Source organism: Rhodoferax sp. GW821-FHT07F03 (genome assembly GCF_059418745.1).
On record NZ_JBWKQM010000002.1, the window covers coordinates 338006 to 394026 of the forward strand.

The 56021-nt window shown below is 62.5% G+C and carries 53 protein-coding genes, 1 tRNA gene and 1 pseudogene (1 of these 55 cut by a window edge); 28 read left to right on the forward strand and 27 right to left on the reverse strand.

The window, feature by feature from the left end; translation table 11 throughout:
* Nucleotides 1–128: 128 nt before the first annotated feature.
* Nucleotides 129–374, reverse strand: a complete 246-nt coding sequence (locus AC07R0_RS04195; RefSeq protein ID WP_495103903.1) for a hypothetical protein — start codon at nucleotides 372–374, stop codon at nucleotides 129–131.
* Nucleotides 375–580: 206 nt separating this feature from the next.
* On the opposite strand from AC07R0_RS04195, the gene AC07R0_RS04200 reads away from it, so the two are divergent.
* Nucleotides 581–3937 (forward strand): EAL domain-containing protein, encoded by a 3357-nt coding sequence (locus tag AC07R0_RS04200; RefSeq protein ID WP_495103904.1) that lies wholly within the window; start codon nucleotides 581–583, stop codon nucleotides 3935–3937.
* 424 nt (nucleotides 3938–4361) lie between these two features.
* Entirely contained in the window at nucleotides 4362–4493 is a 132-nt protein-coding gene (locus tag AC07R0_RS04205) for a TMEM175 family protein (protein WP_495103961.1), read from the forward strand.
* 683 nt (nucleotides 4494–5176) lie between these two features.
* Here the strand turns inward: AC07R0_RS04205 and AC07R0_RS04210 are convergent.
* Nucleotides 5177–6325: pseudogene (locus tag AC07R0_RS04210) on the reverse strand (IS110 family RNA-guided transposase).
* A gap of 207 nt (nucleotides 6326–6532) precedes the next feature.
* Nucleotides 6533–6715, reverse strand: a complete 183-nt coding sequence (locus AC07R0_RS04215; RefSeq protein ID WP_495103905.1) for a hypothetical protein — start codon at nucleotides 6713–6715, stop codon at nucleotides 6533–6535.
* Between the two features lie 195 nt (nucleotides 6716–6910).
* Between AC07R0_RS04215 and AC07R0_RS04220 the strand changes: the two genes are divergently transcribed.
* Complete coding sequence (locus tag AC07R0_RS04220) at nucleotides 6911–7153, forward strand: hypothetical protein (RefSeq protein WP_495103906.1); 243 nt, start codon at nucleotides 6911–6913, stop codon at nucleotides 7151–7153.
* Between the two features lie 214 nt (nucleotides 7154–7367).
* Nucleotides 7368–7592, forward strand: a complete 225-nt coding sequence (locus AC07R0_RS04225; RefSeq protein ID WP_495103907.1) for a hypothetical protein — start codon at nucleotides 7368–7370, stop codon at nucleotides 7590–7592.
* 288 nt (nucleotides 7593–7880) lie between these two features.
* Here the strand turns inward: AC07R0_RS04225 and AC07R0_RS04230 are convergent.
* Nucleotides 7881–7955: transfer RNA gene (locus AC07R0_RS04230), tRNA-Arg, on the reverse strand.
* 166 nt (nucleotides 7956–8121) lie between these two features.
* The gene (locus AC07R0_RS04235; protein ID WP_495103908.1) at nucleotides 8122–8622 is read right to left on the reverse strand and encodes an Lrp/AsnC family transcriptional regulator; all 501 of its coding nucleotides are present in this window, start codon (nucleotides 8620–8622) and stop codon (nucleotides 8122–8124) included.
* Between the two features lie 86 nt (nucleotides 8623–8708).
* On the opposite strand from AC07R0_RS04235, the gene AC07R0_RS04240 reads away from it, so the two are divergent.
* Nucleotides 8709–9593, forward strand: coding sequence for an EamA family transporter (locus AC07R0_RS04240; RefSeq protein ID WP_495103909.1), 885 nt, complete (start codon nucleotides 8709–8711; stop codon nucleotides 9591–9593).
* 21 nt (nucleotides 9594–9614) lie between these two features.
* Here AC07R0_RS04240 and AC07R0_RS04245 read toward each other — a convergent pair whose 3' ends face one another.
* The 5 genes from AC07R0_RS04245 to AC07R0_RS04265 are packed head-to-tail and all read right to left on the reverse strand — an operon-like array spanning nucleotide 9615 to nucleotide 17972.
* Nucleotides 9615–13481 (reverse strand): translocation/assembly module TamB domain-containing protein, encoded by a 3867-nt coding sequence (locus AC07R0_RS04245; RefSeq protein WP_495103910.1) that lies wholly within the window; start codon nucleotides 13479–13481, stop codon nucleotides 9615–9617.
* Nucleotides 13481–15292 carry an autotransporter assembly complex protein TamA gene (locus AC07R0_RS04250; RefSeq protein WP_495103911.1) on the reverse strand — a complete coding sequence of 604 codons (1812 nt, stop codon included), beginning with the start codon at nucleotides 15290–15292 and terminating at the stop codon, nucleotides 13481–13483. The genes AC07R0_RS04245 and AC07R0_RS04250 overlap by 1 nt, the downstream gene beginning before the upstream one ends.
* 4 nt (nucleotides 15293–15296) lie before the next feature.
* On the reverse strand, nucleotides 15297–16487 hold the full coding sequence (locus tag AC07R0_RS04255; protein ID WP_495103912.1) for a vWA domain-containing protein: 1191 nt from the start codon (nucleotides 16485–16487) through the stop codon (nucleotides 15297–15299).
* 17 nt (nucleotides 16488–16504) lie between these two features.
* Nucleotides 16505–17101, reverse strand: a complete 597-nt coding sequence (locus tag AC07R0_RS04260; RefSeq protein ID WP_495103913.1) for a GNAT family N-acetyltransferase — start codon at nucleotides 17099–17101, stop codon at nucleotides 16505–16507.
* 28 nt (nucleotides 17102–17129) lie between these two features.
* The gene (locus AC07R0_RS04265) at nucleotides 17130–17972 is read right to left on the reverse strand and encodes an AAA family ATPase (RefSeq protein WP_495073756.1); all 843 of its coding nucleotides are present in this window, start codon (nucleotides 17970–17972) and stop codon (nucleotides 17130–17132) included.
* A gap of 109 nt (nucleotides 17973–18081) precedes the next feature.
* Between AC07R0_RS04265 and AC07R0_RS04270 the strand changes: the two genes are divergently transcribed.
* On the forward strand, nucleotides 18082–18747 hold the full coding sequence (locus AC07R0_RS04270) for a c-type cytochrome (protein WP_495103914.1): 666 nt from the start codon (nucleotides 18082–18084) through the stop codon (nucleotides 18745–18747).
* An 83-nt stretch (nucleotides 18748–18830) separates the two neighbouring features.
* On the opposite strand, the gene AC07R0_RS04275 is transcribed toward AC07R0_RS04270, so the two are convergent.
* The gene (locus AC07R0_RS04275) at nucleotides 18831–19265 is read right to left on the reverse strand and encodes a DUF1841 family protein (protein WP_495103915.1); all 435 of its coding nucleotides are present in this window, start codon (nucleotides 19263–19265) and stop codon (nucleotides 18831–18833) included.
* 403 nt (nucleotides 19266–19668) lie between these two features.
* On the opposite strand from AC07R0_RS04275, the gene AC07R0_RS04280 reads away from it, so the two are divergent.
* Complete coding sequence (locus AC07R0_RS04280; RefSeq protein WP_495073753.1) at nucleotides 19669–20676, forward strand: helix-turn-helix transcriptional regulator; 1008 nt, start codon at nucleotides 19669–19671, stop codon at nucleotides 20674–20676.
* Nucleotides 20677–20690: 14 nt separating this feature from the next.
* Here the strand turns inward: AC07R0_RS04280 and kefC are convergent, their stop codons facing one another.
* Nucleotides 20691–22517 (reverse strand): glutathione-regulated potassium-efflux system protein KefC, encoded by a 1827-nt coding sequence (gene kefC / locus AC07R0_RS04285; RefSeq protein ID WP_495103916.1) that lies wholly within the window; start codon nucleotides 22515–22517, stop codon nucleotides 20691–20693.
* 6 nt (nucleotides 22518–22523) lie between these two features.
* Nucleotides 22524–23192, reverse strand: coding sequence for a glutathione-regulated potassium-efflux system oxidoreductase KefF (kefF, locus tag AC07R0_RS04290; protein WP_495073751.1), 669 nt, complete (start codon nucleotides 23190–23192; stop codon nucleotides 22524–22526).
* Nucleotides 23193–23229: 37 nt separating this feature from the next.
* Between kefF and AC07R0_RS04295 the strand changes: the two genes are divergently transcribed.
* Both AC07R0_RS04295 and AC07R0_RS04300 read left to right on the forward strand, forming a co-directional pair.
* Complete coding sequence (locus tag AC07R0_RS04295) at nucleotides 23230–23856, forward strand: nucleotide-binding protein (RefSeq protein ID WP_495097120.1); 627 nt, start codon at nucleotides 23230–23232, stop codon at nucleotides 23854–23856.
* A 5-nt stretch (nucleotides 23857–23861) separates the two neighbouring features.
* On the forward strand, nucleotides 23862–24317 hold the full coding sequence (locus tag AC07R0_RS04300; protein ID WP_495103917.1) for a MaoC family dehydratase: 456 nt from the start codon (nucleotides 23862–23864) through the stop codon (nucleotides 24315–24317).
* A 66-nt stretch (nucleotides 24318–24383) separates the two neighbouring features.
* On the opposite strand, the gene trmL is transcribed toward AC07R0_RS04300, so the two are convergent.
* Entirely contained in the window at nucleotides 24384–24845 is a 462-nt protein-coding gene (gene trmL, locus AC07R0_RS04305; protein ID WP_495103918.1) for a tRNA (uridine(34)/cytosine(34)/5-carboxymethylaminomethyluridine(34)-2'-O)-methyltransferase TrmL, read from the reverse strand.
* A 41-nt stretch (nucleotides 24846–24886) separates the two neighbouring features.
* On the opposite strand from trmL, the gene ltaE reads away from it, so the two are divergent.
* Entirely contained in the window at nucleotides 24887–25918 is a 1032-nt protein-coding gene (ltaE, locus tag AC07R0_RS04310; RefSeq protein ID WP_495103919.1) for a low-specificity L-threonine aldolase, read from the forward strand.
* 6 nt (nucleotides 25919–25924) lie between these two features.
* On the opposite strand, the gene AC07R0_RS04315 is transcribed toward ltaE, so the two are convergent.
* Nucleotides 25925–26626, reverse strand: coding sequence for a ComF family protein (locus AC07R0_RS04315; protein ID WP_495103920.1), 702 nt, complete (start codon nucleotides 26624–26626; stop codon nucleotides 25925–25927).
* Between the two features lie 27 nt (nucleotides 26627–26653).
* Here AC07R0_RS04315 and AC07R0_RS04320 point away from each other — a divergent pair, with 27 nt between their 5' ends.
* From AC07R0_RS04320 to AC07R0_RS04355, 8 genes are all read left to right on the forward strand, one after another.
* Entirely contained in the window at nucleotides 26654–27559 is a 906-nt protein-coding gene (locus AC07R0_RS04320) for a class I SAM-dependent methyltransferase (RefSeq protein ID WP_495103921.1), read from the forward strand.
* Between the two features lie 140 nt (nucleotides 27560–27699).
* Nucleotides 27700–28176 (forward strand): DUF2244 domain-containing protein, encoded by a 477-nt coding sequence (locus AC07R0_RS04325; RefSeq protein WP_495073744.1) that lies wholly within the window; start codon nucleotides 27700–27702, stop codon nucleotides 28174–28176.
* Between the two features lie 65 nt (nucleotides 28177–28241).
* The gene (coxB, locus tag AC07R0_RS04330; protein WP_495073743.1) at nucleotides 28242–29429 is read left to right on the forward strand and encodes a cytochrome c oxidase subunit II; all 1188 of its coding nucleotides are present in this window, start codon (nucleotides 28242–28244) and stop codon (nucleotides 29427–29429) included.
* Between the two features lie 38 nt (nucleotides 29430–29467).
* Nucleotides 29468–31093 (forward strand): cytochrome c oxidase subunit I, encoded by a 1626-nt coding sequence (gene ctaD / locus AC07R0_RS04335; RefSeq protein WP_495073742.1) that lies wholly within the window; start codon nucleotides 29468–29470, stop codon nucleotides 31091–31093.
* A gap of 9 nt (nucleotides 31094–31102) precedes the next feature.
* Nucleotides 31103–31219: a cytochrome oxidase small assembly protein gene (locus AC07R0_RS04340; protein WP_490590801.1), complete on the forward strand. Its 117-nt coding sequence runs from the start codon at nucleotides 31103–31105 to the stop codon at nucleotides 31217–31219.
* Between the two features lie 17 nt (nucleotides 31220–31236).
* On the forward strand, nucleotides 31237–31857 hold the full coding sequence (locus AC07R0_RS04345) for a cytochrome c oxidase assembly protein (RefSeq protein ID WP_495103922.1): 621 nt from the start codon (nucleotides 31237–31239) through the stop codon (nucleotides 31855–31857).
* Nucleotides 31854–32054 (forward strand): DUF2970 domain-containing protein, encoded by a 201-nt coding sequence (locus tag AC07R0_RS04350; protein ID WP_495103923.1) that lies wholly within the window; start codon nucleotides 31854–31856, stop codon nucleotides 32052–32054. Before AC07R0_RS04345 ends, AC07R0_RS04350 begins: the two co-directional genes overlap by 4 nt.
* Before the next feature lie 48 nt (nucleotides 32055–32102).
* Entirely contained in the window at nucleotides 32103–32984 is an 882-nt protein-coding gene (locus AC07R0_RS04355; protein ID WP_495073738.1) for a cytochrome c oxidase subunit 3, read from the forward strand.
* Nucleotides 32985–33045: 61 nt separating this feature from the next.
* Here AC07R0_RS04355 and AC07R0_RS04360 read toward each other — a convergent pair whose 3' ends face one another.
* Nucleotides 33046–33276, reverse strand: coding sequence for a twin transmembrane helix small protein (locus AC07R0_RS04360; RefSeq protein WP_495103924.1), 231 nt, complete (start codon nucleotides 33274–33276; stop codon nucleotides 33046–33048).
* A 15-nt stretch (nucleotides 33277–33291) separates the two neighbouring features.
* Between AC07R0_RS04360 and AC07R0_RS04365 the strand changes: the two genes are divergently transcribed.
* From AC07R0_RS04365 to AC07R0_RS04385, 5 genes are read left to right on the forward strand one after another with little or no spacing between them, the layout of a single operon-like run.
* Nucleotides 33292–34029, forward strand: a complete 738-nt coding sequence (locus AC07R0_RS04365; protein WP_495103925.1) for an SURF1 family protein — start codon at nucleotides 33292–33294, stop codon at nucleotides 34027–34029.
* A complete protein-coding gene (locus tag AC07R0_RS04370) occupies nucleotides 33965–34696 on the forward strand; it encodes an SCO family protein (RefSeq protein WP_495103926.1) in 732 nt (243 codons plus the stop codon). The genes AC07R0_RS04365 and AC07R0_RS04370 overlap by 65 nt, the downstream gene beginning before the upstream one ends.
* Entirely contained in the window at nucleotides 34697–35866 is a 1170-nt protein-coding gene (locus AC07R0_RS04375) for a COX15/CtaA family protein (RefSeq protein WP_495103927.1), read from the forward strand.
* A gap of 36 nt (nucleotides 35867–35902) precedes the next feature.
* Entirely contained in the window at nucleotides 35903–36817 is a 915-nt protein-coding gene (gene cyoE, locus AC07R0_RS04380) for a heme o synthase (RefSeq protein WP_495097131.1), read from the forward strand.
* A 5-nt stretch (nucleotides 36818–36822) separates the two neighbouring features.
* Nucleotides 36823–37434 (forward strand): SCO family protein, encoded by a 612-nt coding sequence (locus AC07R0_RS04385; RefSeq protein ID WP_495103928.1) that lies wholly within the window; start codon nucleotides 36823–36825, stop codon nucleotides 37432–37434.
* A gap of 47 nt (nucleotides 37435–37481) precedes the next feature.
* Here AC07R0_RS04385 and rpoH read toward each other — a convergent pair whose 3' ends face one another.
* Entirely contained in the window at nucleotides 37482–38417 is a 936-nt protein-coding gene (rpoH, locus tag AC07R0_RS04390) for an RNA polymerase sigma factor RpoH (RefSeq protein ID WP_495073731.1), read from the reverse strand.
* A gap of 638 nt (nucleotides 38418–39055) precedes the next feature.
* Here rpoH and AC07R0_RS04395 point away from each other — a divergent pair.
* Both AC07R0_RS04395 and AC07R0_RS04400 read left to right on the forward strand, forming a co-directional pair.
* Nucleotides 39056–39754 carry an HAD-IA family hydrolase gene (locus AC07R0_RS04395; protein ID WP_495103929.1) on the forward strand — a complete coding sequence of 233 codons (699 nt, stop codon included), beginning with the start codon at nucleotides 39056–39058 and terminating at the stop codon, nucleotides 39752–39754.
* Nucleotides 39754–40938, forward strand: a complete 1185-nt coding sequence (locus tag AC07R0_RS04400; RefSeq protein WP_495103930.1) for a M20 aminoacylase family protein — start codon at nucleotides 39754–39756, stop codon at nucleotides 40936–40938. The genes AC07R0_RS04395 and AC07R0_RS04400 overlap by 1 nt, the downstream gene beginning before the upstream one ends.
* Nucleotides 40939–41016: 78 nt before the next feature.
* Here AC07R0_RS04400 and AC07R0_RS04405 read toward each other — a convergent pair whose 3' ends face one another.
* Genes AC07R0_RS04405 through AC07R0_RS04425 form a run of 5 tightly spaced genes read right to left on the reverse strand, consistent with a single transcriptional unit; the run spans nucleotide 41017 to nucleotide 45924 of the window.
* Entirely contained in the window at nucleotides 41017–42174 is a 1158-nt protein-coding gene (locus AC07R0_RS04405) for an NAD(P)/FAD-dependent oxidoreductase (RefSeq protein WP_495103931.1), read from the reverse strand.
* On the reverse strand, nucleotides 42171–43562 hold the full coding sequence (locus AC07R0_RS04410; protein WP_495103932.1) for an FAD/NAD(P)-dependent oxidoreductase: 1392 nt from the start codon (nucleotides 43560–43562) through the stop codon (nucleotides 42171–42173). Before AC07R0_RS04410 ends, AC07R0_RS04405 begins: the two co-directional genes overlap by 4 nt.
* Entirely contained in the window at nucleotides 43559–43951 is a 393-nt protein-coding gene (locus tag AC07R0_RS04415) for a (2Fe-2S)-binding protein (protein ID WP_495103933.1), read from the reverse strand. Before AC07R0_RS04415 ends, AC07R0_RS04410 begins: the two co-directional genes overlap by 4 nt.
* 17 nt (nucleotides 43952–43968) lie before the next feature.
* Nucleotides 43969–44463 (reverse strand): Lrp/AsnC family transcriptional regulator, encoded by a 495-nt coding sequence (locus AC07R0_RS04420; protein WP_495073725.1) that lies wholly within the window; start codon nucleotides 44461–44463, stop codon nucleotides 43969–43971.
* A 57-nt stretch (nucleotides 44464–44520) separates the two neighbouring features.
* Nucleotides 44521–45924, reverse strand: coding sequence for an aspartate aminotransferase family protein (locus tag AC07R0_RS04425; RefSeq protein ID WP_495103934.1), 1404 nt, complete (start codon nucleotides 45922–45924; stop codon nucleotides 44521–44523).
* 600 nt (nucleotides 45925–46524) lie between these two features.
* Here AC07R0_RS04425 and AC07R0_RS04430 point away from each other — a divergent pair.
* Entirely contained in the window at nucleotides 46525–47817 is a 1293-nt protein-coding gene (locus tag AC07R0_RS04430) for an NAD(P)/FAD-dependent oxidoreductase (RefSeq protein ID WP_495073723.1), read from the forward strand.
* A gap of 60 nt (nucleotides 47818–47877) precedes the next feature.
* Nucleotides 47878–49497, forward strand: a complete 1620-nt coding sequence (locus AC07R0_RS04435; RefSeq protein WP_495073722.1) for an ABC transporter substrate-binding protein — start codon at nucleotides 47878–47880, stop codon at nucleotides 49495–49497.
* A 24-nt stretch (nucleotides 49498–49521) separates the two neighbouring features.
* Here the strand turns inward: AC07R0_RS04435 and AC07R0_RS04440 are convergent, their stop codons facing one another.
* Both AC07R0_RS04440 and AC07R0_RS04445 read right to left on the reverse strand, forming a co-directional pair.
* On the reverse strand, nucleotides 49522–50847 hold the full coding sequence (locus AC07R0_RS04440) for an NAD(P)/FAD-dependent oxidoreductase (protein WP_495103935.1): 1326 nt from the start codon (nucleotides 50845–50847) through the stop codon (nucleotides 49522–49524).
* 50 nt (nucleotides 50848–50897) lie between these two features.
* On the reverse strand, nucleotides 50898–52085 hold the full coding sequence (locus AC07R0_RS04445; RefSeq protein WP_495103936.1) for a DSD1 family PLP-dependent enzyme: 1188 nt from the start codon (nucleotides 52083–52085) through the stop codon (nucleotides 50898–50900).
* Nucleotides 52086–52180: 95 nt separating this feature from the next.
* On the opposite strand from AC07R0_RS04445, the gene AC07R0_RS04450 reads away from it, so the two are divergent.
* Nucleotides 52181–53092 (forward strand): LysR family transcriptional regulator, encoded by a 912-nt coding sequence (locus AC07R0_RS04450; RefSeq protein WP_495103937.1) that lies wholly within the window; start codon nucleotides 52181–52183, stop codon nucleotides 53090–53092.
* Here AC07R0_RS04450 and AC07R0_RS04455 read toward each other — a convergent pair.
* The 3 genes from AC07R0_RS04455 to AC07R0_RS04465 all read right to left on the reverse strand — a co-directional run.
* Nucleotides 53086–54525, reverse strand: coding sequence for an aldehyde dehydrogenase family protein (locus AC07R0_RS04455; RefSeq protein WP_495103938.1), 1440 nt, complete (start codon nucleotides 54523–54525; stop codon nucleotides 53086–53088). The genes AC07R0_RS04450 and AC07R0_RS04455 overlap by 7 nt on opposite strands.
* Before the next feature lie 53 nt (nucleotides 54526–54578).
* The gene (locus tag AC07R0_RS04460; RefSeq protein ID WP_116607683.1) at nucleotides 54579–54932 is read right to left on the reverse strand and encodes a cupin domain-containing protein; all 354 of its coding nucleotides are present in this window, start codon (nucleotides 54930–54932) and stop codon (nucleotides 54579–54581) included.
* Between the two features lie 163 nt (nucleotides 54933–55095).
* A protein-coding gene (locus tag AC07R0_RS04465) for a 2-hydroxyacid dehydrogenase (protein ID WP_495103939.1) crosses the window boundary here: on the reverse strand, nucleotides 55096–56021 show its 3' portion. The gene runs 10 nt beyond the window's last position; 926 of the gene's 936 nt are visible here — the last part of the coding sequence; the start codon falls outside the window, past its right edge; the stop codon is at nucleotides 55096–55098.

A 56021-nucleotide genomic window follows, 5' to 3' on the forward strand; every position in this document is an offset into this window, starting at 1 on the left:
GTGTGCAGCGGCAGACCCGCGTGCCGTACTCCCCGTTTCCTCTAAAGTGCAGTTGCTATATTTAAAGTAGCGGCATGCGCAATGTTAATAAGCGCTACAGCCATTTATCATCAAAATGGAGTAGGGGCTCAGGCGCGCAGGTTCAAATGCTGGCCTATGGTCTGCCCAAGGCCGTTGGAAACAGGCTGTGCCGGCATTTGCACATTGAAGTGCGCGTCCTGGGTGCTGGAAGCACTGGTGCTGTCTTTTTTGACTTCGGGTGTGGCTGCAGTGGTGCTGCTGGCATCGGTTTTGGCCGGTGCGGTGGTTTTGGTGCTGCTGCTTGTGGAGGGTAGCGGCGTGGAACCTGCGGACGACGTGGCGCTGATGGACATGCGGGCCTTTCAGGGTGAAGCTAAGGCCGCAGTGTAGTAGGGCATGCTGCACTGCCATGTAGTGGAGATATGTCGGGTTGTAAAGATTTTCAGCGGTTTTCGCGTCTGTCGGCAGACTGTTTGGGCCGTCACTAAGGCATGCCGAAATCGTTTCCGGTGGGTGGCAGAATGCAAACGTTGGCTATACACAAAGCTGGAGGAGTTCTGTGAAACGTCGCTCTGGTTTTGAGGTGAAGGTGCTGGGAGCATTTGCCGCCGCGATGCTGGTGGTGTGCATGCTAGCCGCCACGACCTGGAAGGTGGCCAGCGATGCGAATGCTGCGGCGCTATGGGTCGAGCACACCCACGAGGTTCTCAACAGCCTGTCCCGCGCCCGGGGCGACACGCTGCAGATTGAGCTGGTGACCCAGAGCTACCGGATCACGGGCGATGCCGCCCAACTGGCTGAGCGCAATATGGCGATGGCCTCGCGCGAAGCTGTTCTGCGCCGTATTCAACAACTCACGGAGAAAAATGCAGGCCAGCAAGAGCGGTGGGTGCAGCTGCGTGCCGTGGTAGACCAGCGCATGGCCATTGCGCGCCAGGTCGAGCTACTGCGCAAGACGCAGGGTGTGGGTGCCGCCAACGCATTTGTTGCCCTATCGCCGTTGAAGGAAACACGCGAGCGCGTGTACCGGCTGCTGCAGGGCATGGAGGCGGAAGAGCTGCGCTTGCTGGAGCAACGGTATGCCGATCAACAACGCACGCGCAATAACCTGTTGGGCATGGGCTTGCTGGTGGCATGTAGCTTGTGCGCGCTGTTGGCGGCCACCTATGTCTTGATCAGCCGTCAACTACGCAAGACCGACGCCAGTCGGAGGGCCCTGGCTGACAGTGAAGAAGATCTGGCGACCACCTTGCATTCCATTGGGGATGGCGTGCTGGCAACCGATACCCATGGCCGCATCACCCGCATGAACCCGGTGGCAGAGCAGCTGACGGGCTGGCAGCAAGCTGAAGCCCTGGGCCTACCGGTGGATGCGGTGTTTCGCATCGTCCATGAGCAAACACGCCGGCCTGCCGAGGTGCCGGTGGCGCAGGTGCTGGCTACCGGCGAAGTGCAAGAGCTGGCCAACCACACGCTGTTGCTGGCCCGCGATGGCCGCGAGTGTCCGATCGCGGACAGCGCGGCCCCCATCCGTGACAGTGCAGGTCGGATACACGGTGTCGTACTGGTGTTTCGGGACGAAACGCTGGCGCGCCAGGCCCAGCGGGTGATCCGCAGCCAAAATGAATTGTTGGAGCAGCGCGTGTGGGAACGCACGGAGCAGTTGCGTGAGAGCGAAGACCATCTGCGCAGCGTCATCAACAACGTACCCGCTTTGATTGCCTACGTGGATGCGCAGCAGCGCTATGTCTACGCCAACAGCCAGTACCAGCAGCGCTTTGCCCCCGGGCTACCCGATATTGGCGGTCTTACGGTGCGGGAGGTGCTGGGAGATACGCGCTATGCGATCGCTGCGCCTTTGGTTGACCAGGCTTTGCAGGGGCAAGCGCAGAGCTATGACTGGCAACCTTTTCCAGGCATCTGGCAGGCCATCCAATATGTCCCTAAGTTTGATGCGCAGGATGCTGTGCTGGGCTACTACGTGCTGGGCGCGGACATTACCGAGCGCAAATTGGCCAGCGAGAAAATCCAGGCGCTCAATACCGAGCTGGCGCTACGTGTGCACGAACTGGAGCAGGTCAGCCGCGCATTGAAAACCTTGAGTGCGGGTAACCGTGCCATGTTGCGGGCCAGCCATGAACAGCAACTGCTGGACCATATGTGCCAGGCGATTGTGGACGCGGGTGGCTACCAGATGGCGACCGTCTGGTACTCCCGTGACGACTCCGAACAATCCATGTCGCCCATGGCCGAACGTGGCTATCCCGCCGGCCTTGCCGCGTTACAGACTTTGAAGGTGACCTGGGCGGACAACGAGCACGGGCGTGGTGTGATTGCAACCGCCATCCGTACCGGCACGACGCAGGTGGTCGGGAACATGCAAGCCGATCCGCGCTGTGCGCCATGGCTTGAGCATTTGTATGGCAGCACGACCTGCATAGCATGTCCTTTGACGGTGCATGGCAAAACCCTGGGCGCGTTGGCAATTTTTGCGATGGAACCCGATACCTTTGGCCCGAACGAGCTCACCTTGTTGAGTGAGCTGGCCGACGATTTGGCCTTTGGTATCAGCAATTTGCGCGCGGCCGTTGAACAGCACGCAGTTCAGGCGGCCATGCGCCACCTGACCCGATTCGACACCTTGACCGGTTTGCCGAATCAGCTGCAGTTCACCGAGCAACTGGAGGCCGCCATCGAAGCCAGTGCGCGGCTCAACCAGCCTTTTGCCGTGATGCAGACCAACATCGAACGCTTGAGTGAAATCAACGACACGCTGGGCTTCGACCAGGGCGACGCTATGTTGCGCGAGTTTGGCGCCCGGCTGCAGATGGCAGCCCCTGCGCCGGCCGTAGTCGCCAGGCTGCGTGGAGATGAATTTGCCATGTTGCTACCCCATAGCGATGCGCAGGCCACTAACGCCATGGTTCAGCGCTTGGCGGCGATGCTGTCGCGGCCATTTCCGATTGCCGACATCATGCTGGATGTGTCCGTAACCACCGGCGTAGCCCTGTTTCCCCAGCATGGAGAGACCCCTCACGACCTTTATCGGCACATGGACATTGCCGTGCACCAGGCCAAGAAGAAGGGCGTGGCCTACCGGGTGTTTGATCCGGCCCAGAACCAGGTTCAGTCGCATCGGCTGAACATGGCGGGCGAGCTGCGCCGGGCGATTGAAGGCGGTGATCTGCAGCTCTACCTGCAGCCCAAGGTCGCCATGGCCACTGGCCAGGTCTGCGGTGCCGAGGGCCTGGTGCGCTGGAAACATGCCGAGCGCGGCCTGGTGCCGCCGGGTGAATTCATCGGTCTGGCTGAACACACGGGTTTGATCAGGCCGCTGACCGAATGGGTCATCGACGCCGCATTACGCCTCAACCATGTGTGGCAGGAGCAGGGCTGTGCGCTGCCGATCGCCGTCAACCTGTCGGCCCGCAACCTGCGTGACGAAGGCCTGCTGGACACCATACGCAAGCAAAGAGCCACCTGGAGCGTGGCCGCAGGCCTGCTGGAGCTGGAGATCACCGAAAGCGCGGTGATGGACGACGCCGAGTTTGCGCTGCGCGTGCTGCACAGCCTGCGCGACGACGGCATACCGCTGTACATCGACGACTTTGGCACCGGCTACTCGTCGCTCAGCTACCTGCAGAAACTGCCTGTGGAATACATCAAGATCGACCAGTCCTTCGTGCGCGACATGGCCACCAGCAAGGACTCGGCGGCCATTGTCCGCTCCACCATCGACCTGGTCCACGACCTGGGGCGCAAGGCCGTGGCCGAAGGCATAGAAACCCGCGCGGCCTGGGACCAACTGGCCGCCCTGGGTTGCGACTTTGCCCAGGGCTACTACATCGCCAGGCCTATGCCGGCAGAGGCGTTCCCGGGCTGGGTGCAGGACTTTCAAAGCCGGCCCACCCGTTGATGCGGTGGTGGCATCAATTTGCTATATTAAATATAGCTTCTAGCGCCGATATCACCTGCGCTGTAGCCTGTTTTTCTATAAATTCTCAACCATCATGGTTGCGTCCTGCACGGGGGGCTGGTAGTGCGCCCGCAATTCCCGGGGGCGTGGTTCTTTCTTCGCTCGTACAACTGAAAAAAGTGGCATAACCCGGTCGCGTGGTCGGGCTGGGTTTTTCCGCTGGTTGTAGCGATGTAGTCAGCAGAAGGCCGCATCCGCTGAAAGGTAGCGCGCGGCCGTTGCGCTACCGTTCTTTACGCCCTTATTCTTGAATAAAAACGGCTCTAGCCATTGACCCCGCACTGTTTTCAACTTCACTTTCTGCGCTGAGCTGTGTTGTTCAAGTGGCAATAAGCCCGGCGAAGACGGAATGTCTGCGCGCGACATGATCGTCCACGCAATTCCGAAGATACTGGCCTTTGCTCTGAGCTTTGTCGTCATTGGAAGCTATTGGGTAGCGCATCATCGAATGCTGCACTACATCAAGACAGTGGACCGAACGTTTCTCTCTGGCTAAATTTCGCACTGCTAAGGGTTATCACGTTCGTGCCCTATCCGACTGCGCTTGTGGGAGCAACACATGGCGAATTAGATGCTGTTCGACTGTATGGGGTCACCCTGATGACAGCAAATCTGCTCGGTACTGTACTTTGGCTGTACGGAGCAGGCCCGGTGAATCGGGCGGACAACCTACTGACTGGGCAACGATGGCGCGTCGCATCAATCCATGGTGCCCCGACTGTGATTTACGCAATCGCTATCTTGCTTGCTCCGATCTATATCACCTTTACCCTCGCTTGCTACGTTTCTGTACCGATGTTCTTCATCTTTGCGGGCCAATGGGTCGATCGACTGACGGCTGGCTCAGCACCATGAACCGCCTTGATTGCGATCTTCCTATCCTGCTGAGTCAATTTAGACCAAGGCCTAACCCATTACAGGGACTTCCAAAATAAGCAAATAACGGCGCGGCATTTTCTTCGTCCCTGGAGAGCGGTATTCCTTGCGCTGGCATAAACAGAAGCGACGGCAAACGAGGAACAGACTGCACATCTACAGACGACCTTGTTGCACTGGTTTTTCAAAGCGGACCCAGATACGAACCGCTCAACGGTGCCCCATTCCGATCCCGTGGTTGCTGCAATGGGTTTGCACCACAAAGGGTTAGTCGGGCTTGGCCGCTGCCGGTCTGACCTGTTACTACATCTTCGGATTTACGTCTTGCAAGGTAGGCAACAACGTCTTGTTCGGGGTGTTGGACTGCGTTGGAATGGCCCCGCACAGCCGCTGGATATCAGCATGCCCAGGCTTTACACTGACGTGGCGTGCATCAAACGACTTGCCGCGCATAAATACTGCCCACAGAATGCGCGCGTTCTTGTTGGCCAGCGCCACTACCGCCTTTTGCCAGCCAGATTTTTCGCGTAACTGGTGTGCCCATTTCGAGATCGGGTCATCGCGCTTGTGCACCCTCATAACCGCCAACTTGGCACCCTGGATCAGCAGGGTGTGCAGGTATATATCGCCACGCTTGGTGATATAGCCCAGATTGTTCTTGCCGCCGCTGGAGTTTTGCTTGGGTGTTAGGTCCAGCCAGGCACCGAACTGGGTCTCGTTTCTGAATTGTTTGAAGTCGCCTACGGTGGCGACTACCGCCGATGCCGTGACCGGCCCTACACCCAGAAGCTGGGTGGCGGCCTGGGCTTGTTGATTGTCTTTGAGGCGGGCCGCGATGCGTATATCACACCACGGGATATGGGCATCCAGCTCTTGCCACTGCGTCTGTGCCCGCTCAATCACCAGCCGGGGCAGGCCCGCCAGTTCGATGCTGGCATCTTCGATGACAGTGCTGAGCACCTCGCGCAAGACCTTGGGGCTTTGGGCAAACACCAGGCCGAACTCGGCCAGCAGGCCGCGGATGCGGTTGATGCAAGCGGTGCGTTCGGCCTTCAATCCCTCGCGCAGTCGGTGTACGCACAGCATGCCTTGTTGGGCAATGGTTTTGATGGGCACGAAGTGCATTGCGGGTCGGCTGGCGGCTTCGCAGATTGCGGCTACGTCATTGGCGTCGTTCTTGCCACCTTTGCCTTGCAGCCGGTATGGCGTCACCAGGTGGGCGGCGATGATGCGGGCATCCAGCCCCAGGGCTACCAGCTTGCGTGCCCAGTAATGGGCACTGGAGCTGGCCTCCATGGCGATGACGCAGTGCGGGGAGGGCTAGGCACACCAGGCCATGAATTTGTCACGGCTCAGGGGGCGGTTGGTCAGTATCTTGGCCGCAGTACCGACGGCGTGGATTTGGATGACGCGCTTTGCCAGATCAACGCCAATTCGTGCAATCTCGGACATGGGGCTTCTCCTATATAAAGGTTGCAGATTGACTTCAACTCACCAATCTTGGCACTCGATGTCGTTACCTCAAAGTGAGAAGTCCCTTCGTATTCCTATATGCGCTGATCGCAGAAGCATGTAAGCGTGTACCGGCCTGATTCCCGATCCCTTTGTCGGTAGGCGTCGACGAGATCTTGATAGTTGCGGGACTAAATTTTTATGCAGTTACTGAGCCGATGTTTGGTTTTGCTTATCGATGGTTTCCATACTGCTCCAAGCCATACGGGCTTCGGTGCGTGCTTGTTGCAACTCGGCAAGCAGTTGGGAATCAGAATCTTCGCCGCCGCCGCAGCCCGCCAACGCATACGAAGTTAGGAGCAACAAAGAAATGGTGATTGATTTCAGCATGATGGGTCCGAAGGAATGAAGCGATGGCGCGATTCTTCATGGCAATGAATAACCCTTCGTGCAACTAGTTCACGCTAATGCTTGTGTATGTCAAGGCACGGGACCGTCACGCCATCATTGCGTCTGCAATGTGGCAAAAATCGACTTTCTATCAGTGGTTCTCTTCCCTTGCCGGTTGTGTACCTTGGAGAATTTATGAGTGACAACGTAAAACCTTGGCCGAAAGCAACTGGCCGTGCAGAGGTGACGCAGCAAAAGCCAATCATGCTGCCCTGCGACTACCGCCTATTGGGCGTGGTGCGCGATCTTGAGACGCAGTTTGGCACGATTGAGCCCCACAACCGTTTAGCAAGTGCGGCCCATGCAATGAAGGCGAAGATTGACGCTGGCAGGGCGGAGCCTCAGCATCCAATGTTCGCGATATCGACTGGTAGGTGAGGTTCAATAACCCACCCCCTGCCGGTGAAGATTGGCCCAAGCAAGTCGCCCGTAGCGATACCGGTGGCTTTACTTTTGCCTTGTTTGGCAAGGCCGTTACGCTGTCACCCCAAGTCGGGCTTTGGTAAAACAGGCGGTGAAAAAAAGAATCTGGGCATGAGCCAGAGATAACCTTCACCTTTTCGCGTGCAGCTGAACTGCAGGGGCTATAGCCATGACGGCTCGCACGGCATCAGGCCGTCCATCTGCCTGGGGCGAGATAGAGCAACTGGGTAGTCGCCATATCAGCACGCTGCCGCGCTACTGGATCACCAGGCTGTATCCGGCCTTGTCCATCCTGACCAACATTCTGGCTTCACGGTACGAACCCCAGGCATTGACCCATAAGCTGATTGATGCCAGCAATGAGCTGGGATGGGGTGATGGTAGACATTTTTGATGCCATCTGCATTGTGGCCATCGCCGATGTCGTCGTAAACGATTTGCTGCCAGACAGATTCAAACTGATCAGCGCCAAGCGCTACCCCTCAGGTTGCTAGGAGGGTCATATGCATAAAGGTGATGGGTTAAAAATGTGCCCCTAATTCGCAATTTGGTGCCCCCATATTGGCCCTCAAGTACCCCTGGATTCGGCACACTTGCACGGATGTTTGCGGAACTCAAAAACGGGTTTTCAGAGGGGAAATAAAAAAGGCCGGAAGCTGGTGGAAGCTTTCGGCCTTAGATATGGTCCCCTCGACAGGAATCGAACCTGTATTTAGCACTTAGGAGGCACTCGTTCTATCCATTGAACTACAAGGGGAGCCGGGATTGTAGGGCCTGGCAAGGGTAGTTTTGGCGTGGTCGCCGGCCGGCGTGCAAATCTTGCTTTTGTAGTCCTGGGTGCAGCAAATGGATGGATTTTTGCTATTGAAAGCGTAGCTACTAGCGCAGTTTCTATCTGCGCGGGCGGCCTATTTTCTATGAATTTATCCAGCGGTGCCGCTCGGCAGCGCCTTGTCCAGCGGCAGCTGCAGACCGGACTTCAGCCAGCCCAGGGTGACCGAGGTGCGGAAGCGGCGGATGTTGTCGTCGCCCTCGAACAGGCGCCGCGTCAGCGCCTCGTAGTCGGCCATCGAGGCGACGGTGACGATGAGCAGGTAGTCGGCCTCGCCGGTCACGCTGTAGCACTGCTGCACCGCGGGTTCAGTGGCGATGCGGGCGCGCATGGCGGCGGTGCGGTCGGGGCGTTCGTTCTCCAGGTGCAGTTCGATGATGATGGTCAGCGGCAGGCCGACCTTGGCTGCGTCTATCACTGCCACATTGGCGCGGATCACGCCGCTGTCTTGCAGCCGGCGGATGCGCCGCTGCACCGCTGGCGCCGACAGGTGCACGGCCTCGGCAATCGCGCGCTGGGGCACGCTGTTGTCCTTTTGCAGGATGTCCAGGATGGCGATGTCAAAGGCGTCTAGGGGCGGGGCGGCGGGCATGGGGTTGCGGGGTGGTGAGCGAATCTTGCGTTTACGGTCTGAAATTGCAGCGAAAACCAGCTGTGCTGCGATTTATATTTTCACCCATGACTTTGGCACGCTACCCACGGGTGATTCCTTTTTTGGCGGTTCTGGCCGCGGTGACGGCGCTGGGCATTGGCACCTCCTGGGCCAAGCAGCTTTTCCCTTTGGTGGGTGCGCAGGGCACATCGGCCGTGCGGGTGGGGTTTTCGTCCCTGCTTTTGCTGCTGCTGTGGCGACCCTGGCGCTGGCATTTGTCGCGGGCCGATGCCATATCCATTGCCTGCTACGGCGCTGCGCTGGGGGCGATGAACCTGATGTTCTACATGTCGCTGCGCACCTTGCCGTTTGGGCTGGCCGTGGCCATCGAGTTCGCCGGTCCGCTGGCCTTGGCGATTGCCGCGTCGCGCCGGATGGTGGACTTTGTCTGGCTGGCGCTGGCCGTTTTGGGCCTGGGGATGTTGCTGCCGCTGGGCCTGAGCAGCAACGATCTGGACCCCACGGGTGTGATGTACGCGCTGGGGACGGCGGTGCTGTGGGCCCTGTACATCGTGTTCGGCAAGCGCGTCGGTCATCTGCATGCGGGGCATTCGGTGTCGCTGGGCTTGCTGGTGGCGGCCATCGTGGTGGTGCCGGTGGGCGTTGTGCATGCCGGCGCGGCGCTGCTGTCGCCCACGGTGCTGTTGGTGGGCGTGTGCGTGGCGGCAATCTCCAGCGCGCTACCGATCTCCTTGGAAATGGTGGCGATGAAGCGCCTGCCCAAGGAGGCCTTTGGCATCATGATCAGCATGGAGCCGGCCGTGGCCGCGGTGCTGGCCATGGGTCTGTTGGACGAGCACCTGAACCAGCGGCAATGGCTGGCCATAGGCTGCATCATGGCCGCGTCTATGGGCAGTGCGGCCACTGCGCGGCGGCCACAGACCCATGCTTCGCAGGTGGTCGCTGCTTAGATCGTGAACACGTTCTCAGCTTCAGTCGTAGGTGAGCGTGAAGATCAGGTCGATCGCGCTTTGTTCGCCGGTCTGGCCGCGCAGGGTGAAGCGTTTGCTCAGGTCGTAGAAGATGTAGAGCGTGCCCAGCGTGCCGGCCAGGCTGTGCTCGTAGGCCACGTAGAAGTCGCGCGACAGGCGTTTGCCGAATGTGACGGCGGCAGCGGTGGTGGTTCCGTCGGTCTTGGTGCCGCTGCCGCTGAACGATAGCTCGTCCAGGCCCAGCGCCGATGCCAGTCCGCCCGAGATGCCCTTGCCATTGCCGCCTAGCAGGGCCAGCGCTGCCTGCTGCAGCACGGCGGCTTCGGCGCCACCGTTGGCGGCGCTGCGTCCCAGCACCAGCCAGGCGAGTTTTTCGGCATCGGACAGGTCGGAGTCGGAATACAGGCGCACCCGTGGCGCCAAGGCGGTGCCGGTGATTTGTACCCCCACGCGCACGCTGAGGTTGGGGCGGATCGCCAGCACGTCCAGCGACGGGTTATCAAAAGGCCCGTTGAAGCGCAGGATGCCTTCCTCAATATCCAGGTTCTGGCTGTAGGCGCGGTAGCTGCCGCGCACGGTGCGCAGCTCGCCGGTGACGCGCGGGCCTGCCAGGGTGGGGCCGGCCCGCAGCTTGAGCTGGCCGGTGAGCCGGGTGTCCAGGCCGCGCCCGACCAGGCGGAAGTCGTTGCCCAGGTCCAGGTCCAGCGTGATGTCGGGCGTATTCTTGGAGGCTGTGGGTGTGGCCGCCGTGGTCGCTGTGGCCCCGGTGCTGCGGGTGCGCACCACCACGTCGCCGCCCAGGCTGGGGGCGGTTTCATCGGGCAGGATGAATAGCGCCTGGTCGGCCTTCAGCGCGCCCTGCAAGCTGAGCTTGCCTTGCTCCAGATGGGCTTGCAGCTTGCCGGAGACCGACAGGCGCCGGTCGGCCCGGGCCGACACACGTAGGGCCTGCGCCTGGGCTTGCAGGTCCAGCTGGATGCCAACTGGTGCCACGCTGGACCAGCGGGCGAAGCCGGTGGCGGTCAGCGTGCCGCCGTCGTTGGTGGCGGGTGCACCGGTGCCGCCGGTGGGAGCGCCGCGCAGGCTGAATTCGTTGATGTTCAGGCGCTGGCCTTCCAGCGTGGCGCGGAAGCGGCCGTCGCGCAGCTCTATGCCTTCCACCACCGAGCGCAGCGCCAGGTCGTCGGCCTGCAGCGTACCGGTCCATTGCGGTGCCTGGCGGGTGCCGCTGAGGCTGGCGTTGGCGGCCAGCGTGCCGCGCATGCGCCAGCCGGGCGGGGCCAGCACGGACCAGATGCCGACCCTGGGAAGTTCTGCGCGCACGCTGCCGCTGAGTGGCGCGTCGGCCGGCCAGGTCCAGCCGCTATCGCTGTTGTTGATTTGTGTGCCGAGGTTGGCCTCGATCTGGCCGGCACGCTCGCTGTCCCAGCGCAGGCTGGCGCGCAACTGGTTGCCATTGCTGCGTAGCCCCACGCTGGCGGTACGGATGCCGGCGCTGATGGTGCTGGCCGAGTTGGCGGAGCCCGCGCGTGCGGGGCCGGTGTCGTCGCTGGTCTGCAGCAGGATGTCGCCGCTGCGCCGGCTGAGGTTGGCGCTGATCTGCAGGGTCTGGGCGGCCTGGATGTCCCAGTCGCCGTCCAGCACCAGGTCGCCCTTCAGGCCCAGTTGCGCCAGTTGCCCGCTGCTGGCGGCCAGGGTTTCCAGCCAGCCCATGGTGATGCCTTGCACGTTGCCCTGGGTGCGCAGCCGGGTGTGCGCGCCATCCTGGACCCAGGCTACGGGCTGCCAGCTGATGCGTGCGCTGCCCGGTGCCGGACCGGTCAGGCTGGCGGTACCGGCGGCGGCGTCCAGTGCCGTGGTGGCGGCGCTACGGGCCAGTTTCAGGGTCAGTGGCTGGTCCAGCTGCAGCCGCCACGGCCCGGGCCGGGTGCTGTCCTGCAGCTGGAGCACCAGACTGGCGATACGGGCCTGCCACTGGTTGGGGGCGGAAAGGTCGGCACTGGCGCGGCTGTCCAATTTCAGCTGCTGGGTGCCGGTGGCTAGTTCGGCCTGTAGTTGCAGGTCCAGCGCTTGCAGTCTGCCGGACAGGTCCAGCTTGCCATTGCGCAGCAAGATGAGGTCGCCGCTGGCGGGGCGCAGCTCCAGCGTGGGCACGCTCAGCTGGGCTTGCAGGCCCAGGCCATCGGACCCTGCCTTTTGTGCAGAGCCTGCGAGATTGGCCCAGCCGCCGGTCCAGTGGCCGCTCAGGTCGGCCTGGCCCTTGATGGCCAGGTTTTGCAGGCTGGTGGCAAGGTCGGGCAGGCGGGCCAGCCACTGGGTGGTGGCTGCGGCGTCGGTGACGTGCAGGCTGACATTGCCCGCGCCCTGCTGGGCGCTGAGGTTGCCTTGCAGGTCGGCCTTGGCGCCGGGCAGGCTCAGCTGTAGCTGCCCTTTGGCCGCGCGGCTGGCTAGTGTCAGGTCCAGTTGGCCCTGCAGTTGCGCGTCGTCGGTCTGCAGCTGTAGGGTGGACAGGCTGAGCGTGCCCTGGACCCAGCGGCCTACGGCACGTGCCTGCTGTATGCGCAGGCCGTTCAGGGCCGAGCGCGCGGGCGCTGCACCAGCAGGTTGCAAGGCGGCGGTGAAGCTGATGGCGGCGCTACGACTTTGTGCACTGAGCTGGCCGTTCAGCGGCGCCGGGTCCAACTGGGTATGTAGGGCCGAGGGGGTGATGCGCTGCAGCTCGGCCTGGGCAGTCCAGTCGTTGCTGGCCGTGCCGTCCAAATGGTTTTGCAAATGGCCTTGCAGATGCAGGCTGCCCTGGCCCAGCTGGGCGGTTAGCGACTGCACCACCCAGGCACCCTGTTGAAACTGCAGCTGGGCACGTGCGCTGTCTACCGGAATACGGCCCTTGTCCCAAGGGCCGCTGAGGCGGTTGTCCACGGCTGCGCTGGCGTTCCAGCGGCCGCCTGGCGTGCTGGACGCATCGGGCGTGATCTGGGCGCTGCCGCTCAAGCGGGTTTGCGGTGCCTCGGGCCAGAGCTCGGCCAGGTTGAGGTCCTGAAACTTCGCCTCGGCTTGGTGCAGTGGCTGCTCTGCCCAGGGGCGGACTTGCGCTGTCACGGTGGCTTGCAGGGGCTGTTGGGCTGCTTTGTCTGGCGTCAGCTGGGCCTGTACTTCCAGCTGGGCGTCCTGGCCGGCCAAGGGGCCTTGGGCGGAGGCGCTGGCTGCGATGTGCAAGGGGGCTTTGCTGCCTGGGATGCTGGTTTCCACCTGGCCCTGTAGCTTGGCCTCCAGGGCCATGGGGTTGCGTGCCTGCAGTTGGGCTTGCCCGCTGTACTGGCCGGATGCAATGTGCAGGCTGTCCAGCTTCAGCTGGTGCTGGCTGCCGTCATAACGGTAGTGGCCTGCCAGTTGGCTGGCCTGCAGCGCGGGCGGGCCGGTCCATTGCAGGTCGTTTACCGCAAACACCACATCTAGCTGCAGCGGCAGGACAAGTTCGGTCAGCGGCTTGCTGGGGCTGGTGGAGGGTGCTTGCGTGATGCGCAGCTGTGCCACGCGCAGTTGGCTGAGGTGCAGCTTGCGTTGCAGCAGGGGCTGGATCTGCCATTCCACCGCGATGTCTTGCGCGTCTATGGTGATGTCCGGGCTTTGGTAATGCAGGCTGCCAATGTGGCCGCCCTGGCGCACCGAGCCGCTGACGTCGCGCACCTCCAGCGAATGGCCGGTCGGCAGATAAGGTGCCACCCGGCCCAGGGCCGTGGCCAGCGAGGTATCGCCACCCAACCAGAGCCAGATGCCGCCTGTCAGGGCCGCCACCAGGGCCAGCAGCGCCAAGGGCGCACCCAGCAGCCACAGCAGGCTTTTACGTGAAGGTCGCCAGATCGCCATCAGAAGCTGAATCCCACGCTTAGGTGTAGCCGCATCTTGTGGGTGGCCAGGCCATAGGCCAGGTCGATCTGCACTGGGCCGACCGGGCTGCGCCAGCGCACGCCGGCGCCCACGCCGACCTTGGTTTCCAGCGAGCCAATGGTGTTGGCCACCGCACCGGCGTCGGCGAACACCGCGCTTTCCCACTCGGTGGTGCGGCCGTTGTAGACGATGGGGCGCTGCCATTCCAGGCTGCCGGAGGCCATGTAGCGCCCGGCGCTGACCGTGCCGTCCGCGGCCACGATACCGATGCTGTGGTAGCTGTAGCCGCGCACGGTGGTGTCGCCGCCGGTCAGGAATTCCTGGGTGCTGGGCACGTTGGCGCTGGCCTTGGCCACCACGGCACCGCCTTCTGCGCGCATGGCCAGCCGACCCAGGCGCATGGACGGGCCATCCGTCGGCAACAGGCGGCTCAGTGGGAAGTAGCCCAGCCAGCGTGTCAGCACCCGGGTGAAGGGCTGGCGGTCACTGCCCAAGGTCAGACCCTGGCCTAGTTCTACGGCCACGCCGTAGCCCGATGTGGGGGTGCGGATGTCGTCAAAGTTGCGCTGCGTCCAGGCGTAGTTGGCACTGATGGCGCTGGCCGTGCTTTGGGGTTCGGAGTCGGTGGTCGTGGTGGCCTGGTCGTACTGCAGGTAGATATTGCGGTCGATGTGGTCGTTGATTTGCGTGCGGCCGGCGCGCAGGCGTTGGCTGTTGGTCACGGTGCCGCTGACGGCTTCGCGCTCTAGCTGCGCGGAGGTGACCCAGCGCCAGCTGCGCTCGTCGGGGTGCGAAGTGAGTTCGGTGCCCAGTGTCTGGGTCTTGTGGTCGAGCGACAGCTTGGAGACGCCGCGCCAGCCAATCCAGGGCAGCTGGTGGTGCGTGTGTTCGGCGGATATACGGGGCCCGCTGTCGGTGCTGAAGCCCACGCCCAGCACCAGCTTTTGCAGCTTGGCCTCGCGCAGCTGCGCAACTACGGGAGCGGCTGCCGGGTCGCCGGTGGTGTCCAGCGTGAGAAAGACCGAGTCGAAGTAGCCGCTGTCCGCCAGGCGTTGCTGGGCCTGCAGCAGCTGGGCCTGGGTGTAGTCTGAACCGCTGGGCAGTTGGGCCAGGTTGCGCACCAAGTCGGCGTCGTAGCGTTCCAGGCCACGTATCTCCATGGCGCCAAACCGGTATGCCGGCCCTGAGGCCAGCGTGACCTCCAGGCGTGCCTGGTGGGTGTCGGGGTCGATGTCGGCCAGGCTGTTCTGGATTTCGCCGGTGGGAAAGCGCTGCACGGTCAGGCTGCGCAGGGCCTGGGTCTTGGCGTCGTCCCAGCCGTCCTGGGTGAAGGTGTCACCGGGGTGCAGCTGCCAGTCGGCGCGTATGCTTTCGCGCAGCGGGGCGCTGTCGGGGTCGTCGGCCAGCGGGCCGCTGAAGTCTATGTGGACCTCGCTGATGCGGGTCGGCACACCGGGGTCCACAGTCAGCACCACTTCGACCGGGGCCGTGGGACTTTGTGGGGTGTCTACCGTGGTCAGCGTGACCGTAGGTGCAAAGTAGCCGCGCGTGGCCAGCAGGTCCCGGGCATTGCGCTCTGCGGCTTGCAGCAGGCGCGTGAGTTCGGTGGCGTCCAGGTCGGTCAGGCTGCGGTAGCGCTGCAGCTCCAGGTGGCGCGTGAGCATGTCGGTCAGATTGGCGGGCGCGTTGATGCGCAGGTCAAACGCCGATTTGGCAGGGGTTTGTGCCCATGCAGCAGTTCCTGCAAAAGCCCATGCCCAGAGGGTGATCAATATAACTTTGCGCAGCATCCGTCTATTTGGAAAGCAAGCGCATGGCTTCCTCCAGGCCTTTGAGCGTCAGGGGGAACATGCGTTGGCCCATCAGTTGCTGGACGATGGCAATGCTCTGGCGGTATTGCCACAGGCCTTGGGGTTCGGGGTTGATCCAGGCGAATTGGGGGAAGGCGCGGGTCAGGCGCTGCAGCCATTCGGCACCGGCTTCTTCGTTGTTGTATTCCACGCTGCCGCCGGGCTGCAGGATTTCATACGGGCTCATGGTCGCGTCGCCGATGAAGATCAGTTTGTAGTCTTTGTTGTACTTGTGCAGGATGTCCCAGGTGGCGAATTTTTCGCTGTAGCGGCGGCGGTTGTGCTTCCACATGAAGTCGTAGACACAGTTGTGGAAGTAATAGAACTCCAGGTGCTTGAACTCGCTTTTGCTGGCGCTGAAAAGTTCCTCCACCCGCTGTACGTGTTCGTCCATGCTGCCGCCCACATCCATCAGCAGCAGCACTTTCACGTTGTTGTGGCGCTCCGGCACCATCCTGATGTCCAGGAAGCCGGCGTTTGCCGCGGTGCTGCGTATGGTGTCGGGCAGGTCCAGCTTGTCGGCATGGCCTTCGCGGGCGAACTTGCGCAGGCGGCGTAGCGCGATCTTGATGTTGCGCGTGCCCAGCTCTTGCTGGTCGTCGTAGTCTTTGAAGGCGCGCTGGTCCCATACTTTCACCGCGCTTTTGTGGCGGCTTTTCTCCTGGCCTATGCGTATGCCTTCGGGGTTGAAGCCGTTGGCGCCGAAGGGGCTGGTGCCGCCGGTACCTATCCATTTGCTGCCGCCTTCGTGGCGTTCCTTCTGCTCTTCAAAACGCTTTTTGAGCGTTTCCATCAGCGCATCCCAGCCCATTTTTTCGATCTGGGCTTTCTCTTCGGGGCTGAGGTCCAGCTCCAGATTTTTGCGCAGCCAATCCAGCGGGATGTTCTGTGTGAAGTCGGCCACCATCTCCACGCCCTTGAAGTAGGCGGCAAAAGCCTGGTCGAACTTGTCGTAGTGCTTTTCGTCCTTGATGAGGGTGGTGCGGCTGAGGTAGTAGAAGTCGTCTATGGATGTGCCGTCCTCGCTGGCTGGCCCGACCACACCTGCCTTCAGTGCCTCCAGCAGGCTCAGATATTCCTTGACGGAGACCGGTAGCTTGGCGGAACGCAGGGTGTAGAAGAAGTCGATCAGCATGGCGGAGGCAAGCAGGCTCAGGGGCGTGGCTTGTCCAACAGGTACAGCAGTTGTGCTTTGACCTCGGGCCATTCACCGCTGCGCAGGCTGTACATCACGGTGTCGCGGATGGTGCCGTCGCGCCGCACCGCATGGCCACGGATGACGCCGTCTTTCTTCGCGCCCAGGCGTTCGATGGCAGCTTGCGACGCGAAGTTGAAGTTGTCGGTGCGCCAGCCCACCACATGGCAGCCCAGGGTTTCAAATGCGTGTGTCATCAGCAGCAATTTGGCCGTGGTGTTGACGTGGCTGCGCTGGCTGCTTTTGCCGTACCAGGTGTAGCCAATCTCCACGCGCTTCACAGCCGGCAGGATGTCGTGGTAGCTGCTGGTCCCCAATACGCGGCCAGTGGCCTCGTCCTTGACTACGAATGCGAAGCGGTTGCCATCGGCGCGCATCTTCAGGGCGGTTTCTATATAGGAGCGGGTGTTCTCGGGTTCGGGTACCGAGGTGACGCGGATGTTCCACAGTTCGCCATCGGCTGCGGCGGCTTGCAGGCCGGTTTCGTGCTGCAGCTCCATGGGTTCCAGCAAGACACCGCGGGCACGCAGGTTGACAGCTTGTACAAAACTCATTCCAAAACTCCTACTGTGGATGGCAAGGTTAGCGGTTGCGCTGGTTCATGAACACCAGCTTCTCAAATAGGCTTACATCCTGCTCGTTCTTCAGCAGGGCACCTACCAGGGGTGGTACTGCCACCTTATGGTCCTGGCTGTGCAGTGCCTCGGCCGAAATGTCTTCGGCGACCAGCAGCTTGAGCCAGTCCAGCAGCTCGGACGTGGATGGTTTCTTTTTCAAACCCGGCAAATTGCGCACGTCGTAGAAGGTCTTCATGGCCGCAGCCAGCAGCTCTTTCTTGAGGCCGGGGAAGTGCACGTCCACGATCTTCTGCATGGTGCCGGCGTCGGGGAACTGGATGTAGTGGAAGAAGCAGCGCCGCAGGAAGGCGTCGGGTAGTTCCTTTTCGTTGTTGGACGTGATGAACACTAGGGGGCGGTTCTTGGCACGGATGAGCTCGCGCGTCTCGTAGCAGTAGAACTCCATGCGGTCGATCTCGCGCAGCAGGTCGTTCGGGAATTCGATGTCCGCCTTGTCGATTTCGTCGATCAGCAGGGCCACCGGTTCGTCTGCGGTAAAGGCCTGCCACAGCACGCCCTTGACGATGTAGTTATGGATGTCCTTGACCCGCTCGTCGCCCAGTTGCGAATCACGCAGCCGGCTGACGGCATCGTATTCATACAAACCCTGTTGCGCTTTGGTTGTGGATTTGATGTGCCATTGCAGCAGGGGCATGCCCAAGGCGGCGGCTACTTCCTCGGCCAGCATGGTCTTGCCCGTGCCGGGCTCTCCCTTGACCAACAGCGGTCGTTTGAGCGTGGCTGCTGCATTGACTGCCAACATCAAATCCTGGGTAGCAACGTAATTGTCGGAGCCTTGAAACTTCATGGTGGGTGCAGAAGGATGGGTGGGATTGAATTACCGACGCATATAATCCGCGCACGTCGGCGAGCTTGATGTACAAGCTTGTTTCTCCCCCAGATTGTGCGCGCAAAAAATGAATAAATTATTGACCACGGTGTTGACGTTTGCAGTAGCTTCGGTGGGTACTCTGGTGAGTGCACAAGACATTGTGGGAGATGCCAACGCGGGGCATGCCAAGGTGGACATGTGCATTGGCTGCCACGGCATCAAGGGCTACCAGGCCAGCTTCCCTGAAGTGCACAAGGTGCCCATGATTTCCGGGCAGGGCGCAAAGTACATCATCTCTGCGTTGAATGCTTACAAGAAGGGCGACCGCAAACACCCCACCATGCGCGGCATCGCCGATTCGCTTAGCGACCAGGACATGGCGGACGTGGCAGCTTATTACAGCAGCCTGGGTGTGGTGGAGGGCGCAACGCTGCCAGCCAAGCCCACGGTGCAGCCCTCTGCCCAGGTGACGGCATTGCTGACCAAGGGCGCTTGCGTGTCCTGCCACGGTGACAATTTCTCCAAACCTATCGACCCCAGCTATCCCAAGATTGCGGGTCAGCACGCGGACTATCTTTATGTTGCTTTGAAGGCGTACAAGACCGAGGGAAATCCCTTGGTGGGTCGCGGCAATGCCATTATGGGCGGCGTGGCTAAGCAGTTTTCCAATACCGAACTGAAGGCCTTGGCTTCGTATGTGCACTCGCTGGACAGCGAGCTGAAGGTCGTGCCGCAGTCGCGCTTCCGTTAAGTCTGCCGAGGTCACAAAAAAGCCCGCTGTCGCGGGCTTTTTTTGATGGTTGCTGAAAGTGGTGCCGCGGGGTGCCCAGGACTTCAATTCCGTGTTGCCTGGCGCTGCACACAGGCGATATAGGCTTCGCCATCGGGCGGGCGACCGGCGCGCTGGCTTTCCCACAGCATCTGGCCCAGGCAGTCCATGGTTTCGTGGTGCGCCGCGTGCAGCGAGTCGCGCCGCCGCGTCAGCAGCTCCACCGCCTGGCGTATGCCGCGCGGCTGGTCGATGGAGCATTGCTCGCTGATCGACAAGTGCATGGACAGGTGCAGAAAGGGGTTGGTCGCGCCGGCCTCCAGATCGTAATTTCGGGCCAGGGCGGCATCCAGATCCTGCAGATCGGCATGGTATTCAGGATGCTCGTCCATCCATTGGCTTGCTATGGTTTCAATAGCTTCTAGTGCTTGACCTGCCTTCGCCTTGGCGTAAACAGTACAGAAAAATCGGCGAACATCGGCTTGCGAGGGATTGAACATGGCGCCAAGCCTACCACGGCCAAACCGGGGCGTTGTCGTTCAAGCTCCGCGGCAGTTTGTGCGCATGGATTCCGTTCGCGTGGCGGGGTTTGTTGGATGCGCGCAACTTCGCGGTGTCATCGCTGTTCTTGAGCGTGGCGTTAGTAAAGCTGTGGATGGAGTTTCGATTCGCCACAGCTTTCTGGATGCTGGGTAGGCTGTTTACTGGTAAGCAGCAGCTGCAAGACACTGTAAAGTAGGCGCTGCAGTTGCATGAATATGTCGCAAGGATGTGGCTTGTATACAGTTGAACCAAGGGAAACTCGCTAGTTCGCTGTGTAAAAGTGCCTTGCTCTCTGCATGGCTATGGAATTAAATGGTTACATCTGTTACTTGAATACCTGATTCCATCTCCGGAGATACCATGGACCAGACGGGGCGCCTCTACAAAATCGACCAGCTACTGCGCCAACACAAGGTCATCAGCTTCGCTGCGCTGCAGGATGAACTGAAAGTATCCCGTGCAACGCTGAAGCGTGACCTGGATGACCTGCGCAAACGGCTGAAATTGCCCATTGAATGGAGCCGCGCTGCGGGCGGTTACCGGCTTGCGGCATTGCAGGAGCCCAGAACCAGTGCCCATGAGCTGCCGGGCCTGTGGTTTTCACCGGCTGAGATCCAGGCCTTGCTGACTTTGCAGCATCTGTTGGCCTGCCTGGATACCGGGGGGCTGATACTCAACCCCGTGTCCGAGGCCGAGCGCCTGATGGCACTTTTGCAAAGCGACAACGTCGAGCTGCAGGAGCTGCGTGAGCGCGTGCGTATCGTCGGGCTCGAGCGGGAACCAGCTACGCCGCGGTACTTTGAGCGTGTGGGCCAGGCCCTGGTGCGGCGCAAGCGCTTGTTGCTGACCTATACCAAGGGCGAGCTCACGCTGGTGGGATGTGAGGTTTCGCCTCTGCGGATGGTGTCGTACCAGGGCGTCTGGTACTTGGAGGTGTGGTGCCACGGCCATAGCGCGCTGCACAGTGTGGAGGTGGCGGCCATAATCGATGTGCAGGTGCTGGGCACCGGCGCGGTGGACATGGGCGCTGACAAGCTGGATGCGGCTTTTGGCCCGCTGTACGGCATCTACCCCAGTGGCAGGGTGCGTTGGGCGCGGCTGCAGTTTGGTGCGGAGCATGCGGCGGAGGCGGCGCACTTGCAGTGGCATTCCCAGCAGCAGGGCCGCGTGCAGCAGGACGGCAGCTATCTGCTGCGCGTGCCTTACATGGACCACCGGGAACTGATGAGCGACATCCTGCGCCACGGCGCACGTTGCGTGGTGCTCGGCCCGGCCAGCCTGCGCCAGGTGCTGGCCGACGAGGTGGCCAAGATGGCCGCCGCTTACCAGGCGGCGGCGCCGCTGGATGAGCCCGAGGTGGTCGAGTAAAAACGGTCTGGGCCTCAGTGCCCCCGGGTTTTGGCCCGGCGTTGCGCTTGCTCTTCCCGCTCCTGGGCCATTTGCTCCTCTAGCTGCTGGCGGCCCTCGGTGGCCACGGCGATCAGCTTGTTGCGGTCTTTGCGGTGCGGGTACATCTGCTCGAACAACCCGATGTTGTGCCGCCGAAAGCGCATGGCCTGCTGCCGCGCCTCGTGTGGCGGGTAACCCACCAGCTCCAGCACCGAACGCGCGCTACGCAGGCTGGACTCGAACAGTTCACGCTCTACCCGCTGCACACCCCGGTCGCGCAGCGCATACCAGTGGGGCACGTCGCGGGCCCGGGCGACAATCTCCAGGTTGGGGAAGTGCTCGCGTGCGATGTCCACGATCTTCAGGCTCTGCTCCTTGTCGTCCACCGCCACGACCAGGATCTTGGCGGTGGCAGCGCCCGACAGGCGCAGCAGGTCCAGCCGGGTGGCGTCGCCGTAAAACACGCGAAGGCCGAACTGGCGGATGGTCTCCACCATTTCCGCGTCATGGTCCAGCACGGTGGCGCCTATGCCCTCGGCCAGCAGCATGCGGCCCACGATCTGGCCGTAGCGGCCAAAACCGGCAATGATGATGGGCGCCTCTTGCTGCTCGGTCAGCTCTTCCAGCTGCGGCCCGCCGCGCTGCGCCAGGCGTGGCAGCAGCAGTTTGTCGATGACCAGCAGCAGCAACGGGCTGACCAGCATCGATACCGCCACCGAGCCGATCAGCAGGGACGAGGTCTGCGCAGAAAACACCTGGGCCGCCGTGGCGGTCTGGAACACCACGAAGGCAAATTCACCGCCCTGCGCCAGCAGTACGGTGAACACCGGCCGCTCCTGGAAGGGCACGCCCATGGCCTTGGCGATGGCGTAGATTACCAGCAGCTTGGCCAGCAGAAAGCCGGCCACGATGGCCGCCATCAGCCCCGGCGAATGCAGCAGCACGCCAAAGTCCACGCTCATGCCCACGGCAATGAAGAACAGGCCCAGTAGCAGGCCCTTGAAGGGCTCGATATCGGTCTCCAGCTCGCGCCGGTACTCGCTCTCGGCCAGCAGCACGCCAGCCAGAAAGGCACCCAGCGCCATCGACAAGCCTACCGACAGCATCAGCGAGGCAATGCCCACCACCAGCAGCAAGGCCGCCGCGGTGAAGATCTCGGGCGTCTTGCTGCGCGCAATCCAGTGGAACAGCGGGCGCAGCAGCAGCCGGCCACCCAACACAATTCCGGCGATGACTGCTATTGTTTTAAGAGCTGCCAGCGCAGGTGATATGTGCGCTAGCGCATCATTTTCTTCAGAAATGGCGCCCAGCAGCGGCAGCAGCGCCAGGATGGGGATGGCGGCCACGTCCTGGAACAGCAGGATGGAAAACCCCGCCTGCCCGCTGCGCGTGGGCAGCAGATTACGTTCGCCAAACACCTGTAGCGCAATCGCCGTGCTGGACAGGGCCAGGCCCAGCGCCGCTACCAGGGCGATGCGCCAGGGCGCCCCGGCCGCCATGCCGCCCAGCAGTATCACCACGGCGCAGCCCAGCACCTGGGCCGAGCCCCAGCCGAAGATGGGGCGACGCAGGCTCCACAGGCGCTTGGGTTCCAGCTCCAGGCCGATCAGGAACAGCATCAGCACCACCCCGAATTCGGCGAAATGCAGGATGTCCTGCACCTCGGTCACCAGGCCCAGACCCCAGGGCCCGATGACGATGCCGGCGGCCAGGTAGCCAATGATGGAGCCCAGGCCCAGGGCCTTGCTCAGCGGCACGGCGATGACCGCCGCGCTCAGGTAGACAAAGCTGTTTACCAGCCAGGAGGGAGCGTGTTCCATGGGATATCAGATGTCCGTTGCGGCTTCGGGCCAATGGGGGTAGTGCTGCAGGCGCTGGCGGAACTGCGCGATATGCGCCAGCACCTCTTGCTTGCCCGCGCTGTGGGCGCTGTGCAGCACCAGCGGCGGCAGAAAGCGCATGCCGCATAGAGCGGCGGTGTGCTGGTAGGGCGGCAGGAAGGCATCGAAATCCGACGCCTGCTTGCCACTGGGCTGGTACGAGCCCTCCTGTCCGCCAGTGGTCAGCACCAGCCACAAGGCCTTGCCACGCAGCGCGGTACCGGGCGCGCCCTGGGGCGCGGTTTCGTCGCTGCCCGCAGACACCACGCCATAGGCCCAGCCGTAGGTCAGCACCTCGTCAAACCACAGTTTTTGCAGCGCGGGCATGGAATACCACTGGATAGGGTGCAGCAGCACCAGCAGGTCGGCTGCCTCCACGCGGGCCTGCTCGGCGGCCACGTCGATGCTGTAGTCGGGGTAGTTGGCGTACAGGTCCTGCACCTCCAGGTGCTGGCCGTCGGCGGTATCGGCCAGGGCTCGGGCCGTATCCAGCAGGTGCTGGTTGACGCGTGAGGCGCGCCAGTTCGGGTGGGCGGCCAGCAGGTAGATGCGGGGTGGGGCGTTGTCGGGGGGCGCTGGGTCGGCTGGATTGGGGTTGGAACTGGCTTCGTGCATGCCGCTAACATAGCAAATTCTCAACCAGGAGTTCTCCATGCCCATCGTTGTTGTCGCCAGCCCCAAGGGCGGCGTCGGTAAATCTACCTTGGCCACCCAGATTGCGGGCTACTACGCCTCCCAGGGGCATGCAGTGCTGCTGGGAGATGCCGACCCGCAGCAGTCGTCCCGCCTTTGGCTGGACTTGCGTCCGGAGCATGCGGCGCCCATCACCGCCTGGGATGTGGCCTCCGACGAGATCGACAAACCGCCCAAAGCCAGCAAAGCCGATGGCTATGTGGTGCTGGACACGCCCGGCGGCCTGGACGGCAAGCGCTTCAAGGACGTGATGAAGCTGGCCGACAAGATCGTCATCCCGCTGCAGCCCAGTGTGTTCGACATCTTTGCCACGCGTAAATTTCTGGACCGGCTGGCCGAGCACCGCCGCATCGACAAGATGCAGGTCGGCCTGGTCGGCATGCGGGTGGATGAGCGCACCCTGTCGGCCGACCGCCTGCGTGAATACCTGGACGGCCTGGAAGTGCCGGTGCTGAGCCATCTGCGCGATACGCAAAACTATGTGCATCTGGCCGCCGGCGGCCTGAGCCTGTTCGATGTGGCGCCCAGCCGGGTTGAAAAAGACCTGGAGCAGTGGAAGCCCCTGGCTGCCTGGCTGGACGCCTGAGCCATTTGAAAACCTTCGCCACTTTCGCCGAGCTGGCAGCTGCGGTGGGCCAGGAGATTGCCGTCAGCGACTGGACGCTCATCACCCAGGCCCAGGTGCAGCAGTTTGCCGACGCCACGGGTGACCAGCAGTGGATACACGTGGACGTGGAGCGGGCCAAGGCGGGACCCTTCGGCGGGCCGATCGCGCACGGTTTTTTGACGCTGTCGCTGCTGCCACGCCTGTTTGACAGCTCGTTTGCCATCACCGAGTCGCGCATGGCGGTGAACTACGGCCTGAACAAGGTGCGCTTCATCAGCCCGGTGCCGGTGGGCGGCCGCTTGCGCGCACGCCTGAAGCTGCTGGCCTGCACGCCGCTGGCTGAGCCGGGCGTGCAGATCGTCCTGGAGGCGACGCTGGAGCTGGAAGGCCAGGCCAGGCCGGCCTGCGTAGCCGAGTCGCTGGTGCGCCACTATGCCTGAGCAGATTTATAAGAAATAGGCCGCTAGCGCAGGGTTTACCTGCGCAGGTAGCTATTTATTTGATAGCTATTGAAAGCCGCACTGGCGCCAGGCCTCGAATACCGTCACGGCCACGGCGTTGGACAGGTTCAGGCTGCGCTGGCCGGGCCGCATGGGCAGCTTCAGGCAATTCTGGGGGCTGAAGGCGGCGCGCACGCTCTCTGCCAGGCCCTTGGTTTCTGAGCCGAACACCAGCCAGTCACCGGGCGCGAAGGCGCAGTCGAACACATTACCCGTGCCCTTGGTGGTCAGCGCGAACAGGCGCTGCGGGTCGGGCTGGGCGGTGGCCAGAAAGCTGGGCCAGTCGGCATGGCGGGTTAGCGTGGCGTACTCGTGGTAGTCCAGCCCGGCGCGGCGCATATGCTTGTCGTCCATGGAGAAGCCCAGCGGCTCCACCAGGTGCAGATTGCAGCCCGTGTTGGCGGCCAGGCGGATGACGTTGCCGGTATTCGGCGGGATTTCGGGTTCGACCAGGACGATGTTCAACATGCCTGGATTATCCTGTCGCATCCCCTTCTTTTTGACGCCCCATGAAAACCATAGACCTGCGTAGCGACACCGTCACCCGTCCCACCACCGCCATGCAGGCCGCCATGCTGGCCGCGCCCCTGGGCGATGACGTGTTTGGCGACGACCCCACGGTGAACCTGCTGCAGGACAGCCTGGCCGAGCGCCTGGGCTTTGAGGCCGGCCTGTTCTGCCCCACCGGCACGCAGAGCAACCTGATTGCCTTGATGACCCACTGCCAGCGCGGTGACGAATACATCGTCGGCCAGGAGGCCCATTGCTATAAATGGGAGGCGGGTGGCGCAGCCGTGCTGGGCAGCATCCAGCCCCAGCCGCTGGACAATGCGCGCGACGGCAGCATTCCGCTGGAGCGCATCGCCGCCGCCATCAAACCCGACGACGTGCACTATGCCCGCACGCGCCTGCTGGCGCTGGAGAACACCATCGGCGGCAAGCTGCTGCCGCAGGACTATGTGGACGCGGCGGTGGCCCTGGCCCATGGGCGCGGCTTGCAATGCCATCTGGACGGGGCGCGCTTTTTTAACGCCGTTGTGGCCTCGCAGCAGCCCGGCGAGGTGTTGATACAGACCGAGCGCCGGCTGATTGCCGGTTTTGACTCGGTCAGCATCTGCCTGAGCAAGGGCCTGGGTGCGCCGGTGGGATCGGTGCTGCTGGGCCGCAAGGACTTTATCGCCCAGGCGCGGCGCTGGCGCAAGATGTTGGGCGGCGGCATGCGCCAAGCCGGCGTGCTGGCGGCTGCAGGCCTGTACGCGCTGGAACACCATGTGGCGCGCCTGGCCGATGACCATGCCAATGCCCGCCTGCTGGCGGAGCTGCTGGCGGGGGTGCCTGGCTTGCAGGTGGATGCCGGGCCGACGAATATGGTGTTTCTGCATGTGGCCGCCGAGAAAGCTCAGGCGTTGGTGGAGCACCTGAAGACCCAGCAGGTGCTGGCTACCGGCCTGTATACCCTGCGCCTGGTCACCCATTTGGACGTGTCGCAAGACGATGTGCGCCGCGTGGCCCAGGTAGTGCGGGCATTCTTCGAGCGTTGAAGCGGCTTAATCCGCCGGCGTACGCGCCACCACCAGGCCGGTGATGTGCGTGGCGCCGGCCTGGCGCAGCACGGCCGCCGCCCCGAATAGCGAGGCGCCGCTGGTCATCACATCGTCCACCAGTACCACCCGTTTGTCCCGCACACTGTGGGCCCGCAAGGGTTCTAGCGCAAAAGCGCCTTTGACGTTGCGCAGGCGGTCGGTACGGCTCAGTGCGGGCTGGGGCGTGGTATGCCGGGTGCGCAGTAGCAGCCGGGCGTCGGTTTTGTGCGGCGCCAGGTGGCGCGCCAGTTCCAGCGACTGGTTGAAGCCGCGTTCGCGCAGACGCTCGGCCGACAAAGGCATGGGCAGCAGCACATCACAGCGTTCCAGCGCGGGTTCCACCCAGGGGCTGTGGCGCAGCAGATCGGCCAGCGTAGCGGCCCAGCCCACGTGCTGCTGGAATTTGTAGCGTGCAATGCATTGCGACCAGGGATAGGCATAGTCCACCGCCGCCAGGCAGGCATCCAGTGGCGGCGCTTGCCGCAGGCAGCTACCGCATTGGCCCACGCCCTCGGGCACGACCAGGGCGCAGGTGGTGCAGCGCAGGCGCGGCTGGGCGAAGCGGGCCACGCAGGCGCCGCACACCGGCTGGCTGGGCCAGGCCCGGCAGACGGCGCACTGGCTGGGCAAAAGGGTTGCTGCCCGGTGGATAAGCGCGCGGAACATGGCCTCAATATACTAGCCGGCTAGCCTATGACGACCCAACTTCCGCCCACGATTGACCCCGCCGCCGCCGCCCGCTGGGCCCGCCTGCCCGCCACAACGTCCCCTTGGTTGCACGAGGAGGTGGCCCGGCGCATGGAGGACCGCCTGCAGTGGATCAAGCTGCAGCCGCAGGCCTGGGCCCACTGGGAGCCGGTGCGCGGCGGCCTGGAGGCCCATGCCAAGCTCACAGCCCGCTACCCGGATGCTGCGTGTTATGTGGTGGAAGCGCACGAAAATCAAGCGCAGGCAGCTATTCAATCTGTAGCAAAACCGTGGTGGAATCCGGGCCGCTGGACGGCGCCACCCCAGCATGCCCAGTTGCCGCCCGATGGCAGTGTGCAGATGCTGTGGGCGAATATGCTGCTGCATTCCGCGCCCGACCCCCAGGCCCTGATCGCGCAGTGGCACCGCGCTTTGGCCGTCGATGGATTTCTGATGTTTTCTTGCCTGGGGCCGGACACCGTGCAGGAGCTGCGCAGTGTCTATGCTGCCCAAGGCTGGCCGCTGCCGGGCCACCAGTTCACCGATATGCATGACTGGGGTGACATGCTGGTGCATGCCGGCTTTGCCGAGCCGGTGATGGACATGGAGCGCATCCGGCTGACGTATGAGAACCCACAGCGTCTGCTGCAAGACCTGCGCGAGATTGGTCGCAACCTGCATCCCCAGCGCTTTGCGGGTTTGCGTGGTAAAGCCTGGCGCGCGCAACTGGAGGCCGCGTTGGCACGTCAATTGGCCAGCGCTGCGGAGCAGGGGCGGCTGCCGCTGACGTTTGAGCTGATCTATGGCCACGCGCTGAAGCCTGCACCCAAGCTGCGGGTCAGTGCCCAAAGCGCGGTTTCGCTGCGAGACATGCGCGATATGCTGCAGAGAGCCAAGCCTGGCGCGGCATGATGGTTTCTAGGTAGGCCACCAGCGGGAAAGGCGGGCTACAATGAAAATGAAAAAACATATGGGTATCTTCCCACGCAGCTAAGCCCATCGGAAAGTGACAGTCAAGTCGTCCGAAGGGCTTAATTTTGTGAGTGCCATCCGTGTCGAATCTGGTATTTCGCTTCGCCACCGTTTCCGGCCAGAACATTCACTGGTTTCTGAAGCGTAATTGTTCGGTCACTCCGACCCAGCTGGCTTGGCTGTACGCGTCGATCTGTGTGGTGTCTTTGGGGATTGCATCCTTTTTCTGGATGCAGGGTGCCAAGTTGGTATTGCCTTTTGCGTGGCTGGAGCTGGCGGCCGTGGGCATTGCGTTCCTGGTGTATGCCCGCCATGCCACCGATGGCGAGAAGATTTCGTTGCAAGGTCCCCGTCTGGTGGTTGAGTTGGAAAACGCGGGCCGACTGGAGCGAGCTGAGTTTCACCGTGAATGGGTCAGAATCGAACCCAAAACAGGTGACCGGTCCTTGATAGAGGTGTCCGGCCAGGGGTGTTCGGTAGAGGTAGGGCGGTATGTGCGTCCAGAGTTGCGGTCCGCGTTGGCCCGCGAACTTCGCATGGCATTGCGCAGCGCTTGAGGGGGAGGTCCAGGGTTGCTTGGGCAGCGTAGACAAACTGGTTCTATTGAGAAGAAGTTAAAACGATGAAGATGATTCCTAACAAGTTGGCTTCACTCCTGCCCGCACTCGGCGTCTGGGCGGGCGCATGGTTCAGCACTGCTGCACATGCGGTCAATGATCTACCCGGTGGCCCCGCCGTGCGGCAGTTGAATCTGGCCCCCGCAGTCACCAAGATCGCCGAAGAGCAGCAGTGGCTGCACTGGTTCATGCTCATCGTGTGCTGCGTCATCTTTGTTGCGGTCTTCGGGGTGATGTTCTATTCCATTTGGAAGCACCGCAAATCCAAGGGTTACAAGGCCGCCAACTTCCACGAGTCCGTAGTGGTAGAAGTGATTTGGACCATCGTGCCCTTCGTCATCGTGATCCTGATGGCGCTGCCGGCCACCAAGGTGGTCGTCGCCTTGAAGGACACCACCAATGCCGATCTGACCGTCAAGGTCACTGGCATGCAGTGGAAATGGGGCTACGACTACCTGAAGGGTGAGGGCGAAGGAATCGGCTTCGTGTCCACGCTGGACAGCAGCCAGCGCGCCATGTCCAACAATGGTGGCCCCAAGGCCAATGAAGTGGTGGACGACTACCTGCTGAAAGTGGACAACCCGCTGGTTGTGCCAGTGGACAAAAAGGTGCGCATCATCACCACCGCAGACGACGTGATCCATTCCTTTGGTGTGCCGGCTTTCGGTATCAAGCAAGATGCGATTCCCGGTTTTGTGCGCGACACCTGGTTCCGTGCGGAAAAGGTCGGTACCTACTATGGCCAATGTGTAGAGCTTTGTGGCAAGGAGCATGCCTACATGCCCATCCAGGTGAAGGTGGTGTCGGCAGAAGACTATTCCAAGTGGGTGGACGGCGAGAAAAAGAAGATGGCTGCCAAGGCCGATGATCCTTCCAAGGTCTGGACACTGGACGACATCTTCAAGCGCGGTGAAAAGGTGTATGCAGCCAATTGCGCAGCCTGCCACCAGGCCAACGGCAAGGGCGCAGGCCCGATCAAGCCGCTGGATGGCTCGCCCAAGGTGCTGGATGCGGACAAGAGTCTGCAGATCATGACGGTGCTGAACGGGCAAAACAACGGCGCCATGCCTTCCTGGAAGCAACTCAGCGATACCGATATTGCAGCAGTCATCAGCTACACCAAAAACAACTGGTCCAACAAGACGGGCCAACTGGTGCAGCCGGCTGATGTCTTGGCTCTGCGCGGCAAATAAGCTGCTCTCGCAACGTACAGATTTCCAAGGAAAGCAAGATGAGCGCAGTTCTCCATCCCCACGAAGACCATGCCCACCACGACGGGCATGACCACCACGCACCTACGGGCTGGCGTCGGTGGGTTTTTGCGACCAACCACAAGGACATCGGTACCCTGTACCTGTTGTTCAGTTTCACCATGTTGATGGTGGGCGGCGTCCTGGCGCTGCTGATCCGTGCCGAGCTGTTCCAGCCTGGTCTGCAGTTCGTGAATCCCGAGTTGTTCAACCAACTGACCACCATGCACGGCCTGATCATGGTGTTCGGCGCCATCATGCCTGCCTTTGTGGGCTTTGCGAACTGGATGATTCCGTTGCAAATCGGCGCCAGTGACATGGCGTTTGCGCGCATGAATAACTTCAGCTTCTGGCTGATGATTCCCGCCGCTGTGACGCTGGTCAGCTCGTTCTTCATGCCTGGCGGTGCGCCTGCCGCGGGCTGGACGCTGTACGCACCGTTGACCCTGCAGATGGGCCCCAGCATGGATGCCGGTATTTTTGCGATGCACATTTTGGGCGCATCGTCCATCATGGGCTCGATCAATATCATCGTCACCATCCTGAACATGCGCGCACCCGGCATGACGCTGATGAAGATGCCGATGTTCTGCTGGACTTGGCTGATCACCGCCTATCTGTTGATCGCCGTGATGCCCGTGCTGGCCGGCGCCATCACCATGACGCTGACGGACCGCCACTTCGGTACCAGCTTCTTCAACCCCGCCGGTGGCGGTGATCCGGTGATGTACCAGCACATCTTCTGGTTCTTCGGCCATCCCGAGGTGTACATCATGATTTTGCCGGCCTTCGGCATCATCAGCCACATCGTGCCAGCGTTTGCACGCAAGAAGTTGTTCGGCTACGCCTCCATGGTCTACGCCACGTCTTCTATTGCGATCCTGTCGTTCATTGTTTGGGCGCACCACATGTTCACCACCGGCATGCCGGTGACCGGCCAGCTGTTCTTCATGTACGCCACCATGCTGATTGCCGTGCCGACTGCTGTGAAGATTTTCAACTGGATCGCCACCATGTGGCAGGGCTCGATGACCTTTGAAACCCCGATGCTGTTCGCTGTGGGCTTCATATTCGTGTTCACCATGGGCGGCTTCACCGGCCTGATCCTGGCGGTGGCGCCTATCGACATTCAGCTGCAGGACACTTACTACGTGGTGGCGCATTTCCACTACGTGTTGGTGGCAGGCTCGCTGTACGCCATGTTTGCCGGCTTCTATTATTGGTGCCCCAAGTGGACCGGTGTGATGTACAACGAACGCCGCGGCAAGATTCATTTCTGGTGGTCGCTGATAGCGTTCAACGTCACCTTTTTCCCGATGCACTTCTTGGGCTTGGCCGGTATGCCGCGCCGCTATGCGGACTACCCCATGCAGTTTGCTGACTTCAACGCCATTGCGTCGGTGGGGGCGTTTGCCTTCGGTTTTGCCCAGGTGTATTTCTTCTTTTTCGTCGTACTGCCCGCCATGATGGGCAAGGGCGAAAAAGCGTCGCAAAAGCCCTGGGAGGCCGCCGAAGGTCTGGAGTGGGAAGTGCCATCGCCCGCACCCTTCCATACCTTTGAAACCCCACCCAAGCTGGATGCCACGGCAACCCGCGTCATTGGATAACACCTGACTATGCTGACGCCAGAGCAAAAGAAGCACAACCTTCGTACCGGACTGATACTGGCGTCGGTTGCGCTGGTGTTCTTTGTGGGATTTGTTGTCAAGATGGTTCTGCTGAGCCACCACTAAGTCACTACAAGGCCTGCATGTACGTGCGTCGCGAAAACTGGAAGATGATGGGCAAGCTGGGCGTTGTGGCGCTGGGCATGTTTGCTTTCGGTTATGCGCTGGTGCCGTTGTACAAGGCGATTTGTGAGATGACCGGCATCAATGTGCTGGCGTTGGCAGAGCGTCAGTTGCCGGGCGATGGCGGTGCAGGCAAGGCTATCAAGCTACCCGCCAATACCCAGGTGGATATGAGCCGGACCATCACGGTAGAGTTTGATGCGAACGCGCGTGGCCCCTGGGAGTTCAAACCCGCCACGCGATCGCTACAGGTGCACCCTGGCGAACTGACTACCGTGATGTACGAATTTCAGAACGTGCAGAACCGGCGTATGGCCGCACAAGCTATACCCAGCTATGCGCCCAGGCAGGCAGCGGCGCATTTCAACAAGCTGGAATGCTTTTGCTTCAACCAGTACACCCTGGATCCAGGCGAGAAGAAGCAATGGCCTGTGGCTTTTGTGATCGACCCGAAGCTGTCCAAGGATGTGAGCACGATCACCTTGTCATATACCTTTTTTGAAGTGGGTGGCAAGACCCCGCCAGCGCCTGTGTCCACGGTCGATGCAGGGACGCATGTGGAAGCGGGGCGGGGCTCATGAGTGCACCGGCCAAGGCTTCGGTACTGCACACTATCAAGACGGTGGCTTGGTCGTTTCTGGGCATACGCAAGCGCAGCGGCTTTGAAGATGACCTGGCCAAGCTGAGTCCACTGCAGGTGATTGCAGTAGGCTTGTTGGCCGTGCTGCTGTTCGTGGTGAGTTTGATGTTTTTTGTCAGTTGGGTGGTAGCGAAGTGATCTGCTTTGCTAAACGGTTAAGAAAATAAGTGAGACCAAGGAGCTGAAATGAGTTCAAGCGCGCATGCCGCAACACCGTACTACTTTGTGCCTGGTCCATCGCGCCACCCGGCGATGGCTGCGTTGGGCTTGTTTTTTGTGATCCTGGGCGCTGGCCAATGGGTGAACGATGCCGAATGGGGCAAGTACTCACTGGCCGTTGGCATGCTGTTCTGGTGGGGTGTGCTGTACCAGTGGTTCCGCGACGCCATCCGTGAAAGCGAAGGCGGGCTCTATGGGCACAAGATCGATCTGTCCTTCCGCTGGGCCATGAGCTGGTTCATCTTCTCGGAAGTGATGTTCTTTGGCGCCTTCTTTACCGCTTTGTGGTGGGCGCGTGCGCACTCCGTGCCGGTTTTGGGGAGTCTGGACAACGCCTTGCTGTGGCCGGACTTCAAGGCAGTGTGGCCCAGCTTGGCTGCGGGTGTCACGGCTTCGCCAGCGAACATCATTGAACCTTTCGAAACCATGACGCCGTTCTGGCTGCCGACCATTAACACCGGTCTGTTGCTGAGCTCGGGCGTGACGCTGACGATCGCCCACCATGCGCTGGTCAAAGGCCAGCGCGGCAAGACGATTGGTTTCATGTGGGCCACGGTGATTTTGGGTACGGTGTTCCTGTTCGTGCAGGGATATGAATACGCCCACGCCTACAGCGAGATGAATCTCAAGCTCAGTTCCGGCGTCTACGGCTCTACCTTCTTCATGCTGACCGGCTTCCACGGCTTCCACGTTTTTGTGGGTATGTTGATGCTGCTGTTTATCACGCTGCGTCTGATGAAGGGCCACTTCACGCCGCAAAAGCATTTCGGCTTTGAGGGCGCGGCTTGGTACTGGCACTTCGTGGACGTGGTCTGGCTGGGCCTGTATGTGATCGTCTACTGGATGTAATGGCGCTGCCCTCTACCATCCTTCAAAAAAGCGCCGATGGGCGCTTTTTTGTTGCTGCGCCTTATTTGCCGGCAGGGATGCCGGTGGGGTGCAAATATCCCAGCTTCCAACCCACCAGAATGCAGACGAACAGCAGTACCGAGAAGGCTATACGGAACGCTAGTGCCCGAGCCATGCGGTCGGCCTTTTTCGGGCTGTTTGGGTCGTCCTTGCCGCCTTTGAGCATGAAGTACAGGGCAGCGCCCAGGCTGGCGAAGATGGCCGCAAAAGCAATGAGGGCGAGGTAGGTCATGGAGTGCATTATCCCGTGAGCCCCAAGTTGCGTTTCTGTCTGTTGACCGCAGGGGCTTTGCTGGGCCTGGCCGCTACGCTGTCGCTGGGGCGCTGGCAATTGTCGCGTGCAGCCCAAAAGGAGGCCTTGTTTGCCGCCATCGAGTCTCAGAACCGGCTGCCGCCGGTCGCACAGGCCGAGTTGCTGGCCAGTCCGCAGGTTGATTCGCTGCTGCACCGCAATGTCCAGTTGCGTGGCCATTGGGTGGCGCAGCGCACGATGTTTCTGGACAACCGCCAGATGCACGACCAGACTGGTTTTTATGTGGTGACGCCCTTGCAGTTGCTGGACAGCCAGGCCGTGATCCTGGTGCAGCGGGGCTGGGTGCCACGCAATTTCCTGGACCGCACGGCCTTGCCCCGCATCGATACGCCCGGGGGCTTGGTAGATGTGCAAGGGCGTATGGCCCCGCCACCGTCCAAGCTTTACGCCTTCCAGGCGGTAGAGTCGGGGCCCATCCGGCAAAATCTCGACTTGGCAGCTTTCACTGCGGAGACCGGCCTGCCCCTGATGGCGGCGTCTGTATTCCAAACCGGGCCGCCCGCACCGCCGCTGCAACGTGACTGGCCCAAGGCCAATACCGGTGTTGAAAAGCACTATGGCTATGCATTCCAATGGTTTGGGCTGGCTGCCCTGATCGCAATCCTTTATGTCTGGTTCCAAATTGTCCGACGCTTCATCCCTAAGCACTCCCGCCGCCGTGAGCCCGTCTGAAGACCACTTGCTGGGCATGACGGTGCACTCCATGCCTACGCCACAGGAGGCGGTGGATGGCGCCAGTCGGCGCACGGTGCTGGGTCGCTGGAAGATGCTGGCCGTGCTGTTGACTTGTGCTGCACCGGTGGTTGCCTCGTATTTCACCTATTACGTGATCCGCCCCGAGGGTCGGCGCAATTTTGGCGAGCTGATCGACCCGCAGCGCCCGCTGCCCGATCAGCCGGTACAAGCGCTGGACGGTGCGCCTGGCAATCTGCGAGCGCTCAAGGGCCAGTGGTTGCTGCTCAGCGTAGGCAGTGGCGCATGCGATGCGCTGTGTGAGAAACACCTGTATCTGCAGCGCCAGCTGCGCGAGACCCAGGGCAAGGAAAAAGACCGCGTGGACTGGGTCTGGCTAGTGACAGACGACGCCCCCGTGCCCGAGCGCCTGTTGCCCGCCTTGAAAGGTGCCACCGTGCTGCGCCTGCCCGAGTCACAGCTATCGCAGTGGTTATCACCTGCCCAGGGCCATCTGCTGGCCGATCACCTGTACTTGGTTGATCCCCTGGGCAACTGGATGATGCGCTTCCCTGCCAGCCTGGACCTGGCCGGTGCGGCGAACGCCAAGCGGGACCTGGAGCGCCTGTTGCGCGCCTCGGCAGCCTGGGACCAACCGGGCCGTTAAATGGACACGCCTGCCTTGTACGACCTGTCGCCCGCCATCCGCGTCATGCTGGTGGGCTTGCTGATCGCCGTCGTGCCCCTGGTGTGGGTGCGACTGCGCAACCCCCAGGCATCGACCATGGGGCGTTTGCAGGCCCTGACGGTGTTGACCTTGTTTCTGACCTTTGACCTGGTGTTGTTTGGTGCCTTCACCCGTCTGACCGACTCCGGTCTGGGCTGCCCCGATTGGCCGGGCTGCTATGGCAATGCCAGCCCACTGGGTGCCGTGGCCCAAATCACCCATGCCCAGACTGCTATGCCCAGCGGACCCGTGACCCATGGCAAGGCCTGGGTGGAGATGGTGCACCGTTATCTGGCGACTTCGGTCGGCGTGTTGATTTTGACGCTGACCATTGCCAGCTGGTGGCAGCGCCGGCGAGGCCTGATCCTGCCCGTCAGCCCCTGGTGGCCCACGCTGACCTTGGTGTGGGTGTGCGTGCAGGGCGCATTCGGTGCCTTGACCGTCACCATGAAGCTGTTCCCGGCCATCGTCACTTTGCATTTGATCGGCGGCCTGGTGCTGTTGGTGCTGCTGTGCGTGCAGGCCGTGGCCTACGCCCAGCGCGAGCGGGCGCCAGCGCCGGCCTGGCCGGGAGCGCGTTGGATTCATTGGCTGGTGTTTGCGCTGCTGGCCTGCCAGGTGGCTTTGGGCGGCTGGGTCAGCACCAACTATGCGGTGCTGGCCTGCGATACTTTCCCCCTGTGCCAAAACAGCTGGTGGCCAGAGATGGACTTCCAGCAGGCCTTCCAGATCTGGCGCCCCCTGGGGCGCTTGCAGGATGGCACCTACCTGGGATTTCCGGCGCTGACGGCTATCCACTACACCCACCGGCTGATGGCCTATCTTGTGCTGTTGGCGCTGGCATGGCTGGCTTGGCGCTTGCACCGTAATCCGGCCACCCAGCGCCAGGCGCGTTGGCTGGGTGGGCTGACCCTGTTGCAGTTTGCGACGGGCTTGAGCAATGTGGTGCTGGGCTGGCCTATGCTGGCTGCCGTGGGCCATACCGGGGGCGCGGCCGCGCTGGTGGTCGTGCTGACCTGGATCGTTTGCAGCCGCCGCAGTGCATTGGCCGCCGAGCCCCGTGTTTCCTTTGCCTTCAGCGAGCCGGCGGCGCAGCGCCCCGTTCGCTGATGGCGTGTATTTTTTGTCTGGACCGAGATTGTTTGCATGCGTGTTGCTGAACCTACCGCCCCTCCCATGACTGCCGCGCCGCCCTCGCGCCTGCGCCAGTTTTATTCGCTGACCAAGCCGCGCGTGGTCCAGTTGATCGTGTTTTGTGCACTGATTGGTATGGTGCTGGCTGTGCCCGGCGCGCCTACATGGGCCGAAGTCCGGCTGGGCCTGGTGGCCTGCCTGGGCATCTGGCTGGTGGCTGGCGCCGCTGCCGCCTTCAATTGCCTGGTAGAGAAGGGCATAGACGCCAAGATGAAGCGCACCTCCTGGCGGCCGACGGCGCGGCAGGAGCTGCAGGACTGGCAAACCCTGCTGTTTTCGGCCCTGTTGTGCGTGGCTGGCTCGGTGCTGTTGTATGTGTGGGTGAATGCCCTGACCATGTGGCTGACCTTTGCCACCTTTGTGGGTTATGCCGTGGTCTATACCGTCATTCTGAAGCCGCTGACGCCGCAGAACATCGTCATTGGCGGAGCCTCGGGCGCCATGCCGCCGGTGCTCGGCTGGGCCGCCATGACCGGCAATGTCGGGCCTGAAGCCTTGATCCTGTTCCTGATCATCTTCCTGTGGACGCCGCCGCACTTCTGGGCGCTGGCGTTGTACCGGGTGGAGGACTACCGCAAGTCCGGCCTGCCTATGCTGCCCGTGACCCATGGCAACGAGTTCACCCGCCTGCAGGTGCTGCTGTACACCCTGGTGCTGTTCGCGGCCTGCCTGATGCCCTTCATCTACGGCATGAGTTCCTGGCTGTACCTGGCAACCGCCGTGGTGCTGAGCATTGGCTTCTGCGGCTATGGTTTTGCACTGTGGCGCAATTACTCGGACGCCCTGGCGCGCAAGACCTTCCGTTTTTCCCTGATCCACCTGAGCGCGCTGTTTGCTGCGTTGCTGCTGGACCACTACCTGATCTGAGCCTTATGCATAAACGTGATGCTATTAAAAAAATAGCTGGTGGCGCACTAACTATGTGCGCTAGCGGTCTTTTTGTTGCCTGTTCTGAAACCAAGGCCGATTTCGCCTCGGTGGATGTCACCGGGGCGGACTACGCCAAGGATTTCCAGCTGAGCGACCACAACGGCCAGCTCCGCAGCCTGAAAGACTTCAAAGGTAAGCTGGTGGTGGTGTTCTTTGGCTATACCCAGTGCCCGGACGTTTGCCCCACCTCCATGGCCGAGTTGGCAGAGATCAAGAAATCCCTGGGCGCCGATGGCGACCGCCTGCAAGGCATTTTCATCACCGTGGACCCGCAGCGCGACACACCGGCTCTGCTGAAGGCCTATATGGCTAACTTTGACCCCAGCTTCCTGGCGCTGGTGCCCACGCCCGAGCAGTTGGCCGCCGTGGCCAAGGACTTCAAGGTCTACTACAAGAAGGTGGATGGCAGCACGCCTACCAGCTACACCATGGACCATTCCGCTGGCAGCTACGTGTACGACACCCAGGGCCGGCTGCGCCTGTATGCGCGCTACGGCGGTGGCGTGGCGCCGCTGCTGGGCGACCTGAAGATACTTCTCAAGCAGGCTGCATAAAAAAGGGACCGTCTAGGTCCCTTTTTGTTTGGTGGCGAATGCCACGCTTAGGCGTATTCGGTCAGCGCCTTTTTCATCTTTTTCATGGCCGCAGATTCGATTTGGCGAATCCGTTCGGCACTCACGCCGTAGTCGGCCGCCAACTCGTGCAGCGTCATGCCGCCAGAGCCGTCGTCCTGCACCTTGAGCCAGCGCTCTTCCACGATGCGGCGGCTGCGTTCGTCCAGGCCGTCCAGCGCGCTGCGCACGCCATCGCTGGCCAGGGTGTCGCGCTGGTGGGCTTCGATCTGAGCGGTGGGTTCGTGCACCGTGTCGGCCAGGTAGGCGATGGGGCCGTAGCTGTCTTCGCCATCGTCGCTTGGGCCTGGGTCCAGCATCACGTCGCCACCGGACAGGCGGGTTTCCATCTCGATCACGTCCTCGCGCTTTACATTCAGCTGGCTGGCCATGGACTCGATTTCCGACTCGCTCAAGGTGTCGCGGTGGGTGTCACCGTCGATCGCGTCGGACTTGAAGCCCTGCTTCATCGAGCGCAGGTTGAAGAACAGCTTGCGCTGTGCCTTGGTGGTCGCCATTTTGACCATGCGGCAGTTCTTCAGGATGTATTCGTGCATCTCGGCCTTGATCCAGTGCAGCGCGTAGCTCACCAAGCGTACGCCTTGGTCAGGGTCGAAACGCTTCACGGCTTTCATTAGGCCGACGTTGCCTTCCTGGATCAGGTCGCCATGTGGCAGGCCATAGCCCAGGTATTGGCGTGCGACGGACACAACCAAGCGCAGGTGCGACAGCACCAGCTTACCGGCGGCGTCCACGTCGTTATCGTTCTTGAGTTGGCGTGCGTATTGCTGTTCCTGCTCCAGGGTGAGCATGGGCATGCGGTTCACCGCGGAGATATATGCGTCCAGGTTACCCAGCGGGGGCACCAGGGCCCAGGGGTTCGGGGCCGCCAATGCGGTGGACATGGTTCCAGTTTGAAGGTTCATACCAGATTCCCTTTCTCTAGGGCTGAATATTAGCACTCTATTAAAGAGAGTGCTAAAGCCGGGGATTTCCTCTTTGGCGCTAGGGTATTCCCTTGGTCAAAGCTGGGAGCTTTGACCCAGTAAGCCTGTAGCGATTGTCGATTCTTGGCAAACGTGGAACTCTGGGTATCTTGAAAACCTGTGTAACCTATTGAAAGTTATGGGAGATTTCTAAAAACCTGCTCAAGTGAAGGTTCTGGGTACCAGATGGGAGCGCTCCAGCTGGTTTTCAAGCGCTTAGGGTGCAAAACGACTTCTGGGCGGGCGTTAACATCCTCGGCTATGAAATTTCTGAACACATTCATGCTTGCGGTAGGCTGGTTTTTTGTCGTTTTCGCAGTTCTTTGCGCCCTTGGGCTGGGCTCCATCCATATGCACCTGGGTCCACTGGACTTCAAGCTGCCCTTTCATTGGCGCTGATCCAGGCGGGTTCGAGTCGTGGAATAAGGCGCAGGCTTCGATCACGCGGTAGAACATGCTGCTGCCGGGGCGACAACAGAATCCTGTGCCAAGGCAGTGGCCCGGTTTGCTCTCGCACCGAATGCGTTGCCGCCTATGCTTTAGCTATACGACATACACCGTCTTAGCTGGAGCCTAACTTGTCTCTTCAACACTTCAAAGTCCTCACGTTCGACGTTGTCGGCACTCTGATCGATTTCGAGCGCGGCATGCTCGACTATTTGCATATCGCCGTACCAGGCACCCAGCTGTCTGACGACGACTTTCTCAGTGCCTACCGCAAGGCGCGTAAGAGTGAAGACGTCACCTGGTACCCCGACGATCTGGTGCGCGTATGGCACGTGATTGCGCCACCGCTGGGCCTGCCTGACAGCCATGTACTGGCACAAGGCTTCCGTGATTCCGTGGCCCATTGGCCGGCCTTTCCTGACTCCGTCGAGGCATTGAAACGTTTGGGCAAGCGCTTCAAGCTTGTCACCATGACCAATGCGCAGACCTGGGCGTTGAAGCACTTCGCCAAGACGCTTGACCAACCCTTTGACTTGGAACTGAGCTGCGACGACGCGCTCTGCGAGAAGCCCGATGCCCGTTACTTTGCTTATGCACGGGGGCGCTTTGAAGGGGCCTGGGGTTACAAGCAGGCAGACAATCTGCACGTTGCGCAAAGCCAGTACCACGACATTGGTATCTCCAAGCAGCTGGGTATTACCACCTGCTGGATCGAGCGGCGCCATGGGCAGGCGGGCTCGGGCGGCACCATCGAATCGGCCTTGACCCAGCCCGACTACCACTTCCACACTTTGAAAGAGTTGGCCGACGCGGTTGAGGCTGGGCGCTGATGCCAGCAGCCCTGAGGGACATCGCGGCACCGGTGGCCGACTTGTTGCCGGACCTGGTGGCTTTGCGCCAGGACCTGCACGCCAACCCCGAACTGGCGTTTGCCGAGCGGCGTACCGCCGGCATCGTCGCGCAGTCCTTGCGCCTGCTCGGTTTGGACGTGCATGAGGGACTGGGCGGTACCGGTGTGGTCGGCAGCCTGCGCTGCGGCAGCAGTACCCGTAGCGTTGGCCTGCGCGCCGATATGGACGCGTTACCCATGGTGGAGCTCGGGCGCAGCCCCTACGCCAGTCGTATCCCCGGCGCCCACCATGGCTGCGGCCATGATGGCCACACCAGCATGTTGATCGGTGCTGCCCGGCAACTGGCGCGCACCCGCGCTTTCGATGGCACGGTGCATTTCATTTTCCAGCCGGCCGAAGAAGGCAAGGGTGGCGCCCGCGCCATGATTGAAGACGGTCTCTTTGACCGTTTTCCCTGCGACAGCGTCTATGCGCTGCACAACTGGCCCGACCTGCCGCTGGGCCAGGCGCAGACCCGGCCCGGGCCCATCATGGCCGCAGCCGATCGCTTCGACATCGTGCTGCGCGGCCGCGGCGGCCATGCGGCCCAGCCCCAGCACACGCCGGACGCCATCCTCGCAGCCAGCCAGCTGGTCACCCTGCTCAACACCATCGTCTCGCGCCGCATCGATCCTGGCGAATCGGCCGTGCTATCGGTCACGCGTATCGAGGGCGGCCACAGCCACAACGTGCTGCCGGCCGAGGTGAGCATCACTGGCACGGTGCGCAGTTTCGACCTCGCCACGCAAGACCGCATCGAAGCCGCGTTGCGCGCCTGCGTAGAGGGCGTGGCCCTGTCCGGTGGCGTGCAGGCGGAGCTGAACTACCTGCGCTACTACCCCGCGACCATCAACACCGCGGCCGAAGCCGCACTGGCGCTCGACGCAGCCCAGGCGATAGGCCTGCAGGCCGCAGAGGCGCCGCGCGCGGCCTTTACCTCGGAAGACTTCGCCTTCATGTTGCAGCGCAACCCCGGCGCCTACCTGTGGCTGGGCCAGGGCCGCGCCGATCCCGGGCCCGACGGCGAACGCGCGCTGCACCACCCCTGCTACGACTTCAACGACGACGCGCTGCCCCTGGGCGTGTGCTGGTTCTGCGAGGTGGCGGCGCGTGCGTTGGCATGAGGTGGGCTGTCGAAACTTTTGAATGAAATCGGCTTCCTGCGCATATTTCATGTGCGCAAGGTGCTATGTTTTTGATAGTCATGCTGCTTGCCGCGCCTGCTGCAGCGCTGCGAATCGCCCGATGGCATAGGGCGCCAGCGAAATCGACGTATTGCCCGTGGCCATCAGTTCGGCCATGGTCTCGCCCACGCCGGGGCTGATGGCGAAGCCTTCGCCATTGAAGCCGAAGGCGTAGTGCAGGCCGGGCACCTTGGCGCTAGGCCCCATCACGGGTTGCCAGTCGGCGGTATAGCCTTCGATGCCGCTCCATACGCGGATCAACTGCACCTGGGCGAAGGCGGGCATGAAGCGGCGCAGTTCGCGCAACTGGCGCAGTACGTTGTCGGGCTTCACATAGGCGCGGACCAGGTCGGCATGGGCTGGCCCCTTGAGCCCGCCACCGAAGACGATGTTGCCGCGCGCGATCTGGCGGAAGTACAGGCCTTCGGTTTCTATGGGCGACGACAGGCCGATGGACGGGCCTATCGCGTAGGGCAAGGGTTCGGTCACGCCCATTTGCGGGCCTCGGGCCTCCATCGGCACGCGCTCGCCGAACTGCTCGGCCATGCGGTTCGACCAGGCGCCGCAGGCCACCAGCATCTGCGGCGCGCGAAAGCGCCGGCCATCGGCCGTGTGGGCGACGAAGCCGTTGCCGTCGCGTTCGACCTGCAGCACCTCGGCATGCTCGACGATGTGGGCGCCAGCCCGTTGTGCCGCGCGCGCAAAGGCGGGGCCGGCCAGGCGCGGATTGGCGTGGCCGTCTTGTGGTGAATACGAGCCGGCCACCACGCTGGGCGCGAAGATGCCCCAGCGCTGGCGCAACTGCTCGGCGCTGAAAAGTTGCAGATCCAGGCCCAGTGGCTTCACGTCGCGTGCGTGTTTCTCGATCACTGCGGCCTGCTTCTCGGTGTAGCAGACGCGCAGATGGCCGTAGGGCACGAATTCCACGTCTTCGCCGAGCAGCTCCTTGATCCGGCCCCAGACGGCGCGCGCCCGGTTGGCCAGCGGCATCTGGTGCAGTTCGCGGCCTTGCCGTCGCACGTTGCCGAAGTTGGTGCCACTGGCCTGCCGGCCGACGAGTTCGCGCTCGAGCAGCGTGACCGACTTGCCGTGCTGGCGCAGGAAGAATGCGGTGCTCGTGCCCATCAGGCCGCCGCCCAGGACCAGCACGTCGGTGTCGAATGTTGCTGTGCTCATTCGGTGGCCTCCAGCGTGTCCATCATCAACGGCTTGACGGGCGCCTGGGAACGCAGCCGTCCTACCTGCTCTACCGGTATTGCGCAGGCCTGGGCCACGATCTCGGCCGCCGCATGGCCGCAGAAGCGCCCCTGGCAGCGGCCCATGCCGACGCGGCTGAAGGCCTTGGCGCGGTTGACTTCCTGGCTGCCGAGTTCGTTCACGCATCGGCGCAGTTCGCCCACGGTGACGGCTTCGCAGCGGCAGACTACGGCGTCGTCGGGCAGGGTTGTGGCCTGCGCGTGCGGCCAGGGGAAGGCGCGGGCCAGGCCGACACGGAAACGGTCCATCTGCGCCAGGGTGCGGCGCAGCGTGGCCGATTCGTTCTGATAGAGGGCTTGGCCCTGCGCATGCCCGAGGTCGGCCAGCGCGGCCAGCGCGGCCAGGCGGCCGGCGGCTTCGGCGCCGTCGGCTCCGAGTATGCGCACGCCATCGCCTGCGAGGTAAACCGCTGGCGTGCTGCTGCGGCCGTCGGTATCGATGCGCGGCAGCCATTGGCGGCTTATGGGTTCGAAGGCGAATTCGCAGCGGGCCAGGTCGGCCAGCTGGGTTTCGGCGCGCAGGTGCCAGCCTAGGCCCACCGCGTCGCATTCGAAACGCTGCGTGCGGCCTTGCGCGTCATGCACCTGCACCGCCTGCACGCCCAGGCGCTCGTCGCCTTCGATGCGCAGCGGCGTCACGCCTTGCAGCACCGGCACGCCGGCACGGCGCAGCCCGCGGATCAGGCCGAGCCCGCGCAGCGCCAGCGCAGGCCGCGCCAGCAGGCCGGCAATGGCGCCCCAGGACTTGGACGCGGGCGCGGTATCCAGCACGGCCGCCACCTGGGCGCCGGCCTGCTGGTATTGCGAGGCCACCAGGTACAGCAGCGGGCCACTGCCCATGAAGACCACGTGCTGGCCGATGGCGCAGGCCTGGGCTTTCAAGGCGATCTGTGACGCGCCCAGGCTGTAGCAGCCGGCGCGGTGCCAGCCGACCACCGGCATCAGCCGGTCGGTGGCACCGACGCAGACCAGCAAGGCATCGAAGCCCAGCGTCTCGGCCTGGCCCGCATGCACCAGGTGCAGGGCTTTGTCGGTCACGTTCCAGGCCAGGGTGTCGCTGCGGTAGTCGATGTGGGGGCGCAGCGCGTCGAAGTCCTGGTGCAGGGCCTGGGCCTTGCCGGCTTCGCTGCCGTAGAGCTTGGCATAGGAGCGCGTGAAGCCCTCGGGCTGGCGGCGGTAGATCTGGCCGCCGTCGCGCCGGCCTTCGTCGACCACGGTGGGCCGCAGGCCGGCCTGGACCAGGGCCTGGGCAGCGCGCACGCCCGCCGGGCCGGTGCCTACCACCACGGTGCGGGGTGCGGTGCTCACAGAGGACCCTTTGCCGCCTGCTGCTGCAGAGATTGCTGCAGGTCGGGGCTTACCGGCCAATGCTGCAGCGGCGGCTGGGTCAGCACAGCCATGCCGGGCTCGGCCGGCGTGCTGCAGGCGCGCAGGCGCTGGCCTTGCGGCGTCCACACCCAGCAGTCCTGGCAGGCGCCCATCAAGCAGAAGCCAGCGCGCGGGCCGTCGCCGAATTCGCTATCCCGCACCCGGCGGCCGTGGCCGAGCAGGGCCACGAGCAGCGTGTCGCCCACCAGGGCGGTGGCGGGTTCGCCGTCGATCAGCATCGACAGGGTAGGGCGGTCGGTCTCTGCGAGCCGGACAAAGCGGCCGGGCGAACGGGGGTGGGGTGCGGGACGAGAAGAGGTGTCTGGCATGCGGTCAGGCGCGGAGTTCACCGCTGGTGGGGAAACAGTTTCTCGACGGGGCAGTGCGCCTTGATGAACGGCGACTTGATGACGATGTAGCTGAAGTACTTGACGATGCCGATGTTGCGTTCAAGCAGTTCCTCGACCACTTCCTGGTAGTGGTTCACGCCCCGCGTCAGGAAGCGCAGCAGGTAGTCGTAGCCGCCGCTCACCAGGTGGCATTCGAGCACTTCGTCCACTTCGCGGATGGCCGCTTCGAAGCGCGCGAAATCTTCGCGGCGGTGGTCCGACAGGGTGACCTCGGTGAAGACGGTCAGCGTGTCGCCGAGCTTTTCCAGGCGCAGATGCGCGCCATAGCCCGCGATGTAGCCAGACTGCTCCAGCCGCTTCACGCGGATCAGACAGGGGCTTGGCGACAAGCCCACCGCGTCTGCCAAGTCAACGTTGGTCATCCGCCCATTTTTTTGTAGTTGCGCCAGGATACGCAGGTCCAGGCGGTCAATCTTTAAGGCTTCGTTCATGGCGAGGTCTATAGCGTGGAAAACACAGATTCTGCTACGTGAAAGGGCTGTTGGGCCCTAGCCGGACAGTGCGGCACGTACATCGGGCATGGCGAGAACATCGTCAAGCGTTGTCTTCAGCCGGTCGAACATTTGAGCGAACTCGTCTTCGGTGAAGGTGAGAGCCGGTGCGAAGCCGAGGATGTTGTCTCCAAACGCGCGGAACACCAGACCGTGGCGGTAAGCTGTCTGGGCGATACGCTCAGGTAAACCCAGTGCTGTATCGAAGCCGCGCTTGGTGTTTTTGTCGCTGACAAGCTCCAAAGCACCAAGCAGGCCACGGTGGCGGGATTCGCCAACCAAGGGATGTGCAGTCAGGGCGTCCAGGCCGGCCGCAAAATGCACGCTGCCGCGTTGCCCATTGGCCAGCACACCGCCTTCTTCGTAAAGGCGCAGAACCTCCAGTGCGACTGCGGCGCTAACGGGGTGGGCAGAATAGGTGGCGCCATGGCCTATGACGGCGCCATCGGGCGCACCGTCAGCGATGCCTGCGTAGACCTTTTCGCTCATCATCGTCGCCCCCATTGGCGCATAGCCCGCAGTCAGACCCTTGGCCATGGTCATCAGGTCGGGCTCCACACCTTCGGCATCGCAGGCGAACATCGGGCCCGTGCGGCCAAAGCCGGTAATGACTTCGTCCACGACGAACAGGATGTCGAGCTCTCGCGTGGCATCGCGCATGGCCTTGAGCCAGCCCTTGGGCGGCACGATGACGCCGCCAGATCCCTGTATGGGTTCGCAGAAGAATGCCGCCACGTTTTCGGCACCCAGCTCGGCCACTTTGGCGCGCAATGAGGCGACCGATGCGTCGATAACCGCCTGCGGATCAGCGGCACCTTCATGGCGGTAGGGGTTGGGCGAACGAATGTAGTGCTGCGTGGGTAGGGGTAAATCAAAGCCCCGGTGGAATGCTGGCAAGGCCGTCAGACCCGCACCGGTGGAGGACGATCCGTGGTAGCCCCGCTCCAACGCGATGAATTGCTTCTTGGATGGCTTGCCTATGGCGTTGTAGTACTGCACGATGAAACGCACGGCCGCATCCACCGACTCAGATCCACCCAGTGTCAGGTACACCCGGGTCAGCGATGCAGGCGTGATCTCGACCAACTTGGCGGCCAGGCGGATGGCGGGCTCGCTGCTGAAATGGAAATAGCCAGTGGCATAAGGTAGGCGGCGCATTTGTTCGGCGGCGGCCTGTACCACGCTCTCCTGCCCGTAACCTACGTTGACGCACCACAGACCGGCAAACGCGTCGAGCAGTTCGTGGCCATTTGCATCTGTCAGCCAGGCGCCGCGGCCAGAGCTCAACACAGTGGGGCCGCGTTGTTCATGCATGCGCCAGGGCGAGACGGGATGAATCAGGTGGGCACGGTCAATGGCGCTGAGAGAAGCAAGTTGAGGCAGATCTGAGAGTTGGTTCATGGCGGGTCCGTGGATGCAAAAACATGCGAAACGATGAGACGTTCTGATGCCTGTCAGCATAGGTCTTGTGCCTTGTCGCGTGGTGCTGCAATGGGGCTGGCGATTGGTGAAGCCTGCGGTTATGCGAGTTTTGACAGCAGATCATGCGGCGCTGCTGGAAGGCACTTTTGCCATGTCGGCATGTATGGCGCAATACAGGTCGGCGCTGGCAAGGCGATGGTGCGAGGGCTGCTTCAAAACCGTGCTTTTTCCGGGTTCGGAACGCTGCAGGGAAGTGCATCGCCGCACGCATGCGGTGCAGACCGCATGGCGTGCTGTAGCTGCCACGTCAAACCGCAGCTTTAGCGTGGCAAGGCATGCATTTCCCTACAAGCCTCGTACCAGTGCATGTTTCAATCAGTTCGAAATTCAGTGGGTGCACAGGCCTGTCAGGCCGTGACCTGCACCGGTCTGAGACCGGTTTGACAAAGGAACCGAGACCATGATCTTTCGTCCCAGGCACACCGTCTACGGTGGCCGCAGCACATTACCCTGCCGCCACGGATCACGCCAGCCGGCGCGCTGTGGCACCCGGCAGCGGAATCTTGGCGGTGCTGCAGCATGAAGCTTGATTCCTACTGGACGGATTCATCGTCTGCCTTTGTTGCCCCGGTGCGGGAGCTACCCGCGCAGGTCGATGTGGCCATCGTTGGCGCGGGGTTTACTGGACTGTCGGCCGCACGGACCCTGGCCCGGCGGGGGGCGAACGTCGTCGTGCTGGAGGCTGGCAGCCGTGTTGCTGCCGAGGCTTCAGGGCGCAACGGAGGACATGTCAACAATGGGCTGGCCGTGGACTATGCCGATGTGGCGGCCAAGGTGGGCATCGACAAGGCGCGTGTCTGGTACCAGGCCTACGATGCAGCCGTAGACACGGTGGCCCGCGTGGTGCGCGACGAGGCCATTGATTGCGACTTTTTACGCCACGGCAAGCTCAAACTGGCTACGCGACCCAACCAGATGGCTGCGCTACAACGCAGCGCGCAGCGGCTGATAGACGATGGCGTGGACAACGACGTCGAGATACTTGATGCCGCACGGGTCCAGGCCGAGGTGCAAAGCGAACGCTTCCATGGCGGCCTGCTCTATAAACGCAGCGGCCAGATGCATATGGGCCGCTTTGCCGCGGGCCTGGCTGCTGCTGCTGAGCGCAGCGGCGCGCAGATACATACCGGTACCAGTGTTGAGCGCATTACGCGGACAGGCCCGGGCCGCGCCCGGCAGCTGCACACGGCGCGTGGCTCGGTGACAGCGCAGCAGGTGCTGCTGGCTACTGGTGCAACGCGTCACGGTGCTTATGGCAGCTTTGGCTGGCTGCGCCGTCGCATCGTGCCGATCGGCAGCTTCATTGTTGTCACCGAACCGCTCGGCGCCGAACGTGCACAGGCTCTGCTGGCCCAGCGCCGCACCTACACCACGGTAGCCAACATCCACCATTACTTTCGGCTCACGGCCGACCATCGGCTGGTGTTCGGCGGGCGGGCAAGGTTTGCGATCTCCAGTCCGCAATCGGATGCAGCGAGTGGGGAGATCCTGCGTGCAGGACTAACCGAGACTTTTCCGCAGCTGGGTGCCGTGCGCATCGACTATTGCTGGGGGGGGCTGGTCGATATGACGCAGGACCGGCTGCCCCATGCGGGTGAGCGCGACGGGTTGTATTACGCCATGGGCTATAGCGGCCATGGCACGCAGATGTCGGTGCATATGGGCGAAGTCATGGCCGATGTCATGGCTGGCCAGGTGCATGCCAACCCCTGGCAAGGCCGCGACTGGCCCGCTATTCCAGGCCACTTTGGACCGCCGTGGTTTCTGCCGGCGGTGGGTATGTACTACCGACTCAAGGACCGACTGGCCTGAGCGGTTACTGGTCAACCGCGCATCCTCCCCGTTTTCTTTCAACCCCAGGAGCTCACCACCATGAACTACAGAAAAAACAAGCTAGACCAACTTGTCAGTCCCGGCGAAAGCCTGCGGGTGATGGAATCGATACGACGCGGTGCCACGCGGCGCGACATTCTTACCATGTTGATGGCTGGTGGTATGCAGGCCACACTAGCTACCGGCCTGGCCAGTGTGGCGATGACGGCGCATGCCGAAACTCCGCGCCGCGGTGGGCGCATTCGCGTAGCCGGTGCCACGGCCGCCGCGAGCGATACGCTGGACCCTGCAAAGCAGTCGAACCAGACCGACTACTCGCGCGGCACCATGCTCTACAACGGTTTGACCGTGCTGGACGGCAGCCTTACGCCACAGCCTGCTTTGGCCGAATCGTTCACCACCAAGGATGCCAAGACCTGGGTCTTCACGTTGCGCAAAGGTGTGGTGTTCCATGACGGCAAAGCGCTGTCGCCAGCCGACGTGGTGTATTCGGTGATGCGCCACAAGGACCCGGCCACCGCGTCGAAAGCCAAGGTGCTGGCAGACCAGATAGAAAGCGTGAAGGCCACCGGCCCGAACGAGGTCACGATGGTGCTCTCCGCGCCAAACGCCGATCTGCCCGTCATCGTCGGCACCTTCCACTTCCATATCGTCAAGGACGGCACCACCGACTTCAACGCCGGCATCGGTACCGGCCCCTACAAGCTCAAGGAATTCAAGCCCGGTGTGCGTTCGCTGGTGGTGCGCAATGAGGCTTATTGGAAACCTGGCAAGCCCTACCTTGATGAGATTGAGTTCGTCGGTATTGGCGATGAAAGCGCACGCGTCAACGCACTGCTGTCGGGTGGTATGGACTTGGTGGCTTCGGTCAACCCGCGTTCGGTGGCGCGCGTCAAGGGCACGCCGGGCTACGCTATCTTCACCACCCAGTCGGGTCAGTATTCGGACCTGATCATGCGCAAGGACCAAGGCCCGGGCATGAACCTCGACTTCGCCATGGCGATGAAGTACATGTTCGACCGCGAGCAGATGAAGAAGACCATCGCGCTCGACTATGCCGTGATCGCGAACGACCAGCCGATAGACCCGACCAACCGTTTCTACTTCGAGGGCCTGCCGCAGCGCAAGATGGACCTGGACAAGGCCAAGTTCCACCTGCAGAAGTCGGGTGTGACCGGCAAGGTGCCGGTAGTGGCTTCGCCAGCGGCCATGTATTCGGTGGAGATTGCGCTTCTGCTGCAGCAGGCCGGACAGGGCATCGGCCTGGACCTGGACGTGAAGCGCATGCCGGCCGATGGCTACTGGTCCAACCACTGGCTAAACAGTCCGGTGGGCTTCGGCAATGTGAACCCGCGCCCGAGTGCCGATACGCTGTTGACCCAGTTCTTCCAGTCGGACGCGGCCTGGAACGAGTCGCGCTGGAAGAGCCCGAAATTCGACCAACTGCTGCTGGCATCGCGTGCTGAAACCGATCTGGCCAAGCGCAAGCAGATGTACGCCGATATGCAGACCATGATCCACCTGGAGGCAGGTATCGGCATCCCCTTGTTCCTGGCCAGCATCGACGGCCACAGCAGCAAGCTCAAGGGCCTGGCACCGATTCCGCTGGGTGGCCTGATGGGTTACTCCTTTGCAGAAAACGTCTGGCTCGACGCCTGACACGGAACGCCTTGATCGGCACATTTAGAACTCCGCAACTTTGCCCCAGGCCGAAGACTTGAAACGGTCAGGGTGGTAGGGCCGGGCATCTACAAGAGGTGTCGCACCGCTGACGATGTCGGCTATCAGATGACCAGCACCGGGACCAATGCCGAAGCCGTGTCCGCTGAAGCCGGCCGCCAGCACCAGGCCGGGTACGCTGGCTGTCTCACCTATGCCTGGCACCCCGTCCGGCGTGCTGTCTACATAACCGGCCCATGCCGCCGTGACTTCGCGGTCCTTCAGCGCCGGGACCAGGTCCAACGCGCGTTGGTAGGTCAAGCGCACGACCGCCTTGTCCACCGCTGGATCGAGGGTGCGCATGAGCTCCATCGGTGTCGGCTGGTCCAGCCGCCAGCGGGACATTCCTTCATGGCCCGACCGCATGCCTTCCAGTCCGCCCGGTGCCAGGTTGCGCCAGCGGCGCTGGAACATGGGCAGAAACTGGGCGGAGAAGCGCAGCAATTGCGGTGTGGGATCCACCCGCCCGCGGCCGCTGATGGCCACGGTGTAGCCGCCATTGCTGCGCCGGGTCATGGACACGGCGGTGGTGTGGAGTGCCGGCGGCAGTTCGCTGGCCCCCGGCGAGACCGCCAACACCGTCTGCCGGATGGCTGCTTGCGGGAACCGGATGCCGTACTGGCGGCAGAAAGAGGACGCCCAGGCGCCGCCTGCCAGCACGGCGATCTTGGTGCGTACCGTGCCCTTCTCCGTGACAACGCCAGACAACCGGCCACCTTCCATCTCGATACCGCGCGCCGCGCAGTCCTGGTGCACGCTGCCGCCGAGCTGCATGATGGCCCGGGCCACCGCCGGGGCTGCCCGCGATGGGTCTGCGGTGCCGTCGGTGGGCGAGAAGACGCCGCCTTTCCAAGGCTTGCCGGTTACGCGTCCGCGTTGGGCTGCCTCTTCGGCCGTCAGCATGTGTGTTTTTACGCCGACGGTGCGGGCGAACTCGCCCCAGCGCGCCCAGCCGGCCAGCTCCGCCTCGCTGTTGCTGAGGTAGAGCAGGCCACAACGCTTGAAGCCCGTGTCTTCGCCGGATTCGGCGCTGAACTGTTCCCACAAGTCCAGGCTTTTGGTGGCCATAGGTAGCTCGCGGGCATCGCGGTTCTGCTGGCGGCACCAGCCCCAGTTGCGGCTCGACTGTTCCGCACCGATGCGCCCCTTTTCGACCAGCGCGACCTTCAGTCCGCGTTGGCTCAGGTAATAGGCGGTAAAGCACCCGATGATGCCGCCACCGATGACGACCACATCGGCGTGGGTGGGCAGGTCTGGCGTGGTTTCTACAGCGGTGAGAGGTGCTGGCATGGTGAGGACGTTGGGTCAGAGTGGATGAACATCAAAAAAGGAATTCGCGATCACCAGCCGCCGAACCTTGGCCATTCGGCTTCGACCGTGCTGCTGTCACCGCGCACGACGTGGTAGCGGCCGTGCTGGGCACCGGTGGCGCAGGCATGGTTGGGCAGAATTCGTACGCGGTCGCCGATGGCCAGATCGGGCAGCGTGCCGCTGGAGCCGGGTCGGACGGTGATGATGCCGTGCTCCTGGTTGGCATCGGAGACGATCAGGTCGGGGTAAGGCTTGCCGGCGATGTCGCAGACCACGCCATAGCCCTGGTTCACCGCTTGTTTGGAGGTACCGCGGTCCTGCGACAGCGCCATCCAGCCGGCATCGACCAGTATCCAGCCCTTGTCGCGCTGGTGGCCTATCACTGTCGCCATGACAGACAGCGCGATGTCGTCGATGCGGCAGATGCCAATGCCCGCCATCACGAGGTCGAAGAACACGAATACGCCTGCCCGCACCTCGGTGATACCGGTCAGGTCCGTAGCGCTGTGCGCGGTCGGGGTGGAACCCATGCTCACGACTGGGCAGGGCCAGCCCGCATTACGCAAGATGGTGGCAGCCACAACGACACTGCGCCGTTCGTCTTCCGCACATTGCTGCAAAGCCTTAGTGCCGCGTGCGGCATAACTACCGCCGGCATGGGTCAATACGCCGCGCAGCGATGCGCCCTGTTCCAGCGCCTTGCCGATGGCCAGCAAAGCGGAGGCATCGGTCGGCAGCACGCCAGAGCGGTGACCATCGCAATCGATCTCGATCAGCGCGGGAATGGGGGCGCCGGCCTCGCGGGAGGCGGCTGCAACCGCTTCGGCCTGCGCCACCGTGTCGAGTACCACGGCGAGGTCGATTCCCTGGGCACGCAGCGCTTGCACCTGGGCCAGCTTGGCCGGCGCAATGCCGACCGCATAGACGATGTCGCGAACACCGGCGGCTGCGAACAGTGTTGCCTCCTTGAGTGTCGACACGGTGGCCGGACCGTGCGGCGAGTCCATGACCCGGCGCGCCACCTCGACCGACTTGGCGGTCTTGAGGTGCGGGCGCAGCTGCACGCCAAGATCCGCCATACGCCCGCGCAAACGTGCCACGTTGCGCTCCATGCGTGCGGCGTCGAGCACCAGGCAAGGGGTTTCCAGTGTGCGCAAGCTGCTGCTTTCGGTGGTCGCTTGCGGCGTCAGGTCTACGGTGGTCATTGCTTCGTTCATGCGGGTTCTCCAGGTCGGTTGATGGAGGAATTTTCCGTGTCGACCTATAAGTTTGCAATTTACGTTTTCTGCATTAAACATTAAGCTATGCCTTAATGATTACCTCTGAAGATCTCGCCTTTTTTGCCGTGCTGGCAGATTCCCGTTCGCTGGCCGAAGCCGCGCGCAAGCTCAACGTCACGCCGCCCGCGGTGTCGCAGCGCTTGCAAGCTTTGGAAGCCCGTGCCGGGGTGCAGCTGCTGGATCGCACAGGCCGGCGTTCCAGCCTGACCGACGAAGGCGCGCTGGTCGCTGCACACGGCCGCATGGTCGCCGACACCATCGACGCGCTCGCCGAAGCACTTGGCGACCGCACGAGCAAGGTGAGCGGGCACCTGCGTGTCGCCGCACCGCACGGCTTTGGCAGGCTGCACGTGGCGCCGGTCGCGGAGACCTTCGCACGTACGCATGCGGGCGTGAGCATTTCGCTGGAGCTCTCTGATCACCCCGGCGCGCAGCTTATTGAAAGCTGCGATGTGGTGATCCACATCGGGCCGGCGGGCCCGCCGAACCAGATCATGACTACGCTGGCGCCGAACCGGCGCATCTTGTGCGCCAGCCCTGCCTATCTGGAGCACGCCGAGCCGATTGCCGAGCCTGACGACTTGGCCAGACACCGCTGCCTGGTGGTGCGGGAGAACAATGAGGATGTCACGCTCTGGCGCTTCAGTGCCGCCAGGCGCGACCCCGTGACGGTTCGCATCAACCCTGTGATGTCCAGCAACGATGGCGCCGTGGTACGGGACTGGGCCTTGGCCGGCATGGGTATTGCCATCCGCTCGGAATGGAATGTCGCGGATGACATCGCGCAAGGCCGCTTGCGTGCGGTGCTGCCGGGATGGGAACTGCCTGGTGCCGACGTGGTGGCCATGTTGGGCTCGCGGCGCGGCCGCAGTGCGCGGACGACCGCCTTCCTCGCGATGCTGCGTCAAGCGCTCAACCCGGTTCCTTGGCGGCACCATCAGTAGCCAATGATGGCTTTGGTCTCTAGGTATTCCTCCAGGCCGTGGACGCCATATTCGCGTCCATTGCCAGAGCGCTTGTAGCCACCAAACGGTGCGTGTCCGTTCCAGGTGGGGTAGTTGATATGCACCTGTCCGGCGCGGATGCGGCCCGCCACGTGGCGGGCGCGATCCAAGTCGCTCGATTGCAGGTGGGCACCCAGGCCGTAAACTGTGTCGTTGGCTATGGCGATAGCTTCCGCCTCATCCTTGTAGGGCATGATCACCAGTACCGGGCCGAAAATCTCCTCCTGTGCGACCCGCATTCCGGGCGTCACATTGGAAAACACGGTTGGCTGTACGAAGAAGCCGTGCGCCAGTCCGACCGGTCGGCCCTGCCCACCGCAGACTAGCTTGGCGCCTTCGTCCATGCCGGCTGCAACCATGTCCTGCACCCGGGCAAACTGCGCGGCATTGGCGATCGGGCCCATGGCCGTCTTTTCATCGCGCGGATCGCCTACCGCGATGCTGGCCGCGGCCGCTTGCGCCAAGGCTTCCACTTCGGCCAGGCGTGACACCGGCACCAGCATCCGCGTCGGTGCACTGCACGACTGGCCTACGTTGCGCATGCCTGCGAGCACACCCTTGGCAACGCCGCTCTCAAAGTCGGCATCGTCAAGAAACACATTGGGCGACTTGCCGCCCAGCTCCTGCACTACGCGTTTGACCGTCACGGCGGCCGCCTGTGCCACCAGCACACCCGCGCGCGTCGATCCGGTGATGGAAATCATATCGACGTCCGGGTGCGACGCCAGCGCCGCGCCGACAACTTCGCCGGTGCCTCCCACCAGGTTGAACACACCGTCCGGTACGCCGGCGTCGTGCATCACCTGCGCGAAGAGTTGTGCGCTGTAAGGCGAGAGCTCGCTGGGCTTGAGTACCACGGTACAGCCGGCTGCGATAGCGGGCGCCACCTTGGCGGTGATCTGGTACAGCGGCCAGTTCCAGGGCGTGATCAATGCGCAGACGCCGATCGGCTCTTTGGCCAAGGCGGTGCCGCCCTCGTTGGTGAGAAAGGCGTAGCGCTGCAACACCTCCATTTGCACGCGCACATGGGCGATGGCATAGGGCACATGGGATGCCCGGGCGAAGCTGATCGCAGCGCCCATCTCGGTCACGATGGCTTGTGCGAACAGTTCCGCGCGTTCTTCCAGTAGTGCCAGGATGCGGCCTAGCAGGGCCAGTCGCTCCTCTACCGTGCTACGCGAAAAAGTCTCGAATGCGCGCCGGGCTGCAGCCACGGCCATATCGACATCGGTCGATGAACCGGCGGCGACATGCCCCACCACTTGCTCGGTGTATGGATTGACTACGGCGATCTGTGCAGCGCTGGAACGGTCGAGCCATTGGCCGTCGATATAGAGCCGCGCGTCGTTGAGGGTGAGGTTGGGGGCTGCCATGGTCTGGTTTTCTGTGCTTATGGGGTGGTCCGTGCTGTCCGGGGGGCGTTGCTTCAGGCCATGACCCATACCTTGCGCACGGTTTCAATCGTGCGCCAGGTGCCGATGTAGCCGGGCTTCATGATGAAGCAGTCGCCAGCCTTGTAGGTCACCGGTGCTTGCCCGGCCTCGGTGATTTCCACCACGCCAGAAAGGATCAGGCAGAACTCCCAGGTTTCGCCTTTGATGGAGTGGTTGACTCCGACTGTCGACTCGAACACGCCGGCACGCACCTGTCCATCCTTGGCGCTATCAACATCCCAGTTGCGGCAGACGATGTCACCCTCAATAACGCGGTCCGCTGGCGGCCGGTATTCGCGTGGTTCGCCGAGCTGGTCGAGGTTGAAGGAGACGAGAAGTTTTGACATGGAAGAGGCCTTATCCAAAGTTGCTTGCTTGATGCCTCTATGCTAGGGCGCACGTTGCAATATGGGTGCCGAAGCGGGTGCCACCAACAGTGGGAAATTGCCGATTCGCGGTCTCTCGCAGCGCAATCTGCCGGCAGGGTTTGTCGGTAGATTGCGTACGCTTTCAGTAGCCTCGCACGCGGTCCACCAGTCCCACCATGGGCTCGCCGGATTCGAAGCGGCGCAGATTGTCCAGCACCACGCGTGCAGCACTGAGCGGGTGCGTCATGCTCGCGATATGCGGGGTCAACGCGATGTGCGCATGCGACCAAAATGGATGCGACGCGGGCAGAGGTTCAGGCTCTGTTACGTCGAGTATGGCGTCACCGATGTGCCCTGTTTCCAGGGCTGCCAGTAGATCGGCATCAACCAGTTGCGGCCCACGTCCGACATGTACCAGGCCTGCGCCTTTGGGAAGTTGGGCGAAGAGCTTGGCATTGAGAAATCCGCGCGTCGCGTCGGTCAGAGGCAGCAGGCAGACGAGTATGTCGGTGCGTGCCAAAAAGCCAGCCAGGCCTTCGCTGCCCGCGTGGCATTGCACGCCGTCGATATGGTGTTGCGAACGGCTCCAGCCCGCACAATCGAAACCTAGTGCCTTTAGCTGCGCGAGCACGGCCTGCCCGAGCGACCCGAGGCCGAGAACGCCAACGTGCCGGTCGGCGGCTGGCCGGACCTGCAGTGGCCGCCAATCGGCCTGCTGCTGCTGGCGACGGTACTTGGGCATGTCCCGGTGCAGGTCCAGCACGGCATGGGTCACATACTCCACCATGCCACCGACGATGCCTGGTTCCACCATGCGTACCACCGGCAGGTCCGCCGGCAGCGCATGCAAGTCGAATTGGTCCACGCCTGCACCGGAGGAGAACAGCACCTTAAGCTTGGGAAATAGGTGAGTGATGTCATCGGGGGGCACCCAGGCCGCCAGGAATCGCACTTGCTCGGGATCGCCGACATCTGGCCAGATCCGAAAGTCGATATGTGGTGCCTGCGTACGAAATACGTCGGCCCATACGCGACCGCGTACCGGATCGGACTTGTAGACAAAGCTGA

Bases quoted from the DNA above. Each gene is read 5' to 3' on its own strand.
- AC07R0_RS04460 (WP_116607683.1), bottom strand. From the start codon at position 54,932: ATGTCAAAACTTCTCGTCTCCTTCAACCTCGACCAGCTCGGCGAACCA.
- AC07R0_RS04385 (WP_495103928.1), top strand. From the start codon at position 36,823: ATGCATAAACGTGATGCTATTAAAAAAATAGCTGGTGGCGCACTAACT.
- AC07R0_RS04270 (WP_495103914.1), top strand. From the start codon at position 18,082: ATGAATAAATTATTGACCACGGTGTTGACGTTTGCAGTAGCTTCGGTG.
- AC07R0_RS04415 (WP_495103933.1), bottom strand. From the start codon at position 43,951: ATGCCAGACACCTCTTCTCGTCCCGCACCCCACCCCCGTTCGCCCGGC.
- AC07R0_RS04280 (WP_495073753.1), top strand. From the start codon at position 19,669: ATGGACCAGACGGGGCGCCTCTACAAAATCGACCAGCTACTGCGCCAA.
- AC07R0_RS04455 (WP_495103938.1), bottom strand. From the start codon at position 54,525: ATGGCAGCCCCCAACCTCACCCTCAACGACGCGCGGCTCTATATCGAC.
- AC07R0_RS04275 (WP_495103915.1), bottom strand. From the start codon at position 19,265: ATGTTCAATCCCTCGCAAGCCGATGTTCGCCGATTTTTCTGTACTGTT.
- ltaE (WP_495103919.1), top strand. From the start codon at position 24,887: ATGAAAACCATAGACCTGCGTAGCGACACCGTCACCCGTCCCACCACC.
- AC07R0_RS04370 (WP_495103926.1), top strand. From the start codon at position 33,965: ATGTCTGGTTCCAAATTGTCCGACGCTTCATCCCTAAGCACTCCCGCC.
- AC07R0_RS04215 (WP_495103905.1), bottom strand. From the start codon at position 6,715: ATGCTGAAATCAATCACCATTTCTTTGTTGCTCCTAACTTCGTATGCG.
- AC07R0_RS04260 (WP_495103913.1), bottom strand. From the start codon at position 17,101: ATGAGTTTTGTACAAGCTGTCAACCTGCGTGCCCGCGGTGTCTTGCTG.
- AC07R0_RS04445 (WP_495103936.1), bottom strand. From the start codon at position 52,085: ATGAACGAAGCAATGACCACCGTAGACCTGACGCCGCAAGCGACCACC.
- AC07R0_RS04265 (WP_495073756.1), bottom strand. From the start codon at position 17,972: ATGAAGTTTCAAGGCTCCGACAATTACGTTGCTACCCAGGATTTGATG.
- AC07R0_RS04320 (WP_495103921.1), top strand. From the start codon at position 26,654: ATGACGACCCAACTTCCGCCCACGATTGACCCCGCCGCCGCCGCCCGC.
- AC07R0_RS04450 (WP_495103937.1), top strand. From the start codon at position 52,181: ATGATTACCTCTGAAGATCTCGCCTTTTTTGCCGTGCTGGCAGATTCC.
- AC07R0_RS04295 (WP_495097120.1), top strand. From the start codon at position 23,230: ATGCCCATCGTTGTTGTCGCCAGCCCCAAGGGCGGCGTCGGTAAATCT.
- AC07R0_RS04240 (WP_495103909.1), top strand. From the start codon at position 8,709: ATGACTTTGGCACGCTACCCACGGGTGATTCCTTTTTTGGCGGTTCTG.
- rpoH (WP_495073731.1), bottom strand. From the start codon at position 38,417: ATGAACCTTCAAACTGGAACCATGTCCACCGCATTGGCGGCCCCGAAC.
- ctaD (WP_495073742.1), top strand. From the start codon at position 29,468: ATGAGCGCAGTTCTCCATCCCCACGAAGACCATGCCCACCACGACGGG.
- AC07R0_RS04220 (WP_495103906.1), top strand. From the start codon at position 6,911: ATGAGTGACAACGTAAAACCTTGGCCGAAAGCAACTGGCCGTGCAGAG.
- AC07R0_RS04345 (WP_495103922.1), top strand. From the start codon at position 31,237: ATGTACGTGCGTCGCGAAAACTGGAAGATGATGGGCAAGCTGGGCGTT.
- AC07R0_RS04195 (WP_495103903.1), bottom strand. From the start codon at position 374: ATGTCCATCAGCGCCACGTCGTCCGCAGGTTCCACGCCGCTACCCTCC.
- AC07R0_RS04225 (WP_495103907.1), top strand. From the start codon at position 7,368: ATGACGGCTCGCACGGCATCAGGCCGTCCATCTGCCTGGGGCGAGATA.
- AC07R0_RS04255 (WP_495103912.1), bottom strand. From the start codon at position 16,487: ATGCTGATCGACTTCTTCTACACCCTGCGTTCCGCCAAGCTACCGGTC.
- AC07R0_RS04355 (WP_495073738.1), top strand. From the start codon at position 32,103: ATGAGTTCAAGCGCGCATGCCGCAACACCGTACTACTTTGTGCCTGGT.
- trmL (WP_495103918.1), bottom strand. From the start codon at position 24,845: ATGTTGAACATCGTCCTGGTCGAACCCGAAATCCCGCCGAATACCGGC.
- AC07R0_RS04360 (WP_495103924.1), bottom strand. From the start codon at position 33,276: ATGACCTACCTCGCCCTCATTGCTTTTGCGGCCATCTTCGCCAGCCTG.
- AC07R0_RS04375 (WP_495103927.1), top strand. From the start codon at position 34,697: ATGGACACGCCTGCCTTGTACGACCTGTCGCCCGCCATCCGCGTCATG.
- AC07R0_RS04250 (WP_495103911.1), bottom strand. From the start codon at position 15,292: ATGCTGCGCAAAGTTATATTGATCACCCTCTGGGCATGGGCTTTTGCA.
- kefC (WP_495103916.1), bottom strand. From the start codon at position 22,517: ATGGAACACGCTCCCTCCTGGCTGGTAAACAGCTTTGTCTACCTGAGC.
- AC07R0_RS04440 (WP_495103935.1), bottom strand. From the start codon at position 50,847: ATGCCAGCACCTCTCACCGCTGTAGAAACCACGCCAGACCTGCCCACC.
- AC07R0_RS04430 (WP_495073723.1), top strand. From the start codon at position 46,525: ATGAAGCTTGATTCCTACTGGACGGATTCATCGTCTGCCTTTGTTGCC.
- kefF (WP_495073751.1), bottom strand. From the start codon at position 23,192: ATGCACGAAGCCAGTTCCAACCCCAATCCAGCCGACCCAGCGCCCCCC.
- coxB (WP_495073743.1), top strand. From the start codon at position 28,242: ATGAAGATGATTCCTAACAAGTTGGCTTCACTCCTGCCCGCACTCGGC.
- AC07R0_RS04340 (WP_490590801.1), top strand. From the start codon at position 31,103: ATGCTGACGCCAGAGCAAAAGAAGCACAACCTTCGTACCGGACTGATA.
- AC07R0_RS04420 (WP_495073725.1), bottom strand. From the start codon at position 44,463: ATGAACGAAGCCTTAAAGATTGACCGCCTGGACCTGCGTATCCTGGCG.
- AC07R0_RS04435 (WP_495073722.1), top strand. From the start codon at position 47,878: ATGAACTACAGAAAAAACAAGCTAGACCAACTTGTCAGTCCCGGCGAA.
- AC07R0_RS04350 (WP_495103923.1), top strand. From the start codon at position 31,854: ATGAGTGCACCGGCCAAGGCTTCGGTACTGCACACTATCAAGACGGTG.
- AC07R0_RS04315 (WP_495103920.1), bottom strand. From the start codon at position 26,626: ATGTTCCGCGCGCTTATCCACCGGGCAGCAACCCTTTTGCCCAGCCAG.
- cyoE (WP_495097131.1), top strand. From the start codon at position 35,903: ATGCGTGTTGCTGAACCTACCGCCCCTCCCATGACTGCCGCGCCGCCC.
- AC07R0_RS04245 (WP_495103910.1), bottom strand. From the start codon at position 13,481: ATGGCGATCTGGCGACCTTCACGTAAAAGCCTGCTGTGGCTGCTGGGT.
- AC07R0_RS04205 (WP_495103961.1), top strand. From the start codon at position 4,362: ATGATCGTCCACGCAATTCCGAAGATACTGGCCTTTGCTCTGAGCTTT.
- AC07R0_RS04425 (WP_495103934.1), bottom strand. From the start codon at position 45,924: ATGAACCAACTCTCAGATCTGCCTCAACTTGCTTCTCTCAGCGCCATT.
- AC07R0_RS04235 (WP_495103908.1), bottom strand. From the start codon at position 8,622: ATGCCCGCCGCCCCGCCCCTAGACGCCTTTGACATCGCCATCCTGGAC.
- AC07R0_RS04405 (WP_495103931.1), bottom strand. From the start codon at position 42,174: ATGAGCACAGCAACATTCGACACCGACGTGCTGGTCCTGGGCGGCGGC.
- AC07R0_RS04400 (WP_495103930.1), top strand. From the start codon at position 39,754: ATGCCAGCAGCCCTGAGGGACATCGCGGCACCGGTGGCCGACTTGTTG.